General features: G+C 47.8%; 55 protein-coding genes and 2 pseudogenes (2 of these 57 only partly in view). 48 read left to right on the top strand and 9 right to left on the bottom strand.

Going from position 1 to position 57,671, the window contains the following annotated elements; genetic code table 11:
- From CEQ48_RS15230 to phoU, 4 genes and pseudogenes are all read left to right on the top strand, one after another.
- A pseudogene (locus CEQ48_RS15230) lies at positions 1-1,058 on the top strand (ABC transporter permease subunit) (it extends 1,137 nt beyond the left edge of the window).
- Between the two features lie 9 nt (positions 1,059-1,067).
- Positions 1,068-2,714 carry a phosphate ABC transporter permease PstA gene (gene pstA, locus CEQ48_RS15225; RefSeq protein ID WP_089071832.1) on the top strand — a complete coding sequence of 549 codons (1,647 nt, stop codon included), beginning with the start codon at positions 1,068-1,070 and terminating at the stop codon, positions 2,712-2,714.
- 2 nt (positions 2,715-2,716) lie between these two features.
- Complete coding sequence (gene pstB / locus CEQ48_RS15220) at positions 2,717-3,538, top strand: phosphate ABC transporter ATP-binding protein PstB (protein ID WP_000286625.1); 822 nt, start codon at positions 2,717-2,719, stop codon at positions 3,536-3,538.
- Between the two features lie 33 nt (positions 3,539-3,571).
- Positions 3,572-4,282, top strand: a complete 711-nt coding sequence (gene phoU / locus CEQ48_RS15215; RefSeq protein ID WP_089071831.1) for a phosphate signaling complex protein PhoU — start codon at positions 3,572-3,574, stop codon at positions 4,280-4,282.
- Between the two features lie 60 nt (positions 4,283-4,342).
- On the opposite strand, the gene ppk2 is transcribed toward phoU, so the two are convergent.
- From ppk2 to CEQ48_RS15200, 3 genes are all read right to left on the bottom strand, one after another.
- A complete protein-coding gene (gene ppk2, locus CEQ48_RS15210; protein ID WP_089071830.1) occupies positions 4,343-5,119 on the bottom strand; it encodes a polyphosphate kinase 2 in 777 nt (258 codons plus the stop codon).
- Positions 5,120-5,195: 76 nt separating this feature from the next.
- Complete coding sequence (locus CEQ48_RS15205) at positions 5,196-5,960, bottom strand: copper homeostasis protein CutC (RefSeq protein ID WP_089071829.1); 765 nt, start codon at positions 5,958-5,960, stop codon at positions 5,196-5,198.
- Between the two features lie 337 nt (positions 5,961-6,297).
- Positions 6,298-6,903: a peroxiredoxin C gene (locus CEQ48_RS15200; RefSeq protein ID WP_000244647.1), complete on the bottom strand. Its 606-nt coding sequence runs from the start codon at positions 6,901-6,903 to the stop codon at positions 6,298-6,300.
- 221 nt (positions 6,904-7,124) lie between these two features.
- Between CEQ48_RS15200 and CEQ48_RS15195 the strand changes: the two genes are divergently transcribed.
- From CEQ48_RS15195 to aceA, 3 genes are all read left to right on the top strand, one after another.
- Complete coding sequence (locus CEQ48_RS15195) at positions 7,125-8,030, top strand: hydrogen peroxide-inducible genes activator (protein ID WP_089071828.1); 906 nt, start codon at positions 7,125-7,127, stop codon at positions 8,028-8,030.
- Positions 8,031-8,613: 583 nt separating this feature from the next.
- A complete protein-coding gene (gene aceB / locus CEQ48_RS15190) occupies positions 8,614-10,251 on the top strand; it encodes a malate synthase A (protein ID WP_198301171.1) in 1,638 nt (545 codons plus the stop codon).
- A 129-nt stretch (positions 10,252-10,380) separates the two neighbouring features.
- Positions 10,381-11,694: an isocitrate lyase gene (gene aceA, locus CEQ48_RS15185; protein ID WP_000176892.1), complete on the top strand. Its 1,314-nt coding sequence runs from the start codon at positions 10,381-10,383 to the stop codon at positions 11,692-11,694.
- Between the two features lie 152 nt (positions 11,695-11,846).
- Here the strand turns inward: aceA and CEQ48_RS15180 are convergent, their stop codons facing one another.
- Positions 11,847-12,296 (bottom strand): CBS domain-containing protein, encoded by a 450-nt coding sequence (locus CEQ48_RS15180; RefSeq protein WP_198301170.1) that lies wholly within the window; start codon positions 12,294-12,296, stop codon positions 11,847-11,849.
- 289 nt (positions 12,297-12,585) lie between these two features.
- Here CEQ48_RS15180 and queA point away from each other — a divergent pair, with 289 nt between their 5' ends.
- From queA to secF, 5 genes are all read left to right on the top strand, one after another.
- The gene (gene queA / locus CEQ48_RS15175; RefSeq protein ID WP_069212506.1) at positions 12,586-13,644 is read left to right on the top strand and encodes a tRNA preQ1(34) S-adenosylmethionine ribosyltransferase-isomerase QueA; all 1,059 of its coding nucleotides are present in this window, start codon (positions 12,586-12,588) and stop codon (positions 13,642-13,644) included.
- A gap of 228 nt (positions 13,645-13,872) precedes the next feature.
- Positions 13,873-15,012 (top strand): tRNA guanosine(34) transglycosylase Tgt, encoded by a 1,140-nt coding sequence (gene tgt / locus CEQ48_RS15165; RefSeq protein ID WP_000768200.1) that lies wholly within the window; start codon positions 13,873-13,875, stop codon positions 15,010-15,012.
- 104 nt (positions 15,013-15,116) lie between these two features.
- On the top strand, positions 15,117-15,449 hold the full coding sequence (gene yajC, locus CEQ48_RS15160; RefSeq protein ID WP_089071825.1) for a preprotein translocase subunit YajC: 333 nt from the start codon (positions 15,117-15,119) through the stop codon (positions 15,447-15,449).
- Between the two features lie 21 nt (positions 15,450-15,470).
- Positions 15,471-17,324: a protein translocase subunit SecD gene (secD, locus tag CEQ48_RS15155; protein ID WP_089071824.1), complete on the top strand. Its 1,854-nt coding sequence runs from the start codon at positions 15,471-15,473 to the stop codon at positions 17,322-17,324.
- Positions 17,325-17,338: 14 nt separating this feature from the next.
- A complete protein-coding gene (gene secF, locus CEQ48_RS15150; protein ID WP_088131927.1) occupies positions 17,339-18,286 on the top strand; it encodes a protein translocase subunit SecF in 948 nt (315 codons plus the stop codon).
- Between the two features lie 167 nt (positions 18,287-18,453).
- On the opposite strand, the gene suhB is transcribed toward secF, so the two are convergent.
- Positions 18,454-19,257: an inositol-1-monophosphatase gene (suhB, locus tag CEQ48_RS15145; protein ID WP_000553435.1), complete on the bottom strand. Its 804-nt coding sequence runs from the start codon at positions 19,255-19,257 to the stop codon at positions 18,454-18,456.
- 181 nt (positions 19,258-19,438) lie between these two features.
- Here suhB and trmJ point away from each other — a divergent pair, with 181 nt between their 5' ends.
- The 20 genes from trmJ to CEQ48_RS15045 all read left to right on the top strand — a co-directional run bounded on the left by trmJ (position 19,439) and on the right by CEQ48_RS15045 (position 37,995).
- Positions 19,439-20,170: a tRNA (cytosine(32)/uridine(32)-2'-O)-methyltransferase TrmJ gene (trmJ, locus tag CEQ48_RS15140; protein ID WP_198301303.1), complete on the top strand. Its 732-nt coding sequence runs from the start codon at positions 19,439-19,441 to the stop codon at positions 20,168-20,170.
- 114 nt (positions 20,171-20,284) lie between these two features.
- Entirely contained in the window at positions 20,285-20,806 is a 522-nt protein-coding gene (iscR, locus tag CEQ48_RS15135) for a Fe-S cluster assembly transcriptional regulator IscR (protein ID WP_001918301.1), read from the top strand.
- Positions 20,807-20,832: 26 nt separating this feature from the next.
- The gene (locus CEQ48_RS15130) at positions 20,833-22,047 is read left to right on the top strand and encodes an IscS subfamily cysteine desulfurase (RefSeq protein ID WP_000775253.1); all 1,215 of its coding nucleotides are present in this window, start codon (positions 20,833-20,835) and stop codon (positions 22,045-22,047) included.
- Positions 22,048-22,083: 36 nt separating this feature from the next.
- On the top strand, positions 22,084-22,467 hold the full coding sequence (gene iscU, locus CEQ48_RS15125; protein WP_000331703.1) for a Fe-S cluster assembly scaffold IscU: 384 nt from the start codon (positions 22,084-22,086) through the stop codon (positions 22,465-22,467).
- Positions 22,468-22,527: 60 nt separating this feature from the next.
- Positions 22,528-22,851 carry an iron-sulfur cluster assembly protein IscA gene (gene iscA / locus CEQ48_RS15120; protein ID WP_089071822.1) on the top strand — a complete coding sequence of 108 codons (324 nt, stop codon included), beginning with the start codon at positions 22,528-22,530 and terminating at the stop codon, positions 22,849-22,851.
- 48 nt (positions 22,852-22,899) lie between these two features.
- The gene (gene hscB / locus CEQ48_RS15115; RefSeq protein WP_069503737.1) at positions 22,900-23,415 is read left to right on the top strand and encodes a co-chaperone HscB; all 516 of its coding nucleotides are present in this window, start codon (positions 22,900-22,902) and stop codon (positions 23,413-23,415) included.
- Between the two features lie 23 nt (positions 23,416-23,438).
- Positions 23,439-25,289, top strand: a complete 1,851-nt coding sequence (hscA, locus tag CEQ48_RS15110; protein WP_089071821.1) for a Fe-S protein assembly chaperone HscA — start codon at positions 23,439-23,441, stop codon at positions 25,287-25,289.
- 13 nt (positions 25,290-25,302) lie between these two features.
- On the top strand, positions 25,303-25,641 hold the full coding sequence (gene fdx / locus CEQ48_RS15105) for an ISC system 2Fe-2S type ferredoxin (RefSeq protein WP_001124187.1): 339 nt from the start codon (positions 25,303-25,305) through the stop codon (positions 25,639-25,641).
- Between the two features lie 47 nt (positions 25,642-25,688).
- Positions 25,689-25,883, top strand: a complete 195-nt coding sequence (gene iscX / locus CEQ48_RS15100; protein WP_000872176.1) for a Fe-S cluster assembly protein IscX — start codon at positions 25,689-25,691, stop codon at positions 25,881-25,883.
- A gap of 219 nt (positions 25,884-26,102) precedes the next feature.
- On the top strand, positions 26,103-27,392 hold the full coding sequence (gene pepB / locus CEQ48_RS15095; RefSeq protein ID WP_000107234.1) for an aminopeptidase PepB: 1,290 nt from the start codon (positions 26,103-26,105) through the stop codon (positions 27,390-27,392).
- A gap of 77 nt (positions 27,393-27,469) precedes the next feature.
- Positions 27,470-27,898, top strand: a complete 429-nt coding sequence (gene ndk / locus CEQ48_RS15090; RefSeq protein ID WP_001162850.1) for a nucleoside-diphosphate kinase — start codon at positions 27,470-27,472, stop codon at positions 27,896-27,898.
- Positions 27,899-28,071: 173 nt separating this feature from the next.
- A complete protein-coding gene (gene rlmN / locus CEQ48_RS15085) occupies positions 28,072-29,193 on the top strand; it encodes a dual-specificity RNA methyltransferase RlmN (RefSeq protein ID WP_000206077.1) in 1,122 nt (373 codons plus the stop codon).
- A 313-nt stretch (positions 29,194-29,506) separates the two neighbouring features.
- On the top strand, positions 29,507-30,589 hold the full coding sequence (gene rodZ, locus CEQ48_RS15080; protein ID WP_089071820.1) for a cytoskeleton protein RodZ: 1,083 nt from the start codon (positions 29,507-29,509) through the stop codon (positions 30,587-30,589).
- Positions 30,590-30,599: 10 nt separating this feature from the next.
- Complete coding sequence (gene ispG, locus CEQ48_RS15075) at positions 30,600-31,724, top strand: flavodoxin-dependent (E)-4-hydroxy-3-methylbut-2-enyl-diphosphate synthase (protein WP_181712535.1); 1,125 nt, start codon at positions 30,600-30,602, stop codon at positions 31,722-31,724.
- Between the two features lie 25 nt (positions 31,725-31,749).
- On the top strand, positions 31,750-33,018 hold the full coding sequence (gene hisS / locus CEQ48_RS15070; protein ID WP_001140461.1) for a histidine--tRNA ligase: 1,269 nt from the start codon (positions 31,750-31,752) through the stop codon (positions 33,016-33,018).
- A 36-nt stretch (positions 33,019-33,054) separates the two neighbouring features.
- The gene (locus CEQ48_RS15065; RefSeq protein WP_089071818.1) at positions 33,055-33,669 is read left to right on the top strand and encodes a YfgM family protein; all 615 of its coding nucleotides are present in this window, start codon (positions 33,055-33,057) and stop codon (positions 33,667-33,669) included.
- A 12-nt stretch (positions 33,670-33,681) separates the two neighbouring features.
- Positions 33,682-34,842: an outer membrane protein assembly factor BamB gene (gene bamB / locus CEQ48_RS15060; RefSeq protein ID WP_000732729.1), complete on the top strand. Its 1,161-nt coding sequence runs from the start codon at positions 33,682-33,684 to the stop codon at positions 34,840-34,842.
- A gap of 192 nt (positions 34,843-35,034) precedes the next feature.
- Positions 35,035-36,519 carry a ribosome biogenesis GTPase Der gene (der, locus tag CEQ48_RS15055; protein ID WP_000249400.1) on the top strand — a complete coding sequence of 495 codons (1,485 nt, stop codon included), beginning with the start codon at positions 35,035-35,037 and terminating at the stop codon, positions 36,517-36,519.
- A gap of 53 nt (positions 36,520-36,572) precedes the next feature.
- Positions 36,573-37,457 carry an alanyl-tRNA editing protein gene (locus CEQ48_RS15050; protein WP_181722644.1) on the top strand — a complete coding sequence of 295 codons (885 nt, stop codon included), beginning with the start codon at positions 36,573-36,575 and terminating at the stop codon, positions 37,455-37,457.
- 304 nt (positions 37,458-37,761) lie between these two features.
- Entirely contained in the window at positions 37,762-37,995 is a 234-nt protein-coding gene (locus CEQ48_RS15045; RefSeq protein WP_089071816.1) for a zinc ribbon domain-containing protein, read from the top strand.
- On the opposite strand, the pseudogene xseA reads toward CEQ48_RS15045, so the two are convergent.
- Positions 37,976-39,317, bottom strand: a pseudogene (gene xseA / locus CEQ48_RS15040) (exodeoxyribonuclease VII large subunit). The gene CEQ48_RS15045 and the pseudogene xseA sit on opposite strands and share 20 nt — an antisense overlap.
- A gap of 207 nt (positions 39,318-39,524) precedes the next feature.
- On the opposite strand from xseA, the gene guaB reads away from it, so the two are divergent.
- The 3 genes from guaB to CEQ48_RS15025 all read left to right on the top strand — a co-directional run bounded on the left by guaB (position 39,525) and on the right by CEQ48_RS15025 (position 44,144).
- Entirely contained in the window at positions 39,525-40,988 is a 1,464-nt protein-coding gene (guaB, locus tag CEQ48_RS15035; protein ID WP_089071815.1) for an IMP dehydrogenase, read from the top strand.
- Positions 40,989-41,095: 107 nt separating this feature from the next.
- Complete coding sequence (gene guaA, locus CEQ48_RS15030; RefSeq protein WP_089071814.1) at positions 41,096-42,649, top strand: glutamine-hydrolyzing GMP synthase; 1,554 nt, start codon at positions 41,096-41,098, stop codon at positions 42,647-42,649.
- Positions 42,650-42,956: 307 nt separating this feature from the next.
- Positions 42,957-44,144: a tyrosine-type recombinase/integrase gene (locus CEQ48_RS15025; protein WP_089071813.1), complete on the top strand. Its 1,188-nt coding sequence runs from the start codon at positions 42,957-42,959 to the stop codon at positions 44,142-44,144.
- 87 nt (positions 44,145-44,231) lie between these two features.
- Here the strand turns inward: CEQ48_RS15025 and CEQ48_RS15020 are convergent, their stop codons facing one another.
- The 3 genes from CEQ48_RS15020 to CEQ48_RS15010 form a co-directional block, all read right to left on the bottom strand.
- Complete coding sequence (locus CEQ48_RS15020; RefSeq protein ID WP_232477859.1) at positions 44,232-45,164, bottom strand: sce7725 family protein; 933 nt, start codon at positions 45,162-45,164, stop codon at positions 44,232-44,234.
- On the bottom strand, positions 45,127-46,014 hold the full coding sequence (locus CEQ48_RS15015; protein WP_089071812.1) for a sce7726 family protein: 888 nt from the start codon (positions 46,012-46,014) through the stop codon (positions 45,127-45,129). The genes CEQ48_RS15020 and CEQ48_RS15015 overlap by 38 nt, the downstream gene beginning before the upstream one ends.
- A gap of 293 nt (positions 46,015-46,307) precedes the next feature.
- Positions 46,308-47,465 carry a transcriptional regulator gene (locus CEQ48_RS15010; protein ID WP_089071811.1) on the bottom strand — a complete coding sequence of 386 codons (1,158 nt, stop codon included), beginning with the start codon at positions 47,463-47,465 and terminating at the stop codon, positions 46,308-46,310.
- Between the two features lie 83 nt (positions 47,466-47,548).
- Between CEQ48_RS15010 and CEQ48_RS15005 the strand changes: the two genes are divergently transcribed.
- The 13 genes from CEQ48_RS15005 to rsgA all read left to right on the top strand — a co-directional run.
- Positions 47,549-47,773 carry a helix-turn-helix transcriptional regulator gene (locus tag CEQ48_RS15005; RefSeq protein ID WP_089071810.1) on the top strand — a complete coding sequence of 75 codons (225 nt, stop codon included), beginning with the start codon at positions 47,549-47,551 and terminating at the stop codon, positions 47,771-47,773.
- Between the two features lie 12 nt (positions 47,774-47,785).
- Complete coding sequence (locus CEQ48_RS15000) at positions 47,786-48,781, top strand: replication protein RepA (protein WP_089071809.1); 996 nt, start codon at positions 47,786-47,788, stop codon at positions 48,779-48,781.
- An 816-nt stretch (positions 48,782-49,597) separates the two neighbouring features.
- Positions 49,598-49,972 carry a conjugal transfer transcriptional regulator TraJ gene (gene traJ, locus CEQ48_RS14995; protein ID WP_089071808.1) on the top strand — a complete coding sequence of 125 codons (375 nt, stop codon included), beginning with the start codon at positions 49,598-49,600 and terminating at the stop codon, positions 49,970-49,972.
- Positions 49,969-51,729: a TraI/MobA(P) family conjugative relaxase gene (gene traI / locus CEQ48_RS14990; protein ID WP_089071807.1), complete on the top strand. Its 1,761-nt coding sequence runs from the start codon at positions 49,969-49,971 to the stop codon at positions 51,727-51,729. The genes traJ and traI overlap by 4 nt, the downstream gene beginning before the upstream one ends.
- 236 nt (positions 51,730-51,965) lie before the next feature.
- On the top strand, positions 51,966-52,739 hold the full coding sequence (gene trbJ / locus CEQ48_RS14985) for a P-type conjugative transfer protein TrbJ (protein ID WP_089072385.1): 774 nt from the start codon (positions 51,966-51,968) through the stop codon (positions 52,737-52,739).
- Between the two features lie 2 nt (positions 52,740-52,741).
- Positions 52,742-52,939, top strand: a complete 198-nt coding sequence (locus tag CEQ48_RS14980; protein ID WP_089071806.1) for a hypothetical protein — start codon at positions 52,742-52,744, stop codon at positions 52,937-52,939.
- A 2-nt stretch (positions 52,940-52,941) separates the two neighbouring features.
- Positions 52,942-54,219: a P-type conjugative transfer protein TrbL gene (gene trbL, locus CEQ48_RS14975; protein WP_089071805.1), complete on the top strand. Its 1,278-nt coding sequence runs from the start codon at positions 52,942-52,944 to the stop codon at positions 54,217-54,219.
- Positions 54,220-54,274: 55 nt separating this feature from the next.
- Positions 54,275-54,472 carry a conjugal transfer protein TrbL gene (locus tag CEQ48_RS20430; protein ID WP_157724710.1) on the top strand — a complete coding sequence of 66 codons (198 nt, stop codon included), beginning with the start codon at positions 54,275-54,277 and terminating at the stop codon, positions 54,470-54,472.
- Between the two features lie 20 nt (positions 54,473-54,492).
- A complete protein-coding gene (locus CEQ48_RS14965; protein WP_089071803.1) occupies positions 54,493-54,747 on the top strand; it encodes a hypothetical protein in 255 nt (84 codons plus the stop codon).
- 72 nt (positions 54,748-54,819) lie between these two features.
- Positions 54,820-55,140, top strand: a complete 321-nt coding sequence (locus CEQ48_RS14960) for a type I toxin-antitoxin system ptaRNA1 family toxin (RefSeq protein WP_232477858.1) — start codon at positions 54,820-54,822, stop codon at positions 55,138-55,140.
- Positions 55,141-55,581: 441 nt separating this feature from the next.
- The gene (locus CEQ48_RS14955; protein ID WP_089071802.1) at positions 55,582-56,763 is read left to right on the top strand and encodes a MerR family transcriptional regulator; all 1,182 of its coding nucleotides are present in this window, start codon (positions 55,582-55,584) and stop codon (positions 56,761-56,763) included.
- Positions 56,764-56,767: 4 nt separating this feature from the next.
- On the top strand, positions 56,768-57,310 hold the full coding sequence (locus tag CEQ48_RS14950) for a GNAT family N-acetyltransferase (RefSeq protein WP_089071801.1): 543 nt from the start codon (positions 56,768-56,770) through the stop codon (positions 57,308-57,310).
- A 9-nt stretch (positions 57,311-57,319) separates the two neighbouring features.
- Positions 57,320-57,671: the 5' end (the start) of a ribosome small subunit-dependent GTPase A gene (rsgA, locus tag CEQ48_RS14945; protein ID WP_089071800.1), read on the top strand. 686 nt of this gene lie beyond the right edge of the window; the window shows 352 of its 1,038 coding nt (coding positions 1-352); it begins with the start codon at positions 57,320-57,322; the stop codon falls past the right edge of the window.

Below are 57,671 nucleotides of genomic sequence, written 5' to 3'. Positions count from 1 at the left end.
TAGCGCAGGTGGAAAACCGAAACCCTGAAATCTCCTTTTCTGCGTTGTGGCAAAAAGTGTGGTACGAAAGTTACCCTGAACCAGAGTTCGTTTGGCAATCCACTGCAGCAACGGACGATTTTGAAGCTAAGTTTAGTTTAGTGCCGATTGCTTTTGGCACCTTAAAAGCCGCCGCCTTTGCCATGTTGTTTGCGATGCCGATTGCGGTATTGGGCGCGATTTATACCGCCTATTTTATGACGCCTTCGATGCGCCGAGTGGTGAAACCGACCATTGAATTGATGGAAGCCCTACCCACGGTGATTATCGGCTTCCTCGCGGGTTTATGGTTTGCGCCGTTTGTGGAGAGCCATTTGCCAGCGGTATTGGCGCTGATGATTTTGTTACCGCCTTCAACCATAGTGCTCGGGTTCATTTGGTCGCGCTTACCCAAAGCTTGGCTGCGCGGTATCCCCAGTGGTTGGCATGCGCTGATTTTAATCCCAGTGTTGATTGGTATATCAGCCCTGATTTTGTCTTACAGTGGTGAGCTGGAAAACGCTCTGTTTGCGGGTGATCTGCGCGTGTATTTAGCGCAGCACGGTATCGGTTACGATCAGCGCAATGCGCTTGTTGTTGGTTTTGCGATGGGGTTTGCGGTGATCCCAACCATTTTTACCATTGCGGAAGATGCGATTTTCTCAGTGCCGAAACATCTGTCGGATGGCTCTTTGGCGCTAGGGGCGACACCATGGCAGACCTTGATTTATGTGGTGCTGCTTACGGCAAGCCCCGGGATATTTTCGGCGATCATGATGGGGCTTGGGCGTGCCGTTGGTGAGACCATGATAGTGCTGATGGCCACGGGCAATACCCCGTTGTTGGATTGGAATATTTTTGAAGGCATGCGAACCTTATCGGCGACGATTGCCGTAGAACTACCGGAATCGGAAGTGCAAAGCGCCCATTTTCGTATCCTATTTTTGGCCGCGCTGCTGCTGCTGACTTTTACGTTTGCGGTGAATTCCCTAGCGGAATGGGTACGTCAACGGCTACGAGAAAAATACCGTTCTTTATGATGGAGCAATATGTTGAATTGGTTTAAATCCGGTGCTCCGTGGATCTGGCTGACAGGAGGAGCCGTCAGCGTCAGCTTGATTGCGGTACTTGGCCTATTACTGGTGATTGGTTGGCGTGGCTTAACCTATTTCTGGCCAGCGCCCTTGCTTCAATGGCAAACCCCCGATGGAAAAACCGTGGTGGGTCAACTGTACGCTCGTGAAAGTGTGCCGGTTAGCTATTTAAAAGAGATGAATTTACCGCTACCAGAAAAAGTGGAAGCGGCAGGGTTGGCGACACGGCTCAATATCAAAGTCGCTAATCGAGATCTGTATGGCTCTGATTTTATTGCTTTACTTGAGTTTGAAACCGAATTTAAAGGCGCGCCCCAAGGTTGGGCGGTGATTGAGCGCAGCCGAGGCGGGCAACTGTTTGGTAAACCGCTTCGCTTCGATTCTACGACCGGCGAGCTGGATCTGCCGCTAGAGCGCCATCTGCGTCAAGCATTGTTAGAGGCTGAAGCCATTCGCGATCAAGTGGATACGATGGTTGAACAGCAAGTGCGGGTGATCAGTAGCCAGCTAGAAAAGTTGCGCTTGGAAAAACGCCGTAAGCAATTGAATAACCAGCTTAGTGATGAGTTTTTACAACAGTATGTGTTAAGCAAAAGCCGTTTAGAGAAAGAGCTCGCACAGGTTCAAACTGAGTTAGATGCGCTCCGTGCACCGTTAGAAAAGCAATTTCTCTATCTTGTGGATATGCAAGGAGAGACCGTCTCCGTCCCGCTGAGTGAAATTTTGGATTTCTGGTATCCTAATGATATGAATTTTGCCCAAAAACTCGCGGAATGGGGCAAGCAAGCGTGGCGTTTTTTATCGGAATCACCACGGGAGTCAAACTCGGAAGGGGGCGTGTTTCCGGCCATTTTTGGTACGGTGTTTCTGGTGATCATCATGTCGATCATCGTCATGCCTTTAGGCGTGATTGCGGCTATCTATCTGCATGAATACGCACAAGAGGGCGCGTTCACGCGGATTATTCGGGTGGCGGTGATCAACTTAGCGGGCGTGCCCTCCATCGTATATGGGGTGTTTGGCCTCGGCTTTTTTGTTTACACCATAGGCGCTTCAGTCGATAACCTATTTTATGCTGAGCGTTTGCCGACTCCGACCTTCGGGACACCTGGGTTGCTGTGGTCTGCTCTGACGCTAGCCGTGTTGACGCTGCCTGTGGTGATTGTGGCGACGGAAGAAGGGCTTTCACGCATCCCGATTTCGGTGCGTCATGGATCATTAGCACTAGGCGCTACCCAGTTTGAAACCATTTGGCGTATTGTGCTACCGATGGCAAGCCCTGCGATCATCACCGGATTGATTTTGGCGATCGCCCGCGCAGCCGGTGAAGTGGCTCCGTTGATGCTGGTTGGCGCGGTGAAATTGGCTTCCAGTTTGCCTGTGGACGGGGAATTTCCCTTCATCCATCTTGAACGCAAATTTATGCACTTGGGTTTCCACATTTACGATATCGGTTTTCAAACCAACAATATTGAAGCGGCGCGGCCACTGGTGTACGCCACTTCATTTTTATTGGTCACTGTAATTGTGGCGCTCAACTTAACGGCGATCAGCATTCGTAATAACTTACGCGAAAAATACCGAACTTTGGGGCAAGACTAGTTATGTACTCCGCCAATCCTACTTTGGGCTACTATGTACCGCCGTTGGACGTGAATAATCTCACCGATCAGCAGACGGCGATTTCGATTGAGCACTTAAGCCTGTATTACCAGCAAAGTCGTGCCTTGAGTGATATTTCCATGCGTATCCCCAAAGGTCAGGTTACGGCGTTTATCGGCCCCTCCGGCTGTGGTAAATCGACGCTTTTGCGCTGCATTAACCGGATGAACGATCTGGTGGAAGGAACGCGTGTTGAAGGTGAGGTGAAATTGCATGGCAAAAACATCTATCATCCGGATGTGGATGTGCCAACGCTGCGCCGCCGAGTCGGGATGGTATTTCAGCGCCCGAATCCCTTTCCTAAATCGATTTATGAAAACGTGGTGTATGGACTGCGTTTGCAGGGGATTAAAAATAGCCGTGCGTTAGATGATGCGGCGGAGCAATCTCTGCGTGCAGCGGCGTTGTGGGATGAAGTTAAACATCGTTTGCACGAAAATGCGTTTGGTTTATCGGGCGGGCAGCAGCAACGTTTGGTGATTGCCCGTGCGATTGCGATTGAACCTGAAGTGTTGCTGCTTGATGAGCCAACCTCAGCGCTTGATCCTATCTCGACCTTGACCATTGAAGAGCTGATCCACGATCTTAAAACCAAATATACCGTGGTTATCGTCACTCATAACATGCAGCAAGCGGCGCGCGTGAGCGATCACACCGCCTTTATCCATATGGGAAAGTTGATCGAGTACGCAGATACTGACTCTATTTTCACCTCACCATTGAAAAAGCAAACCGAAGACTACATTACGGGGCGATACGGTTAAACCCTTTTTCAGCCAGTTTAGTAAGGATATGCCATGCAGTTCGGTCGACATATTTCAGGTCAGTTCAATGTGGAATTGGAGTCCATTCGTAGCCAAGTATTGACGATGGGCGGCTTAGTCGAGCAGCAGTTGACCTTAGCCATGCAGGCCTTGCATGAAGATGATGAAAAACTGGCACGCCGTGTGATTGCCGACGATCACAAAGTCAATGCGATGGAAGTCTCGATTGATGAGGCGTGTACGCGCATTATTGCCAAACGTCAGCCGACCGCTAAAGATTTGCGCCTTATTATGGCGATCATCAAAACCATTACCGATCTTGAACGGATTGGCGATTCTGCGACTAAGATGGCTTACATCGCCCTCGAGCGTCCACCGGCCAAACAGCACCAATTCCAAGTTTCACTTGAGCCTTTGTGTCGCCAAGCGATCGCTATGTTGCATCAAGTGCTTGATGCGTTTGCGCGGATGGATGTAGAAGCCGCAGCGGAAATCTATAAACAAGATGATAGGTTGGATAAAGAGTACGAGGCGGTCGTACGTCAGTTGATGACCTACATGATGGAAGATCCGAAAAATATTCCACATATTCTGCAAGTCATCTGGTCGGCGCGTGCGATTGAGCGAGTTGGCGATCGCTGTCAAAACATCTGCGAATACATCATCTACTTTGTGAAAGGTAAGGATGTGCGCCATCTTGGCGATCAAGGCATCGACGATGTACTAAAAAAGCCGAGTTTGTAAGCGGCGCTATCCGTCAACTTGCCGCAGAGCAGCAAATTGACGGAGTTTGTAGGTAGAGGATTAGTAGCGCTGTGGAACAAAGGTTTGATCTTCGATGGGGGGGCGTACGTAACCTTGCTTATTGATTTCTGGCAGAGTGATCGGCGCATGCTCAATCTCTTGATACTCAACACTACTGAGTAGGTGGCTGATGCAGTTGAGGCGAGCGCGCTTTTTGTCATCCGAAGGCACCACCCACCACGGGCAGTGTTTGGTATCGGTGTAAGCAAACATCTCATCTTTAGCTCGTGAATAGGCGGCCCAGCGCTGACGAGATTCAAGATCCATCGGGCTGAATTTCCAGCGTTTGAGTGGCGTATTAATCCGCTCGATAAAGCGCCGCTCTTGCTCTTCATCGGATACTGAAAACCAGTATTTGAGTAAGATGATCCCAGAACGTTGCAGCATGCGTTCAAATTCAGGGCAAGAGCGCAGAAATTCTTGATACTCTTCATCGCTGCAAAAGCCCATCACTTTTTCGACTCCCGCGCGGTTGTACCAACTGCGGTCAAACAAGACAATTTCACCACCGGCCGGAAGATGGGCGACGTAGCGCTGAAAATACCATTGGGTTTTCTCTTTTTCGGTGGGTGCGGGGAGGGCTGCGATTCGGCAGACCCGCGGATTGAGTTTCTCGGTGATGGTTTTGATCACCCCACCTTTTCCCGCGGCATCGCGTCCTTCAAAAATGACCACTAGCTTGAGTTTTTCTTGTTTCACCCACTCTTGCAGTTTGACTAGCTCAATTTGCAGCAGCTCTAATTCACGTTCGTAGACTTTCTTATCCAATTTCGCCATCGCATTCTCTCCTTTGCTAGGTTAAGCATAGCAGTGAGAGCGGCGAAGTTCCGTGGAGGACGATCGTATTACGTCATTAATGTAGGACAGAATTGAGTGCCGCCAGAGCGTGTACGGTTTGCTGTAACGCATCGCGGCTGGTAACAGGGATAATAAAATCATCACAGTCCGCCACGCCCATTTTGCTCTCCGAGCGAATAAACTGCATCTCGCTCGGACGCGTGGTTTTCGCGGATAAATGCAGCTCATTGACCCCTGTAGCTAAAGCAATTTCAGCCACATTCTGCGCATTGACCCCAGCACCAGCCATGATTGAAATGCGCCCAGCACTCTGTCTGACCAGTTGCGCTAAACGTTCAATACCCAGATAAGCGTTGCGCGCCAAGCCTGAGGTCAGAATTCGTTCACAACCGAGCGCAATGATCTCTTCTAACGCGTGTTCAGGGTTTACACAGTGGTCAAATGCGCGGTGAAACGTCACACCTAGCCCAAGAGAGTGGGCAAGCTCGATTAAAGGTTTGCTGCGTTTCACATCAATCGTGCCATCGGCATTGAGTAACCCTAGTACCACACCTTGTAAGTTTGCTTGATGCGCCGTACGAATATCCTGCGCCATAATGCTGAGTTCATCGTCATGATAGAAAAAATCCCCTTCTCTTGGTCTTATCATGGCGTAAACCGGAATCGATGACACTCTGCCTGCGCTGTGCATCAACCCGGCACTAGGGGTTAATCCACCGAGCGCAAGGGATGAGCAAAGCTCAATACGGGTTGCGCCTCCCGCGATGGCGTTATGCAGGGATTCGATATTGTCGATACAGACTTCAACTTGATATTTCATCAGGTTAACTCCGATTGGATAAAGGAAATGGCAGTATCATAGCAGCAGACATCGCGCAGGATGCGCAAGAATAGGGGTAAAGTTTAAGACCCGGATTACCCATTTATCCCCTTCCTATTTGAAGCAGCAGGGGGGATATCCCATTCCTGCGGCTGTTTAGCTGCCATTACATAGCAAGTCATTTCGTTTAAGTGTGGGACAGATTAGGTGAAATGAAGAATAGAAAAAGCCCAAAGCAGTGCTTTGGGCTTTTGATGACTTTACTTCTTAACTGATTGGCGTAGCGTTTTCGCTTTATTATTTCCAACCACCCGTGTTGAGCGCGGGGTTAAGAGTCTTATTTTAGGTCAGCTGAGTATTGAGACAGGAACGCTGCAACGCCTTTTGGAGATGCTTCCATACCTGCTTTGCCTGCTTCCCATTGTGCTGGACACACTTCACCATGAGTTTGGTGGAAGTTCAGTGCGTCAACCATACGTAGCATTTCGTCGATGTTACGACCCAGTGGCAGATCGTTCACTACTTGGTGACGAACCATGCCTTCTTCGTCGATCAGGAATGAACCACGGAAAGCCACGCCAGCTTCTGGGTGCTCTACATCGTAAGCTTTACAGATTTCGTGTTTAACGTCTGCAACCAGTGGGTATTTCACTTGACCGATACCGCCGTTTTCAACAGCAGTGTTACGCCATGCGTTGTGAGAGAACTGAGAGTCGATAGAAACACCGATCACTTCTACACCTTTAGCAAGGAAGTCTTCGTAACGGTTGTCGAAGGCAATCAGTTCAGATGGGCAAACGAAAGTGAAGTCTAGTGGGTAGAAGAAAACAACCGCTTTCTTACCTTTTGTAAATTCTGCGAAGTTGAAGTTATCAACGATTTCACCGTTACCAAGAACAGCAGCTGCAGTAAAATCAGGGGCTTTGCGACCAACTAGTACCATTTTTTTGCTCCTAAGCAATTTTGTAAGTACTGAACTATGTGCGTTGAGTTCATAATTCAGTCCGTGAATAACGAAGAGAAATATAGTACAAAGTAGACAAAGTAAAAAATGAATTAATTAGATTAAGTTAATCGAAAAAAACGATAATCCTTGGTAAGGTCAAGTGCTCCTTGGGACGATGATGTTTTAGACGCGGTTTTTGATGAGAGGATGGAAGACGTATGAACAAATGGCCAAGCCTCAAGCAGTTATCTTATTTGGTGACACTCTATGAAACCCGCCATTTTAGTGAGGCGGCTGAGCGCTGCTTTGTCAGCCAATCGACCTTAAGCAAAGGCATTCAAAACCTTGAAGAGTTGGTTGGTTGTTCCTTGTATGAGAGGCAGGATAAGAAAAGCCCCTTGGTATTTACTCGAGTCGGAGAGTTGGTGGTTGAGCAGGGACGAGAATTGCTCGCCAAGGGACAAGATTTAGTGGAACTTGGCAAACTTTGCCAAGGTGGCACTATGGAAGGGCAATTGCGTTTGGGTTGCATTCCAACCATTGCGCCCTTTTTGTTGTGTGATTTAGTCCAAGAGATTAACCAGCGTTATCCCAAATTACACTTATTGCTGCGCGAAGATACTACGGCAAATTTGCTTTCCGCCTTGCGCAGTGGTGAGTTGGATGTGTTGATCCTCGCCTTGCCCGTCGATATTGGCAATATGGAGAGTTATGTGGTGGGGCAAGATCCGTTTCGTATGGTGATTAGCCGTAACCAAGTCAATCAGATCCGCGTGCCGATTCGTTACGCCGATCTGCCCGACGAGTCGGTGTTCCTACTCGAAAACGAGCACTGTTTAACTGAGCATGCGGTATCGGCTTGTAAGCTCACCGCTAAAGAGAAGATTAATCCATTTACCGCGACCAGTTTGCATACCTTAGTGCAAATGGTGGCCAATGGCTTAGGTACCACTTTTATTCCGCAAATGGCCATCGATCACGGTTTGCTGGATAACCAAAATCTGGTGGTGATCGATCCTCCTGGACAAAAAGCTTACCGAGAAATCGGCCTAGTGTGGCGTCCAAGTTCTTCCCGAATTCACACTTTTCGCCAGTTAGCTGAGATAGTGGCTGAGCTGTTATAGCGATTGGTCGTAGTGATAAGTCAGCTATGGACTAGTGAAAGCGCATTGTCAACGATGCGCTTTTTAGCATTTTATGCGGTTAGTGATTTTTTAATTGTGAAATTTCACAAGTCAAAATTGGTGGGGCTTTCATAAAATTGTAAATATTCACAATGTGAATTTTACATACCCTGACCGTAACGCTGTTTTAATTACAGACGATGGGTTTCGCTCTAAGCCAGTCATTACGACCTTTTATACCGTAAGGATAAATTTAAACACTTGTTTAAGTGCTATTTTCAATGTCAATTTTCTTGTAATTAAATTACGTAATAAATTACGAATTTTGGTGTGTGATTTGTGTGGAGGTGGCAACCGAATAAAACTTCGAATTTAACCTGGGGTTAACTTTTGCTCTTTCTTGTTGGTGCTTTGTGGTTTAAGGTTTATTGGCGTTGTTAAGACTTATGTCTAGTGCCCGGAGTCTTGCAAAAGTGCGCAATTTAAGTGACTTTAAATCACAACGGATAAGCCAACTGAATAATGAAAATTTGTAGTTTTAAAGTTACAAATGTTCTTGGTGAGTGTTTCAAGGAAGGAATTTATGTCAATCAATACTGCTGAATTAACCCAACACACCACGGAAACCCAAATCACCCAAGGCAAGCTTGCTGTGGTGGGTACCCTTTCACCCGAACATCAAGCGATTTTCCCTGTCGAAGCCCAAACTTTTTTACAGCAACTTTGTGAGCGCTTTGCGCCGCGAGTTGATGAATTACTGACCTTGCGTGAACAAAAACAAACGCTTATCGACCAAGGCCAACTACCTGATTTTCTTGCCGAAACCAAAGATATCCGTGAAGGAAGCTGGAAGATTCTCGGCATTCCAGACGATCTGCAAGATCGCCGCGTAGAGATCACGGGGCCAACCGATCGCAAAATGGTGATTAATGCACTGAACGCGAATGTGAAAGTCTTTATGGCTGACTTTGAAGATTCGATGTCGCCCGCGTGGGACAAGGTGTTGGATGGGCAGATCAACCTGCGTGATGCGATTCTGGGCAGCATAAGCTATATCAATCCAGACAATGGCAAACGTTATGAACTCAATGCCAAACCAGCAGTGCTTATCTGCCGCGTGCGCGGCCTGCATCTCAAAGAAAAACATGTCACTTACAACGGCTTGGCGATTCCCGGTTCACTGTTCGATTTTGCGCTCTATTTTTACAACAACCATCGCGCACTATTGAAAAAAGGCAGTGGCCCTTATTTCTACCTACCTAAGCTGCAAGCTTATCAAGAGGCGCAGTGGTGGAGTGACGTGTTCCATTTCACGGAAGATTATTTTGGCTTAGACACTGGCACCATCAAAGCAACGGTGTTGATTGAAACTCTGCCTGCGGTATTTCAGATGGATGAGATCCTCTTCTCACTCAAAGAGCACATTGTCGGTCTGAACTGTGGGCGCTGGGATTATATTTTCAGCTACATCAAAACCTTGAAAAAGCATCCCGACCGCGTATTGCCGGATCGCCAAGTGGTGACCATGGATAAGCCTTTCCTCAATGCGTATTCCCGTTTGTTGATTTACACCTGTCATAAACGCGGCGCGTTTGCGATGGGCGGTATGGCGGCATTTATTCCAGCCAAAGATCCTGCGGTCAATGAGCAAGTGCTACAAAAAATTCGCGGCGACAAAATGCTCGAAGCGACCAATGGTCATGATGGTACTTGGGTTGCTCACCCCGGTTTAGCGGATACCGCGATGGCGGTGTTTAACGAAGTGCTTGGTGAGCGCAAAAACCAACTCAATGTAAGCCGAATGGCCGATGCTCCGATAACTGCGGCCGATCTATTGGCACCTTGCGATGGGCCACGCTCTGAACATGGCATGCGCCACAACATTCGTGTTGCGTTGCAATACATCGAAGCATGGATTTCTGGTAACGGTTGTGTGCCGATCTACGGCTTGATGGAAGATGCGGCGACAGCGGAGATTTCACGCGCTTCGATTTGGCAATGGATCCAACACGGCAAAACGTTAGATAACGGGCAAGTGGTCACTAACGAACTGTTTCGCGACTACCTCAAACAAGAGATTGAGGTGGTGAAAAGCGAAGTGGGTGAGTCCCGTTTTGCACAAGGGCGTTTTACTGAAGCGGCCGAATTGATGGAGCGCTTAACGACCAGTCAAGAGCTACCGAATTTCTTAACCATACCGGGCTACGACTACTTGCCGTAGGCCTCTATAACACCAGTAAGGTGAAAAAACACCAGTAACGTGAAACCACTTTACGATCAGCGAGCGCAGTACTGATCGAACAAGGAATCGAGCTGCCAACAGGCAACCAATATACAAGAGGGATAGATTATGACACTGACTCGTCGCCAACAAATTGAAGCACTAGAAAAAGATTGGGCAACCAACCCACGCTGGAAAAATGTGAAACGCACTTACACCGCTGAAGAAGTGGTGAGTTTGCGCGGCTCGGTTGTACCAGCCAATACCATCGCCCAACGTGGTGCAGACAAACTGTGGGAACTGGTGAATGGTTCAGCGAAAAAAGGGTATGTGAACTGTTTGGGCGCACTCACTGGCGGCCAAGCGGTGCAACAAGCCAAGGCGGGCATTGAAGCGATTTATCTCTCTGGCTGGCAAGTGGCGGCGGATAACAACACCGCAGGCACCATGTATCCTGACCAATCTCTCTATCCAGTGGATTCTGTACCTTCAGTGGTACGCCGCATCAATAATGCGTTTCGTCGCGCTGACCAAATCCAGTGGTCAAACGGCAAATCACCACAAGATGAAGGCGGTATTGATTACTTCCTACCGATCGTCGCGGATGCGGAAGCCGGTTTTGGTGGCGTACTCAACGCTTATGAGTTGATGAAATCCATGATTGAAGCGGGCGCTGCTGGCGTTCACTTTGAAGACCAATTGGCTTCGGTGAAAAAATGTGGCCACATGGGCGGCAAAGTGTTAGTCCCGACTCAAGAAGCGGTGCAAAAACTGATTGCAGCACGCTTGGCTGCCGATGTTGCAGGCACGACTACGTTAGTGATTGCTCGCACTGATGCTAACGCCGCCGATTTGCTCACTTCAGACAGCGATCCGTACGATGCCGATTTCGTGACCGGTGAGCGTACTTCCGAAGGTTTCTACCGTGTACGCGCGGGCATTGACCAAGCGATTTCTCGCGGCTTGGCTTACGCACCTTACGCAGATTTGGTGTGGTGTGAAACCGCGAAGCCGGATCTTGAAGAAGCGCGTAAATTTGCTGAAGCGATTCATGCACAATACCCAGACCAACTGTTGGCTTACAACTGCTCACCTTCGTTCAACTGGGAAAAGAATCTCGATGCGAAAACCATCGCCCATTTCCAGCAAGCGCTGTCGGACATGGGTTACAAGTACCAGTTCATCACGTTAGCGGGTATTCACAACATGTGGTTCAACATGTTTGAGTTAGCGCACGCTTACGCGCAAGGCGAAGGTATGCGTCACTATGTCGAAATGGTACAGCGTCGCGAATTTGAAGCAGCATCCAAAGGTTATACCTTCGTGGCGCACCAACAAGAAGTGGGGACGGGTTACTTCGATAAGATGACCAACACCATTCAAGGCGGCAATAGTTCGGTGACGGCCCTGACCGGCTCAACCGAAGAAGATCAATTTCACTAATTGATAATCCACCATTCTGTGCGAACCTTGGCGGCCGAATGGCCGCCTTTTTTAAGGTGAGCGTTTACTCTGTTTGAGTATGGCTATCCCATTCCTACATGCCGCTACAAATCGTTTGGCCGAGCCGAGAATGAATCGGGTGATGGCTTGACTTATTGCTCCTCATCCAACTCATCGGGTTCACTCTCTTCCTGAAGCTCAAGCAGATTGATCGCAATTGTCACGAAATCACTGTCGGTAATGATCCCAACTAACACGTCTTTGGCGACGACAGGCAAACAGCCAATTTTGTGTTTTTGCATGTAAATTGCGCTTTCTTTGAGCCCCGCTTGCGGCGCGACGCTCGTAACATCGGTGTGCATCACCTCAAACAACGGAGTTTCAAAGGTGAGGGCATCGCCTTGGGCACTGCGCTGTAAGCTGGATTCCTGAGCCGCCAACAAATCGCGTTGGCTGACGATACCCAGCAACTTTTTATTCGCATCCACAATCGGCACGTGGCGGATATCCAGCGCCTCCATAAGATGTTTCGCATCGTTGAGCGTGTGAGTCCGCAATAAGGTGTGCGGGTGACGCGTCATCATGTCTTCAACTTTGATCATAGCCAACTCCTTTCTGCGCAGAGAACCATCGGAGCCGGGGTCTCTAACCCCTTTTCCCATTAACGCTTTCTTATTTAACTATAGTGTGATTGGCCAGCAACTTCTGCGAAGTGAAACCGAAATATGCGGATTGTTGAATCCGCTGGCGAGCCTGATGGCTCTTTACAAAAGGTTACCTTGCGAGAGGTGTATCACCACGCAGCATTCCTGTATCTTGAGCGCACTTAGGTATATACTGGCGCGCCGCGAAATCGGGCGACGATACTGATCACTTAATCAAGAAAGAGCCATGCAAGTTTCAGATTTTCATTTTGAACTCCCAGACGAGCTGATTGCTCGCTACCCAAAAGCAGAACGTACCGCGAGCCGCTTGCTACAGCTTGACGGCAACAGTGGTCAACTGGTGGATGGCACCTTTAAAGATGTCCTCGAACTGGTTGAACCGGGAGATCTGCTGGTGTTTAACAACACGCGAGTGATCCCAGCACGCATGTTTGGGCGCAAAGCCAGCGGTGGCAAATTAGAAGTGTTGGTAGAGCGTATGCTCGATGAGCACACGATTTTAGCGCACGTTCGTTCATCAAAACCGCCCAAACCGGGCACTGAACTTTATTTAGGCGAGAACGATGAGTTTCATGCCGTGATGCAGGCGCGTCACGATGCGTTGTTTGAAATCCGTTTTACTGCGGAAACCGTGGTATTGGATATTCTCAATCAAATTGGTCACATGCCGTTGCCGCCTTACATCGACCGCCCTGATGAAGAGACGGATAAAGAGCGTTATCAAACGGTGTACAACCAAAAGCCGGGTGCGGTAGCTGCCCCAACTGCGGGTTTGCATTTTGACCAAGCGCTGCTTGAGCAGATCCAAGCCAAAGGCGTTGAGTTGGCGTATGTGACACTGCATGTCGGCGCGGGAACCTTCCAGCCTGTGCGGGTGGAAAATATTCACGATCACCATATGCATGCGGAATACGTTGAAGTGCCGCAAGAAGTGGTGGATGCGATTGCGGCGACCAAAGCGCGTGGTGGTCGAGTGGTTGCTGTGGGTACCACCTCAGTACGTTCACTCGAAAGTGCGGCGCAAGACGCGCTGCAAAAAGGCACCGAGTTAAAGCCTTTCTTTGGTGATACCGAAATCTTCATCTTCCCGGGGTATCAATACCAGTTGGTCGATTGTTTGATTACTAATTTCCACTTACCAGAATCAACCTTGATCATGTTGGTGAGTGCGTTTGCAGGTTATGAGCACACCATGGCCGCTTATGAACATGCGGTCAAAGAGCAATATCGCTTCTTTAGTTACGGCGATGCGATGTTTATTCGTAAGCAGATGACTAAAGCGTAATCATCCCTAATCACTTGGCGTGGTTACTTCAGGTGGCAAGGGATAACGAAAACGAGTGCTGGCAGTAGCCAGAAAAGGTGCAGACCTTTTTCGCAGGGAAACGCGACCGCTCCGCAAAGAGCCTTGTTGATGGCAATAAGGCTTGAATTATCGACCTGCTGAGAGCGTAAGTTCGCGCGATTAGGTGGGTAAAAATGGTCAGACTGTTTCTCTGACATTGGAGGCTTCGTGAAATTAAAATTTGAACTGAAAAAGAAAAACGGTAATGCCCGTCGTGGTCAATTGATTTTTGAACGCGGCACAGTGCAAACCCCTGCGTTTATGCCAGTGGGTACTTACGGCACGGTAAAAGGGATGACCCCTGAAGAAGTGAAAGAGACTGGCGCACAAATTCTGCTCGGTAACACTTTCCATCTCTGGCTGCGCCCTGGCCAAGAAGTGATGAAAATGCACGGTGACTTGCACGATTTCATGAACTGGCAAGGTCCTATCTTGACTGATTCAGGCGGTTTTCAGGTATTCAGCTTAGGCGATATCCGTAAGATCACCGAAGAAGGCGTGCATTTCCGTAACCCAGTAAACGGCGACAAAATCTTTATGGACGCCGAGAAATCGATGGAAATCCAAAAAGATTTGGGTTCAGACATCGTGATGATTTTTGACGAGTGTACGCCATACCCAGCGACCCACGATGAAGCGAAAAAATCGATGGAAATGTCTCTGCGTTGGGCAAAACGTTCACGTGACCACTTCGATAAGCTCGAAAACCCGAACAACCTGTTTGGTATCGTGCAGGGTGGTGTGTATGAAGATTTGCGTGATGTATCGGTAAAAGGCCTGACGGAAATCGGTTTTGATGGTTATGCTGTGGGTGGTCTTGCGGTGGGTGAGCCGAAAGAAGACATGCATCGTGTACTGGAACATACCTGTCCACAACTGCCGGAAGACAAGCCACGTTATCTGATGGGCGTCGGTAAACCGGAAGACTTGGTGGAAGGTGTGCGTCGTGGTATCGACATGTTTGACTGTGTGATGCCAACGCGTAACGCACGTAACGGTCACCTGTTTGTGACGGGTGGTGTGATCAAGATCCGTAATGCAGCACATAAAACCGATACAACACCACTGGATCCGCATTGCGACTGTTACACTTGCAAAAATTATTCGAAGTCATACCTGCATCATTTGGATCGCTGTAACGAAATCCTCGGTGCACGCTTGAATACTATCCATAACCTGCGTTACTACCAACGCTTGATGGAAAGCATTCGTAAAGCGATTGATGAAGACCGTTTTGACCAATTTGTAGCCGAGTTCTACGCGCGTCGTAACCGCGAAGTGCCACCACTACAAAAAGACAAAGCCTGATTTCGTGCACTGGGTTGGATTTGCGTGGTAAGCCGCTTGAATTCATCCCTGTGCATCCCAATAGAATCAACATTAAACAACAATAACTTAGAGGACGTTTCTCAATGAGTTTAATTTCTGTAGCACATGCCGCAGGCGAAGGTACCCCACAAGGTGGCGGTTTTGAAATGATCATCATGCTCGCGATGTTCGCAGTGATCTTCTATTTCATGATCTACCGTCCACAAGCTAAGCGTGTCAAAGAACACAAAAACCTGATGGCTGCGATGGCAAAGGGTGACGAAGTGCTGACCTCTGGTGGTCTAGTAGGTCGTATCACTAAGATTGCTGAAGACAACGCTTACATCACAATCGAGTTGAACACCAACAACGAAGTTGTGATCAAGAAGGACTTCGTGACTGCAGTGTTGCCAAAAGGTACGCTGAAATCTCTTTAAAACAGCCATAGGATCCTCGCTGTGCTAAACCGTTATCCGTTATGGAAGTATCTGATGGTGGTGTTTACCATCGCCATTGCAGCCTTGTATGCACTTCCAAATATCTACGGTGAAGATCCAGCTATCCAAATTACAGGGGCGCGTGGCGCCTCTGTTGATATGTCAACGCTGGATGCTGTCACCTCTGCGCTCGATAAAGCGCAGCTCTCCAAAAAATCCATTGCTCTTGAGAATGGTTCAATCTTAGTTCGTTTCAATGATACGGATACGCAAATCAGCGCCCGAGATATCATCAGTGAAGCACTAGGTAATGACAAAATCGTCGCGCTCAACCTTGCAGCCTCTACACCGGACTGGCTTGAGTCGATTGGTGCTGCACCAATGAAACTGGGTCTTGACCTGCGTGGTGGTGTGCACTTCCTGATGGAAGTGGACATGGATGCGGCGATGGAAAAATTGGTCACTCAACAAGAAGAATCTTTCCGTAGCGATCTGCGTGACGAAAAAATCCGTTACCGTGCTATTCGCCCGCTATCCGATGCGGTTGAAGTGACACTGCGTGATGCAGAACAGCTTGCGCAAACCAAACTGCTTCTTGAGTCGAAACATCGTGACATGACTTTTACGACTTCAGAAACCGATGGCCGTTTTGTGCTGCTGGCTAAGTTTACCGAAGCTCGCTTGCAGGAAATTCGTAACTACGCCGTTGAACAGAACATCACCATTCTGCGTAACCGTGTGAACGAATTGGGTGTGGCTGAGCCTCTGGTTCAACGCCAAGGTGCGACACGCATCGTGGTGGAGCTGCCGGGTGTACAAGACACCGCGCGTGCTAAAGAAATCTTAGGCGCGACCGCCACCCTTGAGTTTCGTGAAGTGGACGATAAAGCCGACCTTGCCGCTGCGGCAGCAGGACGTGCGCCTGCTGGCAGCGAAATCAAGTTCGATCGTAATGGTCGTCCTGTAGTGCTGAAAAAGCGCGTGATTCTGGGTGGTTCAAGTATTACCGATGCAAGCTCAAGCGCTGACGAATATGGTCGCCCACAGGTGAACATTTCGCTCGATAGCGAAGGCGGCAACAAGATGTCAGCGTTCTCGAAAAAGAACATTGGCAAGCTCATGGCGACGGTATTTGCTGAATACAAAGACAGCGGTAAGCGTTCTCCTGAAGGTAAAGTCATTCTGACCAAGCATGAGGAAGTGATTAACCAAGCGACGATTCAGTCGGCATTGGGACGTAACTTCCGTATTACTGGGATTGATTCACCGGCAGAAGCGCATAACCTTGCTCTGCTATTGCGTGCCGGTGCTTTGATTGCGCCAATTTCTATCGTCGAAGAGCGCACCATTGGTCCATCAATGGGTCAGCAGAATATCGATATGGGTATTCAGGCCTGTATTTGGGGTATGGTGGCGGTAATGCTGTTTACGGTTCTTTACTACCGTAAGTTTGGCATGATCGCTAACATCGCACTGATGGCGAACTTGGTACTGATCATTGGCGTGATGTCGATGATTCCGGGCGCAACCATGACCTTGCCGGGTATTGCCGGTATCGTGCTGACGGTCGGTATGGCGGTCGATGCCAACGTACTGATTTTCGAGCGTATCCGAGAAGAGCTACGCGAAGGAAAAAATCCGCAGCAAGCGATTCATCAAGGTTACGCTAACGCATTCAGTACCATTGCCGATGCCAACATCACCACCTTAATTACGGCGATCATTCTGTTTGCCGTTGGTACAGGGGCGATTAAAGGCTTCGCAGTGACGCTGTCTATCGGTATTTTAACCTCTATGTTTACCGCGATTGTGGGTACACGTTGTATCGTGAACCTGCTGTATGGCGGCAAACGTATCAACAAACTGTCGATCTGAGGCTGGGGTAAGTTATGTTTCAAATCCTAAAAGCAGACAAAATGATCGACTTCATGCGTTGGTCGAAATTCGCCTTCGCCTTGTCGCTGGTGATGATTGCCGCATCGATTTTTACTCTGTCTACCAAATGGCTCAACTGGGGGCTGGATTTCACGGGCGGTACTTTGATTGAAGTGGGCTTTGAGCAGCCTGCCAATCTGGAGCAAATCCGTAGCGCCCTTGAAGCGAAAGGCTTTGGTGATGCTACCGTGCAAAACTTTGGTTCTGCACGTGATGTGATGGTACGTCTACGTCCGCGTGAGGATATGGCGGGTGAGGCGCTGGGTAACCAGATCCTCGCGGCGATCAAAGAAGGCACGGGCGGCAACGTTGAAATGCGCCGTATCGAATTCGTTGGCCCGAACGTGGGTGATGAGCTCACTGAAGCGGGCGGCCTGGCGATTCTGGTTTCTTTGCTGTGTATCTTGCTCTACGTGTCAGTACGCTTTGAATGGCGTTTGGCTGCAGGTGCGGTGCTGGCATTGGCGCACGACGTCATCATTACCTTAGGCATCTTCTCTATCTTACAGATTGAAGTTGATCTCACGATTGTTGCAGCATTGCTGACAGTTGTGGGTTACTCACTCAACGATACTATCGTGGTGTTTGACCGGATCCGTGAAAACTTCCGTAAGATGCGCAAAGAAGAACCCGCAGAGATCATGAATAGCTCAATTACGCAAACTTTGAGCCGTACTTTGATCACTTCAGGTACCACTTTGTTTGTGGTGATTGCCCTCTTCACTCAAGGTGGAGCAATGATCCACGGTTTTGCGCTGGCCTTGTTGCTGGGTATTACCGTTGGTACTTATTCTTCTATCTATGTGGCATCAGCACTGGCGCTGAAACTCGGGATCACCCGTGAGCACTTGTTGCCTCCACAAGTGGAGAAAGAAGGCGCAGAGTTGGATGAAATGCCGTAGGCATCTCTTTCATCGATAAATAAAAAACCGCTGCTAAGTCAGCGGTTTTTTTATCAAGCTTGGTTAGCTATGACCTGATTGATCATGAAGCAGTAGGCGATCGGTTGATAGAACAAAAAAAGCCCTGCCATAATGACAGGGCGATATCAGCTGTGACGGAGCAGATATTATTTCAAAATTGCGCTGTTACCGTTTTCACGGATGTGCTGCAGAATCGCTTTCACACCACGTGGGCTTGATGCCACGATGTTGCCCGATTGCATGTAATCGGTGCCGCCAGCAAAGTCAGTCACAATGGCACCCGCTTCACGAGCAATCAGTTCACCTGCAGCCATATCCCAAGGTTTTAGGCCAAGCTCAAAGTAGCCATCAACGCGGTTTGCAGCTAGGTAGCACAGATCCAGTGCGGCTGAACCAGTACGACGGAAATCTGCACATTCAACAAACATTGCAGAGAGGATCTTCATGAAAGATTCTGAGTGCTGTTTTTGTTTGAATGGGAATGCGGTGGCCAAAACTGCGCCTTGCAGATCTTTGATTGGTTGAACGCGAATACGAGCGTTGTTGAGCTGTGCACCTGCACCACGTTGGGCAGTGAACAGTTCGTTAGTCATTGGGTCGTAAACACAAGCGACTTCAGTCTTGCCTCTAAAGCGTACCGCAATAGAAACAGCAAAGTGAGGGAAACCTTTTACAAAGTTAGTGGTGCCATCCAGTGGGTCGATGATCCATTGCACTTCCTTATCTTTACCTTCGATAAGGCCGCCTTCTTCTGCAATGATGCAGTGCTCAGGGTAAGAGCTTTTGATGGTTGAAACGATAATCGCTTCTGCTTCTTTGTCGACGTTAGTCACAAAGTCGTTGCTGCCTTTCTGAGTAGTTTGAATCTTCTCTGCGTTTTCCAGAGATTTGGCAATATGGTTACCTGCTTTTCGCGCGGCGCGAATAGCGATATTTAGCATTGGATGCATACGAGTTTCCCAACGGATGTTAAAGAACGAAAAAGCGGGCAGCAGTATACCAAAACAAATCAAAAAAGGAAGTGGTTATTTTTTGTGCGCTTAGTTGCCCGTCAAGGTAAAGGGTCTGACCATTTTGGTCAGGTTTGTGTTAATATCCCGCGGCTTTGTTTGGAGTACATTTTAGCAAATGATGTTAGAACACGTGAAAGTCGTATTGGTCGGCACAACTCACTCTGGAAATATTGGTTCGGCCGCTCGGGCGATGAAAGTCATGGGGCTGAGCCAGATGGTGCTGGTCGATCCGCAGTGTCAGGTTGATGCTCAAGCGATCGCGTTAGCCGCGGGGGCAAGTGAAATTGCACTTAATGCGCAAATTTATCCAACGCTGGAAGCCGCCGTTGCTGATTGTGGGTTAGTCGTGGGCACCAGTGCGCGTTCACGTACCCTTGAATGGCCAATGCTTGAGCCACGCGAGTGCGGAGAAAAACTCATCAGTGAAGCCAACCAACATAGTGTGGCTATGGTGTTTGGTCGTGAACGCACTGGCTTGACCAATGAAGAGCTGCAACTGTGTCACTATCACGTATGCGTGCCTGCGAATCCAGAATACAGCTCACTGAATTTAGCAATGGCGGTACAACTGCTGAGTTATGAAGTGCGGATGGCCTATCTTGCTTTGCAGCAGAGCTCGCAAAGCAGCACATTGCAGGAAGAGTATCCGTGTCATCAAGAGTTGGAGCGTTTTTATGCCCATCTTGAACAAGTGATAATGCAAACCGAGTTTATTTCTGCGCAGCAGCCGGGGCAGGTGATGAATAAACTGCGCCGCATGTTTACGCGCGCTCGGCCAGAAGCTCAAGAAATCAATATCTTGCGCGGGATCTTAACGTCAGTACAAAAGTCAATCTCACGCAAAGAATAAGCTTATAAGTCTCAGGGTTAAATACCTGACTAAATTAGTCAAATAAATACTTGACCAAAAGAGTCAAGTATGGAAAACTTCCAGCCACATAAACAGTGTGGATACGGTGTGATTATGAGACTGACATCTAAAGGAAGATATGCGGTAACAGCCATGTTAGATGTGGCTCTGCATTCGCAACAAAACCCAGTACCGTTGGCGGACATTTCTGAGCGCCAAGGCATTTCTCTCTCGTACTTAGAGCAGCTTTTTTCTAAGTTACGTAAAGCGGGCTTAGTCGCCAGTGTGCGCGGTCCGGGCGGCGGTTATCGCTTAGGAATGGACTCATACGCCATTTCTATTGGTACTGTGATTGCCGCGGTTGATGAATCGGTCGATGCGACCAAATGCAACGGGAAAGGGGATTGTCAGGGGGGGACTCGATGCCTGACTCACACACTGTGGCGTGATCTCAGCTCACGCATTACGGATTTTCTCAACAACATCACGCTCGGTGAGCTGATGATGGATAACGAAGTTCTCGAAGTTTCAGATCGTCAAGATCTTCATCTTGCGGTCAGCCAAAGGGTTTCGCAAAACAACTCAAACACAGTCACCATTGGTGCTGCGCCTTTTGGTATTAATGTTCGCTCATAGCGGCAAGGTTTACACTGGAGTAGAAAATGAAACTGCCTATTTATCTAGATTATTCAGCGACATGCCCGGTTGATCCGCGCGTAGCTGAAAAAATGGTTCAGTACATGACGATGGATGGTACCTTCGGTAACCCAGCTTCGCGCTCGCACCGTTATGGCTGGCAGGCAGAAGAAGCGGTAGACACTGCGCGTGAGCAAATCGCAGCCCTGCTGAATGCAGACCCACGTGAAATTGTGTTCACTTCGGGTGCTACTGAATCTGACAACCTCGCGATCAAAGGTGTTGCTCACTTCTATAACAAGCAAGGCAAGCACATCATCACCAGCAAAACCGAACACAAAGCGGTACTGGATACCATGCGCCAATTGGAGCGTGAAGGCTTTGAAGTGACTTATCTTGATCCAGAAAGCAATGGCTTGGTTGATCTGGCTAAGCTTGAAGCCGCGATGCGTGATGACACTATTTTGGTTTCTATCATGCACGTGAACAATGAAATCGGCGTGGTGCAAGATATCGCAGCGATCGGCGAACTGTGCCGTTCACGTAAAGTGGTGTTCCATGTTGATGCAGCGCAATCCGCGGGTAAAGTGGCGATTGATGTCCAAGAGATGAAGGTTGATCTGATTTCTCTTTCTGCGCACAAAGCTTACGGCCCGAAAGGTATTGGTGCTTTGTATGTTCGCCGTAAACCACGTATTCGTCTTGAAGCACAAATGCACGGTGGTGGTCATGAACGTGGTTTCCGTTCTGGTACTCTGCCGACTCACCAAATTGTGGGTATGGGTGAAGCGTTCCGTATCGCGAAGGAAGAGCTGCAGCAAGATTACGATCACGCACTGAAGCTGCGTAATCGTCTGCTTGATGGCATTAAAGATATGGAAGCCGTGACCATTAACGGTGATCTGGATCAGCGTGTACCACACAATCTCAACGTCAGTTTTGCGTTTGTAGAAGGTGAATCTCTGCTGATGGCACTGAAAGATCTGGCCGTATCGTCAGGCAGTGCATGTACTTCAGCCAGCCTTGAGCCTTCTTACGTATTGCGCGCTCTGGGTCTTAACGATGAACTGGCACACAGCTCAATTCGCTTCTCTTTTGGTCGTTTCACGACCGAAGCAGAGATTGATTATGCGATCGAACTGATCCGCGTAGCAGTGGATAAACTGCGTGCGATGTCTCCACTTTGGGACATGTACAAAGACGGCGTAGATCTGAACACGGTTGAGTGGGCACACCACTAATCATTCCAAGGTTATAAAGGATTCGAGGTAACGAACATGGCATACAGCGAAAAGGTCATTGACCATTACGAGAACCCACGTAACGTTGGTTCATTTGATAAAGAAGATCCTTCTGTAGGCAGCGGCATGGTTGGCGCACCTGCGTGTGGTGATGTAATGCGTTTGCAGATCAAAGTATCACCAGAAGGCATCATCGAAGATGCAAAATTCAAAACTTACGGCTGTGGTAGCGCAATTGCTTCTAGCTCGCTAGTGACTGAGTGGGTGAAAGGCAAGAGCATTGATGAAGCGGCAGCGATCAAGAACAGCGAAATCGCCGAAGAGCTCGAATTGCCACCGGTGAAAATTCACTGCTCAATCCTAGCCGAAGATGCCATCAAAGCCGCTGTTGCGGACTACAAGAAAAAGCATCAACACTAATTCGTTTGGGAGCGTCGAGCGCTCCCACCCTTTAATTTATTGAAATCATAAGGTTGAAGTATGGCCGTCACTCTTAGCGAAACCGCAGCAAGCCGAGTAAAAACTTTTCTGGATAATCGTGGAAAAGGCATCGGTTTACGTCTTGGTGTCAAGACAACTGGGTGTTCGGGAATGGCGTATGTGCTCGAGTTTGTTGATGATCTCAACGAAGAAGACCACGTATTTGAAAGCCATGGTGTGAAGGTGATCATTGACACCAAAAGCATGGTCTATTTAGATGGCACTCAACTCGATTACAAAAAAGAAGGGTTAAACGAAGGCTTTGAATTCAACAACCCAAATGCCAAAAGCGAATGTGGTTGTGGTGAAAGCTTCAACGTTTAACGGTAACTGACCATCGAGACTGTTCTCGATCACAGGACCGCTATCAAGATGAATTATTTTGAATTATTTGGGCTGCCGATCCAGTTTGAACTGGATGGTAGCCTTCTTTCTTCTCAGTTCAGAGCGTTGCAGAAACGATTCCATCCGGATAATTTTGCTACCGCTTCTGAGCGTGACCGCCTAATGGCAGTGCAGCAAGCCGCGCAAATTAACGATGCGTATCAGACACTGAAAGATTCACTCCGCCGCGCGGAATATCTTTTGTCGTTACAAGGCATAGAAATGAACGCTGAGCAGCAGACGCTGCAAGATCCGATGTTTCTGATGGAACAGATGGAGCTACGCGAAGAGCTAGAGTCCGTGACGGCTTGTGCAGATCCAGAGGCCGCCTTAGTCGCTTTTGACACTAAGGTAAGCGCGATGCAGCGTCATTATCTCGCACAGCTACAAGGCCAATTAGCTCAAAGTGAGTGGTTAGCGGCGGCTGATCAAGTCAGAAAACTCAAATTTATTGCCAAACTCAAAAATGAAGTAGAACGAGTCGAAGACCAACTGCTTGGCTAATTCAAGATTCAAAGGAACAACTGATGGCATTACTTCAGATTGCAGAGCCGGGGCAAAGTTCGGCACCACACCAGCATAAGTTGGCTGCGGGTATTGATTTAGGCACCACGAATTCACTGGTCGCTTCTGTGCGCAGCGGAACCGCAAGCACACTCGTCGATAGCCAAGGGCGTAGTATTCTCCCCTCAGTGGTGAACTATGGTGCTGATACGACTCGTGTCGGCTATCCCGCTCGTGAACAAGCTGAAACCGATCCGCACAACACTGTGATTTCGGTAAAACGTCTGCTTGGACGTTCACTGCAAGACATCTACCAGCGTTATCCTCATCTGCCTTACCGCTTCAAAGCGAGTGAGAAAGGCTTGCCGATTGTGCAAACTGCGCAAGGGGATAAAAATCCCATTCAAATCTCTGCCGATATTTTGAAAGCCTTGGCAGAACGTGCCACCGCCACCTTAGGTGGCGAATTGGCGGGAGTGGTCATCACAGTACCTGCGTATTTTGATGATGCGCAGCGGGTTGCCACCAAAGATGCTGCGGCGTTAGCGGGCTTGCATGTGCTGCGTTTACTCAATGAGCCGACAGCCGCGGCGATTGCTTATGGTTTGGACTCAGGCCAAGAAGGGGTGATCGCGGTCTACGATCTGGGCGGCGGCACCTTCGATATTTCGATTTTACGCCTCTCGCGCGGCGTGTTTGAAGTGCTCGCAACCGGTGGTGACTCTGCACTGGGCGGTGATGATTTTGACCATCTGATCGCCGATCACCTGCAAGCACAAATCGGACTCACCAGCTTAACCGCTGAGCAGCAGCGCGCGCTGATTAACGCCGCGACACAAGCCAAGATCGATCTAACAGAACACATGACGGCTGAGCTGAATGTGCTTGGCTGGCAAGGTACGCTTACTCGTGAAGAGTTGGAAAACCTGATTGCACCATTGGTGAAAAAGACACTACTTTCTTGCCGCCGCGCATTGAAAGATGCCGGTGTTGCAGCGGATGAGGTGCTCGAAGTCGTGATGGTGGGCGGTTCAACCCGCACACCGTTTGTGCGCGAGCAAGTGGGGGAGTTTTTTGGCCGCACACCACTGACCAGCATTAACCCAGATGAAGTGGTCGCGATTGGTGCGGCGATTCAGGCGGACATTCTGGCCGGTAATAAGCCGGATGCAGAAATGTTGCTGCTCGATGTCATCCCTCTCTCTTTGGGGATTGAAACCATGGGTGGTTTGGTCGAAAAAATCATCCCACGCAACACCACCATTCCTGTTGCTCGCGCGCAAGAGTTTACCACCTTCAAAGATGGGCAAACGGCGATGAGTGTGCATGTGGTACAAGGGGAGCGAGAAATGGTCGATGACTGTCGCTCTCTGGCACGCTTCTCACTCAAAGGTATACCACCGATGACGGCAGGTGCTGCGCACATTCGCGTGACTTATCAAGTGGATGCGGATGGTCTACTTTCCGTGACGGCTTTGGAAAAAAGCACCGGTGTACAAGCAGAGATTCAAGTCAAACCATCCTATGGTTTAAGCGATGACGAAGTCACCCAGATGCTCAAAGACTCCATGGCCTATGCTAAAGAGGATATGCTGGCGCGTGCGTTGGCAGAGCAGCGCGTAGAAGCGGATCGCGTGATTGAAGGCTTAGTTTCAGCCCTGCAAGCGGATGGTGATGAACTGCTGAACGAGCAAGAGCGCCAAACTTTATTACAGGCGATCGAGCGCTTGATTGAACTGCGCAATGGCGATAATGCGGATGCCATTGAGCAAGGAATAAAAGACACAGACAAAGCGAGCCAGGATTTTGCGTCAAGACGAATGGATAAATCGATTCGTAGCGCACTGGCTGGCCACTCCGTTGACGAGATTTGAAGAGATTACCAACATGCCTAAGATTATTGTTTTGCCTCATGAAACCCTTTGTCCGGAAGGCGCAGTGTTAGAAGCGCAAACCGGGGAAACGATTCTTGATGTGGCACTCAAAAACGGTATCGCTATTGAGCATGCGTGTGAGAAATCGTGCGCTTGTACTACTTGCCACTGTATCGTTCGAGAAGGGTTTGATTCACTGGAAGAGAGTGATGAGCTGGAAGACGATATGCTGGATAAAGCTTGGGGTCTGGAGCCAGAATCTCGTCTCAGCTGTCAGGCTCGAGTGGCGGATGAAGATCTCGTTGTCGAGATCCCGAAATACACGCTAAACCACGCAAGCGAAGATCATTAATTCTTAGCCTCGGTCGCTGCCGAGGTAAACCAATAGGAAGGCTAACCATGAAATGGACAGATTCACGCGATATCGCGATTGAGCTGTGTGACAAGTTTCCCGATGTCGATCCCAAAACCGTACGTTTTACCGATCTGCATCGTTGGATCATGGAGTTGGAAGATTTTGAAGATGATCCGAATCATTCCAACGAAAAAATCCTTGAAGCCGTCATTCTGTGCTGGATGGATGAGTTCGAGTAATTCATCACGTGCAAAATGAAGTGAGTGGTCAGTCAATATGACGCTTGCTTTGTTTAGCAGGGAGAGAAACCCCACAGAGTTAACACTTCTTAGCAAAAAATGCGGACCACTTGGTCCGTTTTTTTATTCGGTTGACATTTTGCCTCGACATAATGCTAACATCTTGGCGATTTAATGAGATGGCACAGGCAAAGCCAATATTTAAGACAAGGAGAAACCATGTCTACACAGATGTCTGTATTTTTGAGTACTCAAGCTGCCCAGCCTCAGTGGGGAGAAAAAGCGCTCATTTCTTTTGCAGAGCAAGGTGCAACCATTCACCTGCAACAAACACAAGATTTCAGCGCGATCCAACGCGCAGCTCGTAAGTTAGATAATCAAGGTATCCGCACGGCATTCCTGGCTGGAGAAGGTTGGGATCTGGAGAGCATTTGGGCTTTCTATCAAGGTTACCGTGATGCGAAAAAGCGCAATACCGTCGAATGGAAAGCGTTAGCGGCTGCTGAACAAGCAGAGCTAGAAGCGCGCATTAAAGCGACGGATTGGACACGCGATATCATTAACAAAAGCGCGGAAGAAGTCGCGCCACGCCAATTGGCGACCATGGCAGCAGAGTTCATCAAATCGCTTGCGCCTGACCATGTTTCTTACCGTATCGTCAAAGACAAAGATCTGCTCACTGAAGGGTGGGAGGGGATTTACGCTGTAGGCCGTGGCTCTGAGCGTACGTCCGCGATGCTGCAACTCGACTACAACCCAACGGGCGATGAAAATGCACCGGTATTCGCGTGTTTAGTCGGTAAAGGCATCACTTTTGACTCGGGTGGTTACAGCTTGAAACCTTCCAACATGATGTCAGCGATGAAAGCGGACATGGGCGGCTCAGGCATGATCACTGGTGCGCTCGGTTTGGCTATCATGCGCGGCTTCAACAAGCGCGTGAAACTTATTCTATGCTGCGCGGAAAACATGGTTTCCGGCCGTGCGTTGAAGCTTGGTGACATCATCACCTACAAAAATGGCAAAACCGTTGAAATCATGAACACCGATGCGGAAGGCCGTTTGGTGCTGGCCGATGGTCTTATCTACGCCAGTGAACAGAAACCGCAATTGATTATCGACTGTGCAACCTTAACCGGAGCGGCGAAAAACGCGCTGGGTAATGATTACCACGCACTGCTTTCTTATGATGAGTCGCTGAGCCAACAAGCATTAGCTGCGGCAAAAGAAGAGAATGAAGCGCTGTGGGCTCTGCCTTTAGCTGAGTTCCACCGTGAAATGCTGCCTTCTAACTTTGCGGATCTGTCAAACATCAGTAACGGCGATTATACGCCAGGAGCCAGTACCGCAGCGGCTTTCCTTTCCTATTTTGTGGAAGGCTACCAAAAAGGTTGGTTGCACTTTGACTGCTCAGCTACGTATCGCAAGTCAGCCAGCGATAAATGGGCTGCAGGAGCTACGGGCATGGGCGTGAAAATGCTCGCACGTATTTTGATGCAGCAAGCATAAATTTAAAGGCAGCTTGTATAGCTGCCTTGTTTTTATTAAGAGAATTAAAACAAGCACAATAAACAAAAGGAAATTTTATGGCTCTAGAAAGAACGTTTTCGATCATTAAACCGGATGCGGTGAAGCGTAACTTGATTGGTGAGATTTACCACCGTATTGAAAAAGCCGGTTTGCAGATCATTGCAGCGAAAATGGTTCACTTGTCTGAAGAGCAAGCAAGCGGCTTTTACGCTGAGCACGAAGGCAAACCGTTTTTTGAACCTCTGAAAGAATTTATGACTTCAGGTCCGATCATGGTGCAAGTGTTGGAAGGTGAAAACGCCATTGCACGCTACCGTGAACTGATGGGTAAAACCAATCCAGAGGAAGCGGCTTGCGGTACGCTGCGTGCCGATTATGCACTGAGCATGCGCTATAACTCAGTACACGGCAGTGATAGCCCAGCATCGGCCGCTCGTGAAATTGAATTCTTCTTTCCAGAATCAGAAATCTGCCCTCGTCCATAGTCTTTAAGACAGATTATTTAGGCTCCCAGTGTGGAGCCTAAATTTTGCACAAAATATAACCTGTCTTGAATTAACACCTTAGAAAAGACGCGGTTTTGCAGCCCTTGTTGTTGCTGAATAAAGGCTGTACAATTCGCGCCCTTAATTACTGTTCCGTCTTCCTGAGAGGCCCCATGACCACAGAAAAAGTCAATCTACTCGATTTTGACCGCAAGGGTTTGCGCACGTTTTTTGCCGAAGAACTGGGTGAGAAAGCGTTTCGTGCCGAGCAGGTCATGAAGTGGATTTATCACTTTGGTTGTGATGACTTCGATCAAATGAATAACATCAACAAGCAGCTGCGTGAAAAGCTCAAAGCCAAGTGTGAGATCCGTGCACCTTATGTCTCGGAAGCGCAACACTCGGCGGATGGCACCATCAAGTGGGCAATGCGTGTGGGTGATCAGGATGTAGAAACGGTTTACATTCCAGAAGATGATCGCGCGACCTTATGTGTATCTTCCCAAGTAGGGTGTGCGTTGGAATGTAAATTCTGCTCAACGGCTCAGCAAGGCTTTAACCGTAACCTACGCGTTTCAGAAATCATTGGTCAGGTTTGGCGTGCAGCACGTGAAATCGGCCTAGAGAAAGAAACAGGGCGTCGTCCTATCACTAACGTGGTGATGATGGGCATGGGTGAGCCTTTGCTCAACATGAAAAACCTCATCCCTGCGTTAGAAATCATGCTCGATGATCTCGGTTTTGGTCTTTCTAAGCGCCGTGTGACCGTTTCTACCTCTGGTGTGGTTTCTGGTTTAGAGCAGATGATTGGCCAAATCGATGTGGCTTTGGCTATCTCATTGCATGCGCCGAATGACAAGCTGCGTAGCGAAATCATGCCGATCAACGATCGCTGGAATATCGAAGCGTTTTTAGAGGTGGTGCGTCGCTATATTGCATCCTCAAATGCTAACCGCGGTAAGGTGACCGTTGAGTATGTGCTGCTGGATCATGTGAACGATGGTACAGAGCATGCTCACGAGTTGGCGGAATTACTGAAAGGGACGCCTTGTAAAATTAACCTGATCCCGTTTAACCCTTATCCGGGCTCACCCTACAAGAAGCCAAGTAATTCGCGTATCGATCGTTTCCAAAAAACCTTGATGCAATATGAGCATACCGTCACCATTCGTAAAACTCGTGGTGATGACATTGATGCGGCATGTGGGCAGTTGGTGGGAGATGTTATTGATCGCACTAAACGAACCAAAGCCAAACAATTTGATGGACAAGCGATTCCAGTGAAAACACTGTAATTGATGTTATAAGATAAGCCAGAGATGTTTCTCTGGCTTTATTTTTGCCTAATATGGCAACAAATCACTGCGTTTAAATGTCAAATCAAAGAAAAACCTTGAGCTAACTGTGATTTATTGGCCATTTCTTTATTGTTTAGTCAACAATATCTATTAGAATGAGGCAAATTTCTCAAACTTGATTTGAGCTATACCCAAGCGACGCGCTAACCGATTGCACCGATTAAGCCAAGTTGTTCCATTACTACCTATAATCAAAAATAAAAGTGAATGGCCCAGCGGCTTAGTCCTGACTAAGAGATTGAAATTACGGATGAATACTGAACAGCAAGATTACAACCAAACTGAGACGACCGAGCAAGTAAATCAACCTGCCATCGAGAAAGTTGCTCCCGGCACTTTACTCAAGCAAAAACGTGAAGATTTGGGGCTGACTCAGCGCCAAATCGCTGACCGCCTCAGATTACGCCTTTCTATTATCCAAAGCATTGAAGAGAACCGTTTTGAAGATGGTCAAGTCGCCACTTTTACTCGCGGTTATTTGCGTTCGTATGCCAAAGCGGTGGGTATTCGTGAATCTGAGATCTTGTGTGCTTTTGATGACAGCTATTGCCAAAAGCCAGAAGTTCAGCCGGATATGAAAAGCTTCTCGAAAAAGACCAAGCGTCAGTTGCACGACAGTCGAATCATGCTGATCACTTGGGTGATCTTAGCGGTTATCGTCGGCATGTCGACCTTGTGGTGGTGGCAAAATAGCCAGAAGAACAGCTTAATCCCGGATAAAACAACCATTGCGCCTAGTGCTATTTCGGATATTCAGTCTAGCAATGACGCCAGTCTTGCCAATGAAGACTTTGCAACCGTTCCTCCACTCAATGAGCTACAAGATGCGGCGCCTGCCAGTGAAGAGGCACCGATGAGCCAAGAGTCTCTTTCTGGTGAGGCCAGTGAATTGACTCCGCCAGCACCGAATGAAGCTGATGTGGTGACAGATAAGCCTGTGGTTGAAGAAACGGCGGCGGCACTGGTAGCACCTGCTCAGCCTCAAGGACAAACTCCAGTTCAGTCTCAAGCTCCAGCGGCGGCTGCGCCTGTGACTCAAACTGAAGCGGTGCCTAGTGCACCTAGTCAACCTGTAAGCTCTTCCACTGAGAACGCTTCCGCACTGCTGGTAATGAATTTTTCTGCCGATTGCTGGATCCAAGTCAAAGATGCCACTGGCAAAACACTGTCAACGGGTGTGAAAAAAGCAGGGCAGAGTGTGAGTTTGAGTGGCCAGCGCCCTTATAAATTGGTGTTGGGTGCACCAGAAGGGGTTTCAATCACATTAGCGAGTGAACCCGTCGACCTTTCTGGGTATACTTCCGGCAAAGTAGCAAGATTGACCTTACCTTAGAAAAATGTCTATGCAACATGAGTCTCCTATCAAACGTCGCCCCTCGACACGTATCTATGTGGGCGACGTTCCTATTGGTGATGGTGCGCCCATCGCCGTACAGTCAATGACCAACACCCGAACCACTGACGTGGCTGCCACGGTTGCGCAGATCAAGTCTTTGGAAAAAGTGGGGGCGGACATTGTGCGTGTTTCGGTTCCGACTATGGAAGCTGCCGAAGCGTTCAAACTGATCAAACAACAAGTCTCTGTGCCTTTAGTGGCCGATATCCACTTCGATTATCGTATTGCGCTAAAAGTGGCGGAATATGGTGTGGATTGTCTACGCATCAACCCGGGCAATATCGGTAACGAAGCGCGGATTCGCTCAGTGGTGGATTGTGCGCGCGATAAAGGCATTCCGATTCGAATTGGGGTCAATGGCGGCTCGCTAGAAAAAGATCTGCAACTGAAATACGGTGAACCGACGCCAGAAGCCTTAGTGGAATCGGCGATGCGTCATGTGGATATTTTAGATCGCCTCAACTTTGATCAGTTCAAAGTCAGCGTAAAAGCCTCCGATGTTTTCCTTGCGGTAGACTCCTATCGACTGCTGGCGAAAAAGATTGATCAGCCTTTGCATCTTGGCATTACTGAAGCGGGTGGCGCGCGTGCTGGTTCAGTGAAGTCAGCCGTAGGCCTAGGTATGCTGCTTGCGGAAGGTATTGGCGATACGCTGCGTATTTCGCTGGCGGCCGATCCGGTAGAAGAGATCAAAGTTGGTTTTGATATTTTAAAATCGCTGCGCATTCGTTCGCGTGGCATTAACTTTATTGCGTGCCCAAGCTGTTCACGTCAGGAGTTCGATGTGATTGGCACCGTGAATGCCCTTGAACAGCGTCTGGAAGACGTGGTAACTCCAATGGATGTTTCGATCATTGGTTGTGTGGTGAACGGTCCCGGCGAGGCGGAAGTGTCTCACTTAGGCTTGGCGGGCAGTAATAAGAAAAGTGCGTTCTATGAAGATGGTGTGCGCCAGAAAGAGCGATTTGATAACGATGATCTCGTGGCTCAACTGGAAGCGAAAATTCGCGCCAAAGCCGCGCGATTGGATGAAAAAAATCGCATCGATATCAAGCACGTAGAACAAGATTAATCTCAACGATATAACGGTAAGAATTGTGGCAAAAACTATTCAAGCAATCCGAGGCATGAACGATTGTCTCCCAACCCAGTCTCCACTTTGGCAAAAAGTGGAAGGCGTGGTGAAAAATGTAATCAGCGCTTACGGTTACAGTGAAGTTCGTATGCCAATCGTTGAGATGACTCATCTATTTAGCCGCGCCATCGGTGAAGTGACCGATGTGGTGGAAAAAGAGATGTACACCTTTGAAGATCGCAATGGTGATAGCTTAACGCTGCGACCTGAAGGTACGGCGGGCTGTGTGCGCTCTGGTATCGAAAATGGTTTGCTGTACAACCAAGAGCAACGCTTGTGGTACATGGGACCAATGTTCCGTCACGAACGTCCGCAAAAAGGTCGTTACCGTCAATTCCATCAGTGTGGTGTTGAAGTGTTTGGTTTAGATGGCCCCGATGTCGACGCTGAACTGATCATGATGACGGCACGTCTGTGGCGCGAATTGGGTATTGCACAACATGTGCGTTTAGAGCTCAACTCGATTGGCTCTCTAGAAGCTCGCGCTAATTATCGCACCGCTTTGATTGACTATCTGGAGCAGTACCAAAACGTACTGGATGAAGATTGTAAGCGCCGCATGTACACCAACCCGCTGCGTGTGCTCGATTCGAAGAATCCTGATGTTCAAGCGATTTTAGGTGATGCCCCTCAGCTCTCTGATTATCTCGATGCTGAATCAAAACAACATTTTGCTGGCTTGTGTGAACTTCTGGATGCGGCGGGTATCGAATACACGGTAAACCAACGTTTAGTTCGCGGCCTTGATTATTACAACCGCACGGTTTTTGAGTGGATCACCGAAAGTCTGGGATCACAAGGTACCGTTTGTGGCGGCGGCCGCTATGATGGCTTGGTTGAGCAACTGGGCGGTAAACCAACCCCTGCGGTAGGTTTCGCTATGGGCCTAGAGCGTTTAGTGCTGATGATGGAAACACTCGGTAATACGGATGTCCGTCGCAGCGTAGATGTGTATATGGTGACTGCAGGTGAAGGCACCATGATGGCGGGAATGAAGCTTGCGGAACAGTTACGTGAGCAAGTGCCCGGCCTACGTGTGATGACTCACTTCGGTGGCGGCAATTTTAAAAAGCAATTTAAACGCGCGGATAAAGTGGGCGCGGCGATTGCCTTGGTTTTGGGTGAAGATGAAGTTGCAGCCCAAACCGTTGTGGTAAAAGATTTGGCGGGAGGCGAGCAGAATACTGTTGCCCAAGCTGAAGTAGCTAAACTACTGGCACATTTAGCCTAATTCTCCTGCAGCACGTTTTAAATAAGAGGACAGGAAGTGGAACTCTACGATACTGAAGAACAACAAGTTGAAGCGATCAAAGATTGGTGGAAAGAGAACGGCAAAGCGGTGATCTTTGGCGCGGTAATTGGCCTTGGTGGCCTATTTGGCTGGCGCTACTATCAAGACTCTGTGGTTGCTGCGCAAGAAGCAGCATCGCAAAGCTACAGCAAAGCGATTGATGCACTGCTGGCAAAAGGCATTGAATCAGAAGGCACTATCCAAACCTTTATTGATACCAATAAAGAGACCGAATACGCAGTTTTGGCTGCGATGCAGTTAGCCAAAGCTCAAGTAGAAGCGGGTCAATTGGATGAAGCGTTAGCGCAATTGGAGTGGGCAAAAGGGGCAACCAAGGATGCTGCACTGAAACCTTTGCTGACATTCCGTGTTGCTCGTCTACAGGCTGAGCAAGGTCAATTTGATGACGCATTAACTCAGCTAACCAGCATTCAAGATAAATCTTGGGCTGGTCGAGTGGCAGAGCTGCGCGGTGATATCTTGATGCGTAAAGGGGATAGTGCAGCTGCTTATGCCGCTTACACCGAAGCGCAACAGGCAGAGGATGCTAGCCAAACTCTGCAAATGAAACTGGATGATCTCGCGAAGTAAGGGCACTCCCTGATGAAGAAGCTGTTCAATCAAGTGCTGGTCGCTGCGGGTGTGTTAGCTCTGCTCGCGGGTTGTGCTAGTGAAGAAGAAAACGTCATTATGGCGCCGTTGCCTGTCGTCAAAAGCGAATTTACGCCGAAAACGCTGTGGAGCGCTTCGGTGGGCGATGGTGTTGGGCACTATTTCTCAAAACTGGCTCCTGATTACGCTTACGACAAAGTCTTCGTGGCGAGTCGAGATGGGGTAGTAAAAGCACTTGATCCGCAAAACGGTAAAGTGATTTGGACCACGGATCTTGAGATTGAAGGCTCGGCACGCTTGTCCGGTGGTATTACCGCAGCGTTTGGTAAATTATTCATTGGTAGCGAAAATGGCGTAGTTAATGCTTTAGACGCAGAGACCGGCGAACCGCTATGGGCTTCAGCGATTGAAGGCGAAGTGTTAGCCGCCCCCGCGGCAGATAACAACATCGTTATCGTGAACACCAGCCGTGGTGCTCTGATTGCGCTTAACCAAGAAGATGGGGCGCAGAAATGGACGATCAGTACGGAAGTGCCTAACCTCACGCTGCGCGGCGATAGCCGCCCAACAGCGGTTGCGGGTGGTGTATTCTGGGGAACCCCAAGCGGTCGTCTGGCGGCAGCGATTGCTGAACGTGGTCAACTGATTTGGCAACAACCTGTCGGTCAGCCAAAAGGTGCAACCGAGATCGATCGTCTTGTCGATGTGGATGCCTCCCCATTGGTCATCGGTGGTACCTTGTTTACGGTAGGATTTAACGGACAATTGATCGCGATCGATTTACGTTCAGGCCAGCCAATCTGGAAACGCAATTACTCGTCAGCCACCGACATGGCGACGGATGGTAGCCGTCTTTATCTGGTTACCGATAAAGATCATCTGGTAGCGGTCGATACCCGCAGCGGTACCGAGCTTTGGAGCAATACTCAGTTAGAGCATCGTTTGCTCACTGCGCCAAAAATGATTGACGATTATTTGGTGGTCGGTGACGCGGAAGGTTATCTGCACTGGATTGACCGCAATAGCGGGGAATTTATTGCCCAGCAACTGGTTAATGATAGCGGCTTTGCGGTGGGCCCGCTGGCGCTAAATGACGGTTACGTCATCGTGACTCGTAATGGCCAGATAAAGAAGCTGACGATTCAACAATAAACTGTGATATGATTCACACGCGGCTCCTGGCTGGAAACAGTTAGGAGCCGTTTTATTGCCAGTGGCATCAGATTGATGGAGAGAAACTGCCCATCATAATGATGATAATGAAAGTGGTTATAGGTAAAAATTTAGCGCTTGTGACAGAGTGTTTACCTATAACTACATAAATGAAAGTTTGTAGAGGTTGTTATGGTACCTGTTGTTGCTCTTGTTGGGCGTCCAAACGTCGGTAAATCGACGCTGTTTAATCGACTCACTCGCACACGGGACGCATTAGTCGCGGATTTTCCCGGCTTAACGCGTGATCGCAAATACGGTCAAGCTAAGTTGGGTGAACACGAATTTATCGTGATCGATACTGGCGGTATTGATGGCTCTGAAGAAGGCGTTGAGACCAAAATGGCACAGCAATCGCTCGCTGCGATTGACGAAGCTGATGTGGTGCTGTTTATGGTAGATGGCCGCGCGGGTCTGACGGTCGCAGATGAAGCGATTGCTCAGCATCTGCGCCGCATTGAAAAGCCAGCAATTTTGGTTGTGAACAAAGTGGATGGTATCGATGCGGATGCCGCTTCGGCGGAGTTCTGGCAACTCGGTATGGATCAGATGTACCAAATCGCCGCCGCGCATGGCCGTGGTGTGGGCGCATTGATTGACCGTGCGCTGAATCCGTTTGCTGAGCAAATGGAATCTGAGCAAGCTCAACTTGAAGATCTGACCAACGAAGAAGATCCAGAAGAAGAGCAGCTAGAGTACAGCGAAGAAGAAGCAGAAGCCGAATACAAGCGCCTGCAAGACTTGCCGATTAAACTCGCGATCATCGGTCGTCCAAACGTGGGTAAATCAACACTGACTAACCGCATTCTGGGTGAAGAGCGAGTGGTGGTTTACGATATGCCGGGAACCACGCGTGACTCTATCTACATCCCAATGAAACGTGATGAGCGCGAATATGTGTTGATTGATACTGCGGGCGTGCGTCGCCGTAAGCGTATCAATGAAACCGTTGAGAAGTTCTCGGTAGTCAAAACCTTACAAGCGATTGAAGATGCTAACGTGGTACTGTTGGTGGTCGATGCGCGTGAGAACATCTCCGATCAAGATCTTAGCCTGCTTGGTTTTGCTCTAAATTCTGGCCGCTCCATCGTGATTGCGGTGAATAAGTGGGATGGTCTGAGTTTTGACGTCAAAGAACACGTGAAGAAAGAGCTCGATCGTCGACTGGGTTTCGTTGATTTTGCACGCATCCACTTTATTTCTGCACTGCATGGCACAGGTGTCGGTCACTTGTTTGAATCTGTGCAAGAAGCGTATCGCTCTGCAACCACGCGTGTGGGAACGTCTGTACTGACTCGTATTATGAAAATGGCCACCGATGATCACCAGCCACCTATGGTGCGCGGCCGTCGTGTGAAATTGAAATATGCACACGCGGGTGGTTACAACCCACCAATCATCGTGATCCACGGCAACCAAGTGAACGAGCTGCCAGATTCATACAAACGTTATTTGATGAACTATTACCGTAAATCGCTAGAAATCATGGGTACCCCGATTCGTATCCAGTTCCAAAATAGCGAAAACCCATTTGAAGGTAAGACGAATAAAATGACCCTCTCACAAGAGCGACAACGTAAGCGATTGATGAGCATGGTGAAAAACCGCAGAAAATAATTTATAAAGCCCAAGTTTACTTGGGCTTTTTTGTCTCTGAAGGAGAGAGATACATGACCTATTGCGCAACAGAAGTCACCTTTCCACAAGGAATTACGTCACTAGAAACTCAAGTGATGTTGCTTCAGGCTCATCAAAATGGAATGGATGTTGTTACCTACAGTACGCCTTTTCACCCTGTCAGTCATATTTGGCCCGATCATCCTGCTGACCGTGGAATCTTAATTTGGCAAGGTCGTGAGTATGCCGTCACTGACTGCGTCGTGGGGGCGATTAAACAAGCCTCGGGTCATTTGTACGTTGGAAATGATATCCCCGTAAAACGTGAAGAGAGCGGCTGGCTCTTTGTGGTCGTTCATCGTCTTGGCGAAGTCATAGCCACATGCCAAGTGGGCGATAAGGTTCAGTTGCAAGTCGATACCCAATATCAAGCGAGTTTAAGCCGAGGTCATAGCGCAGGGCATTTAGCTTATTTAGCGCTCAATAAAGTCTTAGCACTGGGGTATTGGCGTAAAGATGCAGAGCGTAAAGACCCGCAGGGTTATTTTGACTTCAACAGCTATGCCCAAATCTCAAGTGATGTTACTCCTGATTGTTCAACCGATGTCTATCGTTTGGGGAAAACACTGCGTAAGCGCGGTTTAAATAGTGATGATGTGCTGAGATATTTAAGTTTTATAGAACAAAAGACTAATGAACAGCTTGCGCAGTGGCTAGCTTTAGCCAGCCCAATTCGTCTTGAGTGCACGGGCTCAACTTTGACCGATTCACGTTATTGGGAATGTGACTTACATGAAGCCAATATCGCACGAATTCCTTGTGGAGGCACACACTGCAAGGGTTTAACCGCCTTTCAGTCGATCCAAGTGACACTGAAACAAGTCGATGAACAGCATATTGAGGCAGTCACTTGCGCGCAGCCCTCAGAATCTGAGTGATCTTTTCACTATATTCTGTCAATCGCCTTAAAACACAAAATTTATGGTTTTTTAATCTGTTTAAAATTGAAATGCAGGATATGTAACTTATGCTTTCGGTGGGTGGTTATATAAAAGTTCTTTTCATGGCAGATCGCTGATCAAAACCTTTTGAGCAGAAGATCCGGTTAGGATCCTGCTTAAAAGAGTATCAGTTATTGGTTAATTAAGTCGCATCGATCTGAGTAGGCGTGATAAAGATCATGGCGTCGGATCCCATCTCGATGAATTATGTGACACAACGCAAAATGATAAGGAGAGTGCTATGGACAACCCATGTCCAACATGTGGCCAAGAATTAGAATGGACAGGTCAGTACCACTGCAGTGCTTGTACGGTAGATTACCGTAAAATCGGATTTTGCCCCGAGTGTGACAGTGAATTAGAAAAGCTGCAGGCTTGCGGTGCGGCGAATTATTTCTGTAATCAGTGTAATGAGCTGAAATCGAAATCCAAAATCCGTTTTGTCTTCCAACCGCTTAACGGGAATTCACAGTAGAGAGAATCTCACCATCCATTAACTGGGTGACTAAAGTGTCACCCGGTTTCACTTGGGCGCTTTGGCGCACTAACTCACCTTGTGTGGTACGTGTCACCGAATAGCCACGGGCTAAGGTTGCAAGAGGGCTGACCGCATCCAACTTTTCACTCAACAAAGCGAGTTGATGGCGTGATTGGATCAAATAGCGTTGGATCGACTGATTTATTCGCTGCTCTTGCTGGATCAGATTAAAACGCTGCTGGCGGATCAAGTGAATAGGCGAATGGAGCTCTATCTTATGGCTTAAGCGATTCCAGCGTTGCTGCTGAGTTGCCAGACGTTGCTGCATCTTTTGCTCAAGACGCAGGCTGAGTTCATCAAGTTGCTGCTGCTGGCGCTCTAAACGAGCTTGAGGATGCTGTTTATCGAGCTTGTGCTGTAAACGGGCAAATTGCGTATCTTGCTGCGCCAAATAATGGCGCATGGCACTAGCCAGTTTGGCTTGCCATTGATGGAGTGCTTGCTGTTTATGGCGATGATCACGGCTGACCAATTCCGCCGCTGCTGATGGGGTAGGTGCACGCACATCGGCGACAAAGTCAGCGATCGTCACATCGATTTCATGGCCTACTGCACTGATAATTGGGATTTCACTCGCAGCGATAGTACGTGCCACGATTTCATGGTTAAAACACCACAAATCTTCCAAAGAGCCACCACCACGACCGACTATCAACACATCGCACTCGGCGCGTGTATTCGCACGACCAATCGCTTGGGCGATTTGAATAGCTGCTTCTTCACCTTGTACGAGAGTGGGGTAGATCACCACAGGCAGATTCGGGTCACGGCGCTTGAGCACGTGCAAAATATCGTGCAAAGCCGCGCCAGTCCGTGAGGTGATAATCCCCACGCAGCGTGGATTTTCCGGCAATGGCTTTTTACGCGTCTGAGCAAAACAAACCTTCGGCGGCAAGTTGCATCTTCAGTTGTTCAAACTGCTGCTGTAGGCGGCCATCCCCTTCCGGTTGCATGCTTTCAAGAATAATTTGGTAGTCACCGCGCGGTTCGTAAAGAGAGAGCCGAGCTTTAACTAACACTTGCTGACCACTTTTCGGTTTGAAATTCACCAGACGGTTATTGCCCTTGAACATGGCGCATTTAACCTGCGCTTGGCTGTCTTTTAGGGTTAGGTACCAGTGACCAGAAACGGGAGCGGAGAAGTTTGAAATTTCACCCACCAACCAGACGATCCCCATTTCATTTTCCAGTAATAAACGGACTTCAGAATTTAAACGGGAAACGGTGTAGATATTTCGATTGGCGAGGGAAGAAGACAACGCTGATTCCTCAGACGTGGGTATGGAAATTAGCCGCAATATAATACATATCAAGGGGTGGAATGCAAATAAAAAATGAAAAAATGTGTGGTCAACCGATTGCCTCGGGCGTATAATCCGTCCGCAATATCAAATATAAATCCCTTTATTACGCGAAACGATGAAGTGGATTTCCGTTGTTAACACTCCTGTTGTGAGATATTGCACATGCTACGAATCGCAAAAGAAGCTCTAACCTTTGACGATGTTTTACTCGTCCCTGCTCATTCCACCGTTCTTCCTAATACTGCCGACCTTCGCACTCGGTTGACCAAAAATATTGCGCTAAACATTCCTATGGTTTCTGCGTCTATGGATACTGTCACGGAAGCACGTCTTGCGATCGCTCTGGCTCAAGAAGGCGGCATTGGCTTTATTCACAAGAATATGTCGATTGAACAGCAAGCTGCTCAAGTTCACCAAGTGAAAATCTTTGAAGCAGGTGTGGTTACTCACCCTGTGACGGTTCGCCCTGAACAAACCATCGCTGATGTAATGGAATTGACCTACCACCACGGTTTTGCTGGTTTCCCTGTTGTGACTGAAAATAATGAACTGGTTGGTATCATCACTGGCCGTGACGTTCGTTTCGTTACTGACCTCACCAAATCTGTTGCCGCAGTAATGACGCCAAAAGAGCGTCTAGCGACGGTAAAAGAAGGCGCAAGCCGTACTGAAGTGCAAGAAGAGATGCACAAAGCGCGTGTTGAGAAAATTCTGGTGGTGAATGATGAGTTCCAACTTAAAGGCATGATCACCGCGAAAGACTTCCATAAAGCCGAAAGCAAACCAAATGCATGTAAAGATGACCAAGGTCGTCTGCGTGTTGGTGCTGCTGTTGGCGCTGCTCCAGGCAACGAAGAGCGTGTTAAAGCCTTGGTTGAAGCGGGCGTTGACGTTCTGCTGATCGACTCTTCTCACGGCCACTCGGAAGGTGTTCTGCAACGTATCCGTGAAACTCGTTCGGCTTACCCACACCTTGAAATCATCGGTGGCAACGTGGCGACCGCTGAAGGTGCGCGCGCTCTTATTGAAGCGGGCGTAAGCGCAGTGAAAGTCGGTATTGGCCCTGGTTCTATCTGTACTACTCGTATCGTAACGGGTGTGGGTGTTCCTCAAGTTACTGCTATTGCGGATGCGGCTGGCGTGGCTGAAGAGTTCGGTATTCCTGTTATCGCAGACGGCGGTATCCGTTTCTCTGGCGATATTTCTAAAGCGATTGCTGCTGGTGCATCTTGTGTGATGGTGGGCTCTATGTTCGCAGGTACTGAAGAAGCACCGGGCGAAGTCATTCTGTTCCAAGGCCGTTCTTACAAAGCCTACCGCGGTATGGGTTCACTGGGTGCGATGTCAAAAGGTTCATCAGATCGTTACTTCCAAACAGATAACGCGGCAGACAAGCTTGTTCCAGAAGGCATTGAAGGCCGTATCGCTTACAAAGGTCATCTGAAAGAGATCATCCATCAACAAATGGGCGGCCTACGCTCTTGTATGGGGCTGACTGGCTCTGCCACGGTAGAAGATTTGCGTACTAAAGCTCAATTTGTACGTATCTCTGGTGCGGGTATGAAAGAGTCTCACGTACATGACGTGCAGATCACGAAAGAAGCTCCAAACTACCGTATGGGTTAAGCGTAAACGTTTGCTTTAATGCTTGATGACTGAATGTGAGGCGAGTAGATTCGCCTCCGTTTTAAGACTTCCTGTTTTTAATACTTGGCTGATAAGACTGCTAAACAATGACTAAGAATATTCATGACCAACGAATTCTGATCCTTGATTTCGGATCCCAATATACCCAGCTGGTTGCCCGTCGCGTGCGCGAAATCGGTGTGTACTGTGAGCTGTGGAGCTGGGATGTGGAAGAGGCGGACATTCGCGAATTCAATCCAGATGGCATTATTCTTTCTGGTGGCCCTGAAAGCGTGACAGAAGCGAATTCACCACGAGCCCCACAATATGTGTTTGACAGTGGCGTGCCAGTATTTGGCGTTTGCTACGGCATGCAGACCATGGCTGAGCAGTTAGGTGGCCGTGTCGCGACCTCTGATGAGCGTGAGTTTGGTTATGCTCAGGTGAAAGTTTCTGGCGAATCAGCGCTATTTAAAGATCTTGAATTGACTCAAGACGTTTGGATGAGCCACGGTGACAAAGTGGTCGAAATTCCAGCTGATTTCGTAAAAATCGGTGAAACCGACACGTGTCCATACGCAGCGATGGCCAATGAAGAGAAGAAATACTACGGCGTGCAGTTCCACCCTGAAGTAACCCACACTAAAAATGGTTTGCAGATGCTGGAGAACTTTGTTCTGGGCGTGTGTGGCTGTGAGCGTCTGTGGACTTCTGAATCTATCATTGAAGATGCCGTTGCGCGTATTAAAGAGCAAGTGGGTAACGATGAAGTGATCCTTGGCCTTTCTGGCGGTGTGGATTCTTCTGTGGTTGCCATGCTGGTTCACCGCGCGATTGGTGATCGCCTGACTTGTGTGTTCGTGGATAACGGCTTACTGCGTTTGAACGAAGGTCAGCAAGTGATGGATATGTTTGGGGACAAATTTGGCCTCAACATCATCAAAGTGGATGCAGAAGAGCGTTTCTTGAAAGCACTGGAAGGCATTGATGAGCCAGAAGCGAAACGCAAAACCATCGGTCGTGTGTTTGTTGAAGTGTTTGATGAAGAATCAAAAAAACTCAGCAACGCTAAATGGTTGGCGCAAGGTACTATCTATCCAGATGTGATTGAATCAGCGGCTTCAAAAACAGGTAAGGCGCATGTGATCAAATCTCACCACAACGTGGGTGGTTTGCCAGATGACATGAAAATGGGCCTTGTTGAGCCACTGCGTGAACTGTTTAAAGATGAAGTGCGCAAGATTGGCCTTGAGCTTGGTTTGCCTTACAACATGCTTTACCGCCACCCATTCCCAGGCCCTGGCCTTGGTGTACGTGTACTGGGTGAAGTGAAGAAAGAGTACTGTGATTTACTGCGCCGTGCAGATGCAATCTTTATTGAAGAGCTGCATGCAGCGGATCTGTACAACAAAGTTTCTCAAGCCTTTACTGTGTTCTTGCCAGTGCGTTCAGTTGGTGTCATGGGCGATGGTCGTAAGTACGATTGGGTTGTATCACTGCGTGCAGTCGAAACCATCGACTTTATGACCGCACATTGGGCGCACCTGCCTTATGAGTTCTTGGGTAAGGTTTCAAACCGCATTATCAACGAGGTGAATGGCATTTCACGCGTGGTGTATGACATCTCCGGTAAGCCACCAGCAACGATTGAGTGGGAATAATGCTCCTTTAAGAAAGGTCTGGCACTAACAGGCACCAAATCATACTTAAGTCCGCGTAATTGCGGACTTTTTTTGCTTTTAGCTTAGTCATTTTTGGTAATGTCTGGCAACGCCAAGCACGGTTTGACCGTGGTATTTTGATGGGTATGATTCATCGGTAATGCCATGGATTACGCCCGATACCATGCTGAGTGTTTTTGATGGGGCATGGTATTAAATTTATATATCTATCTGTTTTTGTAAAGATTAATCTCTAGTTTTTAGAGGTTTTTCAGCATGGTATCAAACAAGAATAATAGGTCGAAACATGCTGACTGATACCAAGCTACGCAATCTCAAACCCAAAGATAAACTTTACAAAGTCAATGACCGTGATGGTCTCTATGTTGCTGTCACTACCGCAGGCTCTATCTCTTTTCGCTACAACTACTCGATCAATGGCAGACAAGAAACTATTACCTTTGGTCGTTACGGAGTAGGAGGCATCACGTTAGCTGAAGCGCGTGAGCGTCTCAATGAAGCGAAGCGAATGGTTACTGATGGAAAGTCACCTGCCAAAGAGAAAGCACGTGCTAAGGCGAGAACGAAAGATGCTGAAACCTTTGGTGCCTGGGCTCAGAAATGGCTGCGTGGCTATCAGATGGCCGATTCTACCCGGGATATGCGTCGTTCAGTCTATGCACGAGAGTTAGAGGGCAAATTTGGCAATCAGAAGCTCACCGAAATCACCCATGAAGATCTGCGAGCACTGACTGATGCGATAGTAGAGCGTGGCGCGCCCGCAACGGCTGTACACACGCGTGATATTGTACTCCAGGTGTATCGGTGGGCAATTGAGAGAGGGCAGAAAGTTGAGAACCCGGCAGACCTGGTGAGGCCCGCAAGTATCGCGCGGTTTGAGCCAAGAGACCGAACGTTAACACCGGCTGAGATTGGTTTGATGTACCGCTATATGGAAAAGGTAGGAACCACGCCTTCGATTCGTGCTGCGGTAAAGTTGCTTTTGCTGACTATGGTACGTAAAAGCGAGTTAACCAATGCAACTTGGAGTGAAATTAACTTTAGCGAAGCGTTGTGGACAATCCCTAAAGAAAGGATGAAACGACGTAACCCGCATCTGGTGTTTTTGTCACGCCAGGCGATGGATATTTTGATCGCCTTGAAGACATTTGCCGGTGGATCTGATTACATTCTTCCTTCTCGTTATGACTCCGATGCCCCAATGAGCAGTGCGACAATGAATCGTGTATTAGCTCTAACGTACAAGGCTGCGCAGAAGGATGGGCAGTCACTAAGTAAGTTTGGCCCGCATGACCTACGTAGAACAGCGAGTACATTGCTGCATGAAGCAGGGTATAACACTGACTGGATAGAAAAATGCCTGGCGCACGAACAGAAAGGGGTGAGGGCAGTTTACAACAAAGCTGAATATCGAGAGCAACGTGCATCAATGCTACAGGACTGGGCTGATATGATTGATGAGTGGACAACTTAACACGTTGAGTAAATATAGAGTGGGGAGTTGAGCCCCACTCATTAAAAGTCTCTTTAAGGGCACTTTACGGTATTTAATTGAATCAAGTTAAAGGTAGTTATTAATGGTCTCAATATGGTGCATCATACTTAACTTCTTAGGTACACCTAAGGCGTGATACGTCCCGTTTACGTGAATTTTAATATACTCTTGAAACCCGAGAGTGTTTTGATCAAAGCTAGGTGTAACATTAGCAAAATCAATCATTTCCTGCAGAGCCTCTTTGAACTTACCAGCAGGGTCACTTTGATCATTAGGATTTTTGGTCGATAGGCTATGCTTAACGTACATATTACTATTGGATTGTTCTATGTATGTAATGTGAAGTGCAATAACAAAAGCAGGCCCTCCAGATGTAGACCAAGCATCATCAATTGTTAAGAAATCTCCAAATCCGATCTGATGTTGGATCATTGGGGTAGTGTACGCCACATGAGCATCTGAGAAGTACTGCGGTGTTCGACTGTAATCTGCATTTCTTGGTTTGGATGGGAAAGAGCTATCAACAATTACGCTACGTGGTAATGAGTTTCTGAAAGCGTGCGAGTATCTATTCAAGTTCTGGATAATATTTGCAACAGAATTGCTTGTATAGGGAGTGATATTTGATTGTATATCTTCCTGTAGGTACAGGGAGAATGGAACGCTGTCGTTGATTAATTGTTGTAGTAAAGTTTTGCTGTATAGAATATTTTGGTTGTGTAGTCTTATGCATGGAATAAAAGATACAGTATGTTTAGATAATTCAATGTTTAGAAAGTCCGGAGAGTCACTCGCTAAATCACCTACTTGAGGGTTTACGATAACATGAGGTACAATATTATGATTGTTTAGTACATCGATCGTTGTGCAAAGACGATCGATGTTGTCGTTAATAGGCTCAATTACAGGGCTAACCTTGGTTGAATTAAGTCTCGGAGCTACTTCTTTCAGTGCCGCTAGCTCAAACTGCTTCCCTCTCATATATGGAAAATACATCATAATCCTCTCTATTAAACTGATTGCATTTAAATAGGGATGATATGATGTTGTTCTTATCTTTTTTGTGAATGCTGTAGCTTATTCCAAGATTTTTCATAGATTTTGGTAGTTTGGAGATGAATTTGTGATCATTTCGACGGTATTTTTTAAGTACTCGCTTGAAATGTTTATTAGCTTCAGCTTCATTCAACGAACAAAATATTTCTTTGCACTCGCTAAATAGCTCTGTTGACGGGCAATCGGGAACAGATCCTGTGACTCTATGCGCAATGTCGGTATACTCTTCTTTCCTCAAAGTATGAAACATTAATTCAGCATCAAAATTCTTGTTTTGAGGGGCCTCTATTTTCTTACTCAACTGATTTCTCTTGTTTGATAATAAAATACCAAAGAGAGGCATATCCTTTTGAATTTTTATCAAGGCACTTAAATGCGTCTCGTGAGTAACAACGTATGTTTTATCAAAGGAGGAAGTGTAAGCGGACAACTGCTCGGGAAGTCGCTTTAAGGAGTCAAATTTAGTTTTTATTTCGTAGCACGTAGAGGACCCGTTAATGATCACACAGTCCGCTTTGTTGGTGCCAATACGCAATTCACTGAGCATGCTTGCGGTGTTCATTGAATGAGTCCCTAGCAAAACATTGTTAGCAATAATGTTTTTGATAACATATTCATTAGGGTAGTGCTTACAAAGGAGTTTGTACGCTTCTTCAAATAATTCAGAAATACTTTGTACATGGGATAGTGTAGGGAAGTCACTAGCAATGTCTTGCACAAGGCTCAGATCTCCTTGAGCAACTTTAGTTATGTTTGTACTGGTAAACATCTTTGCTAGTTGCTTGTAATTCATGGTTATATCCGATGTTGAGTTACTTAAAAACTCTTTAATCTATTGCATATAATAGTCTTAGAAAGGCGATGATTCTAGAGTAAAGACAATGCGAACTCAACCTGATAACGTTAGTTTTGGGACTACCTAGAGATGCTAACAACAAGCTCATGAAGGCACACATCCAAAAGAGAAACTGTTAATAATTTAAGACTAGCTTTAGTTTCCGCTTGAGTTAATTTTTACTTTTATTTATCTCCATGAGTTTAGTATTTCTGAGTCAAATTTTAGCCGCTAAAATTTTGCCAGTTCTTCTAGTCTGGTAAGAGAAACTCATCGCGAATTGTTCCTAGTGCTTTGGAAACAGCTTGGTGAGAAATTTTATTACCACCAAGTTCAGTTAGTTTTTGAGCAACCACCTTCTGACTAAGGCCTTGATTTATCAGAGCTAGCATTCTTTTTTTATTGTCAGTAAGTCTTGAATCTACCATTCTTCGGGCTATGTTACGTAAAGCTCCTTCATCATCAGGTCCTAAAGCTGAACCTACGGCAGTTAAGTCATTTGAAATGGCTAGTAGCTCCTCGTAACTTGATTTATCTAAAGTAACGGGATTGGAATACGTCGTTCTTACATATTCAAAGAGTGCATCGGATTGCTCGGGTTTGATAGCCTTGTCTTGGAGATAGTAATAAAAATACTCATCTATAAGTTTATCTCCCGACATAGCATTGTAGCGATCTGGTTGAGCTACTTGGCGGCGTAATCTTAAAACTTCCTGATCAAACTGTTTGGAAGAGCGTTTCGCTTGCTTGTACATTGCATTCCAGGAACCATCTTGTAGCTTAGGTCTGTGACTTAAGCAGTAAGTGTGGCTAAGAACAGCTCTCTTTTTTTTCCCTTCGGCATCTTCCTCATTCTCAAGAAACTGGTCTTCAACCCATTTTGTCATGAATAAAGAGAATTCAGTTGGGCTCCCACAGAAGGCACACAAACTCCTTCTTCGCTCAGTGTTTAAGTAAATATCAGGTGCCAAATTTGACCTGTTGGGTCTTTTACCTTCGCACAGCGAAAACAAATTCTTAAGAGTTTCCTGAGTCGAAATGTATAAATTTCGCTGTTCAGTATATGAACTGTTGTCTACAAAATTACGAAGATAGTGGTGAATTTGATCCACGGTATACCGAAAACCTCCAAACTTAATCAGATCGCTGTAGCTACATTGAGGAGGATATATTGGTAAGAGTTCCAGATAATCAGCTGGAATTTTATCTATAAATTCGCAAGTCGCAGGGTCAATTAACTCTTTTATTAAGCTGATAATGTTGTGGCTTTTTGATAACTCCGAGTATGAATGCCATTTTTCTCTAAATTGATGAACAGCAGCGGCTACGGATTTATCGCAACCGTCCCATATGGGTATGTAGAAATCTCCCAATCGTTCTTCAACTTCCTTTTCTTTATCCACTTTCATTCAACCTATTTGTCCAATGCATGTACGTAATCTACTAGCAAAGCCTGACATTATCTAGCAAAGAATTAAGAGGAGGACTAGTTATGGAGCCATGGACAAACAAAACACTAATTAACCGAAAAACATTGTTAAAAATGATTCCGTTGTCTGATCGAACCATCTATAACCTGGAACAGCGTGGTGATTTTCCTCGTCGTATTGTTCTGACCAGCCGAAGTGTTGCTTGGGACTTGGCTGAAGTGGAGAACTGGATAGCAGAGAAGCGCAGGTCTGCGTTAAAAGCCGCAAGACCCGGTTTTATTTGGTAAGTCTGAGTCCACATGACGATTAAATATGTAACGGATGTTCAGGCTAGGGGAACCACTAGACAAAAAAGTGTCTCGGTTACCTGTGGAAAGCTAGAGCTAAGCACGAAACATATAGACAACATCATAGCAATCCAGGAGTGCAGCGCTCAGGAGGCTAATGAACTCGGTTTTATCGCTCGGCTTTTGATTCAAGCAACCATACCGCATAGCAAACCCCAATCGAATGAGTGGAGTCGCAAGAATGGTAATTTCACAATGCACATGATGGCCCCCTCATCTGTAGGTTTGCCTTACGGTTGCTATGCACGTTTGCTTCTGGTTTGGATGACCACTCAAGCAGTAAGAAACAAGTCCAGATTGGATAAGGGTTATATCGGTGAGACAGAGGCGCGTAGGCTTGAATTAGGGAATTCTCAGAGAAGCTTTATGGCCGAACTAGGGTTATCGGGAACTGGGGGGAAAGATGGTTCTATTCCGCGTTTGCGTGAGCAGATGAGTAAACTTTTTAAAACCACCATTAGCGTTATGTTTACGGAACATAATGAAGGTGATGAATATATTTCTGAGGATGAGATTGGTGCCAGAGTAGCGGATGTTTCACATATATGGTGGAGCACAAAGCATCCAGATCAAAATTCATTATGGGGCTCTTGGGTAGATCTGTCGCCAAAGTTTTTTCAACTGATAACAGATAAACCAGTTCCTCTAGATATGAGGGTATTACGGTTGATTAAGCGTTCTCCTATGGCTCTCGATATATATTGCTGGGCAACATACCGAGTCAGCTATTTAAAACGTTCAACAGTCATTCCCTGGGAAGGACTAATGGACCAAATAGGAGCCAATTACCCTAATACTCCTCAGGGACATCGAGATTTCAGAAAACGGTTTCTCGATGGGCTTAAAAAGGTTCAGTATGCATGGCCAGAGCTAGATGCTACTTCAACCGAAAAAGGATTGCTTTTGAAACCAAGTGCTCCACAAGTACCTCGACGGACAAAGCGATAGAGTGAACGGTATGAAACAGTATGTACGCACCATTCTAGATGTTATTAAGCCTGGGTATTTAGAAAGTTATCCACGCATGTTCTGTCCCGCTTTAAAGGGGGTATTTTGCGCATGTTCTGTCCCGGCTTACGCATGTTTTGTCCCTGAGTGCGCATGTTCTGTCCCGCGAAGTGCCAAAAAGTTTTTTAATAACAGGTGGTTGTAGAACTCCCTATAGTACTTTCCTGTAGGTATACCTATATAAAAATTAACCTGTAGTTAAGCAAACAAATATTGTGGATAAGATTTATAAAAATAAACTGCTTAAAACTGTCAATGAAATCATTTTTTGGGAAGTTATGTATTTTCAACCACATGAAAATAAAATGTTTTTTATTCTTTTTTTCTTGGCGTCTAAACATTCATTGACACTTGAGGGGCAGTTAAACACGAAGGCTTTGAATTTAGCCTAGAGCGGAAAGTGTTAGGAAAGCTGTGTTTTTCTGTGTCGTGATATTGGAGTAAAGCCAACACGCATAAATCGCTGTAGACCGCTATTTTAGCGCTATTGAATCATTATAAGTGCGCTGTCATATCGCTATAAGTATCGGACTTATCGGGTAAACATGGTTTACACGGGAATAAACAGTTAAATGCAGAGAAATGCACAAGGGCATGCATAACTTTCCGTGATAAAACCAAAGTTGAAATGCGGGCAGGATGTGTGAAGTAGGCCCTCCATGCAAGCATGGCGAAGCCTCTTCACTTATGACTTATTCGCACCTTCGGCACTCAACGTTAATCCTGCCCTGCGGGGCCAGAAAGAGGAGGCAAAGCATGGGGAACAGCACGAACAAGAACACTCGAAAGAATAGCCCACCGATTAAGGTTTACTGTCTGCCTGAGGAGCGTGAGTTGATCGAATCGCTGTCTGTGCAAGCAGGTCTTAGTACTTCTACTTATCTACGTGAAGTCGGCCAAGGTTATCGCATTCAAGGTATTACCGATGCAGAACAGGTACGCAAACTGGTAAGAGTGAATGGTGACTTAGGGCGTTTGGGTGGTTTGCTTAAGTTATGGCTTAGTAATGATGCCAAGGTAGCGAATGTGGGAGTCAATACAATCTTAGCTGTGCTTAATCGTATTGAAGCGACGCAAGATCAAATGAGCTCGCTTATGGAATCCATTCTTCGGCCGAGGGCCGATCAATGATAGTCAAGCACGTACCGATGCGTTCGCAAGGTAAGTCTGACTTTGTGGGCTTGGTGAATTACATCACCGATCACCAGAGCAAAGAGCATCGACTTGGTAACGTTCGTTTAAATAACTGTGAAGCGGAAACCGTGCGCGATGCGATCAGCGAAGTGTTAGCAACTCAATTCGCGAACACCCGAGCGAAGAGTGATAAAACCTATCACCTCATAGTGAGCTTCCCTAATGGTGAACAGTTAGAAGCGCATACTTTGGCCGCGATAGAAGAGCGCATTTGCCAAGGCTTGGGTTATGGAGAACATCAGCGTGTCAGTGCTGTGCACAACGATACGGACAACCAACATATCCATATCGCGATCAATAAAATCCATCCCACGCGCAATACAATCCATGAGCCTTATTACCCACATAAAAAGCTAGCGGAAATGTGCGAGGCCATCGAGCAGGATTTTGGTTTGCAGCAGGATAATCACATACCGCGCAAGCGCGGGGCCGAATCACGTGCGATGGATATGGAGCGGCATTCGGGTATTGAAAGCTTAGTGGGGTGGGTGAAGCGCGAATGCATGGACGAGATTAAATCAGCCAGTAGCTGGCAGGCGTTGCACCAGGTCATGCAGGACAATGGTTTGCAGTTAAGAACCAGAGGAAATGGTCTAGTGATCGTTGCCGGTGGTGAAGCGATCATCAAAGCGAGCACCTTGGGACGTGAGTTTTCTAAACCCAAACTCGAAGCGCGCCTTGGTCCCTTTGAAGCGACTGCATCGGATTCTGTTAAGCCGAGCCGCCAATATACACACCGACCTGTTCGCTTGAAGGTGAATACCACCGAGCTATATGCCCGTTATCAAGCAGAGCAGAAACATGCCGCAGAGAGTAAAACGCAAGCCCTTGAACAGGCTAGTCGTGATAAAGATCGACAGGTTGATAACGCCAAGAGGAAAGGGCGTGGCCGTCGCGCAGCGATTAAGTTAACCGGTAGCAATAAGCTTACTAAGACGCTTTTGTACAAACAGGCCAGCAATGCACTGAAAAGCGAGCTTGAGCGCATTCACAAGCGCTACCAAGAGCAACGGCAAACGATATATCAAAGCAATAAACGCCAAGCCTGGGCGGATTGGTTAAAAAGCCAAGCATTGCAGGGAGATAGAGAAGCCCTCAAAGCGCTACGTAGCCGAGAGGCTGCACAAAAGCTTAAAGGCAACACACTGAACGGGGATGCAGTTCAGGCCGAGCCCAAAGCAATGGTCGATACGATTACGAAAAAAGGCACCATTATTTATCGAGCAGGTAACAGCGCCGTGCGTGATGATGGTGAGCGTCTACAAGTGTCGACGGCTTCCAACCAAACCAGTGTCTTAGCTGCGCTAAAGGTAGCAATGGATCGTTACGGTAAACGTATTACCGTGAATGGTTCGCCTGAGTTCAAGGCGCGAGTAATCAAGGCGGCGGTAGATGGCAATCTGTCTATCAAATTTGCCGATCAAGGACTAGAACGCCGTCGTCAGGCATTAATGGCCCAGAATAAAAGGGCCAAGCGGTCTGATAAGCCTGGCGTGTTACCGATTGGCAAAGTGCCACCTTCACGCCGTGGCTGGTTGCAAAACCTATCTCAGTTAGAGGTCTTAGCGATACAGTCAGGTCCTGTACCTGAAAAAGCGGCGGTCATGCCAGCACTAGAGCAGCGTAAAGCTAAGCTCCAAGCTGAGCAGGCTGCTAAAAAGGCGAAACGACAACATAAGAGCCGATCACGTTGATGTGATGGCAAAGGAATCGACGGAAGCCCTAACCGCTTCGGTTGGTAATAACACCGATGTTTAACCCTATTTGGCCGCGCGTTTTACGGTGTCGCGCAGGTCGGGCGCCGGGATAGTAAGTGGCGAGCTATCTCTGAAAAGGCCCACATTCACCGCTGGCAACGGTAGGAGTAGGGAGCGAGCCCTACAGGTTGGTGAATGCAACTTTTAGTCATAACAACTAAGAGTAAATGATCATGCTAAAACGAAAAATTTTAGCGGCTAAAATTCCCGTGCTTGCCATCTCCTTGGCGTTAAACCTTTCTAATCCTGTATATGCGGGGATTCCGGTTGCTGATGGTACGAATCTAGTTCAGAACATCATGTCGGCAATGGAAGCTGTTACACAGACTGCTAAACAAATTCAGCAGTATCAAACCCAGTTGCAGCAGTACGAAAATATGCTGCAAAACTCGATGGCCCCGGCTTCTTATATTTGGGACCAGGCGCAGCGCACCATCAACGATCTGAACCAGGCGACCAACACACTCGCCTATTACCAAAACCAGCTTGGTAGCCTCGATGCTTACCTAGGCAAGTTCCAGGACGTGGCCTATTACCGCAGCTCGCCTTGTTTCTCGTCGGCGGGATGCAGCGATGCCGAACGGGTCGCTATGGCCGAGAACCGCCGCTTGGCATCTGAATCGCAGAAGAAGGCCAACGACGCGCTGCTTAAGGGCCTGGAGCAGCAGCAAGACAACTTGCAGGCCGACGCTCGACAGCTCCAGCGTCTGCAATCTGCCGCCCAAGGCGCGGACGGCCAACTGGCCGCCATTGGTTACGCTAACCAGCTCGCTAGCAACCAGGCCAACCAGCTCCTGCAAATCCGAAGCCTGTTGATTGCCCAGCAGAATGCCGTTGGCACTCGAATGCAGGCGGATGCTGACCGCGAAGCTCAATATCAAGCGTCTCGTGAAAGGTTGTTCGATATGGGCGAGCCAACCGACCGTTCAGAAAACAGGGGGTTTTAATCATGAAGAAAATCACCCGACTTTTTATCGTTAGCGCGTTGGCCTCTTTTGTTCTGGTGGGGTGCGGTGAAGATGACGGGCCAAACCCTGCAACGATCAACTGTGACAACCCGAACCTGACGAAAGAGCAGAGGGAAGAAGGGAACTGTCTTTGGGATATGGGCGAACCCACGGATCGCTCCAAGAACAAGGGGTTCTAATCATGAGCAAGATATTCATTCGACTTGTGATGCTCCTAGCAGTTGTACTGACTTCGCAAACTGCGTCAGCGGCCATTGAGCCTAATGGTGTCTTGGATGAAGTGGCCGTGCGTTTCATGACGGCCAGTGCTACTTGGGGCACGGTAATTACAAACTATGCCGCCTGGCTGTTCTGGACGCTGGGTACTATATCCCTTGTTTGGACTGGCGGGGCCTTAATCCTTAAACAAGCGGATATAAGGGAGTTCTTTGCCGAGTTCGTGCGCTTCATCCTGACGTTTGGTTTCTTTCTCTGGTTACTCAGAAACGGCCCAGACTTTGCGACGTCAATCATCGACTCGTTGAGAATGATCGGTGCTCAAGCCGGTGACCTTCCGAGAGACCTAACCCCGTCAGAGCCTATTAGTATTGCGTTCGACATTATTGTGAAAGCTGGTGAGTCCTACAGCATCACAAGCCCGATAGATAACTTGTCTATCTTCTTAATCACGCTGGCAATTTTAGCATGTATGGCGGTAGTGGCGGCCAATGTGTTGTTGGCCTTGGTGACGGCTTGGATATTGATCTATGCCGGTGTCTTCGTGCTGGGTTTTGGTGGTTCGCGCTGGACTTCAGATATAGCAATCAACTACTTCAAAAGCATATTGGGCGTTGCTTTGAAGTTGATGACAATGACGTTGCTCATTGGCATTGCCATGTCGATCATGGACGGTTTATATGCCGATCTATCCAATGATGCCCCTATGCGTGAACTGCTGGTGATCTTTGTCGTTTCACTGGTTCTAGTGATGCTCATTCACTCGGTTCCCAATGTGGTCGCCAGCCTGGTTCCTGGAGGCGGCGCGGCGGCAGGTGCAGGCAGTATCAGTGCCGGAGCGATGGCCGGAGCGGCTGTTGCCACTGGTGGTATGGCTGCCGGTGCAGCAATGGCTACCGCCGGTGGTGCGTCTGCTATTCAGGCTGCATTTGCAAAAGCAGGTGAGAACGTAGCGAACAATACTGACGTTATGTCGAGCCTGGGTGGAGTATTTAGCGGTGGCGGCGATTCTGATGAAGCTGGCTCCTTCTCCCAAGCCTCTGGCCAATCCTCTGGCGGCGGCTTTAAAGGCAGCGCTGTAAAAGCGGGTCGTATTGCTGCGGATACCGGTGCTAATTTGATGAAGGGAATGGGTGATATGGCCGGGGATAGAATCAGCGGCACTGCTGGAGGCCGTTTAGCCAGCTCGATCAGAAACCGTACGAAAGATGACGGGGATAGTGATGACCAGGAGGGCGACTGACGACGCTTCACCTGCATTTGATAACGACAGCTTGGGTGGTGTGGGTACTGACTGGATGAATCAAACCTGCGGCTTTGATGGCCTATCCAGTGAGGATCAAGAAGAAGCCCGCCAAGCACACGAAGAATGGCAAGAGCGCGACCCGGAAAAGCACACCTTCGACGTTGAGGACTATGTGTCGTATGCCCAAGAACGCCAGCAAGAGCGCAACGAAGAGGTTGCCAGTTTTGTTAAAAAAGGTCGCATGGCCTAACTAAGTAAGGATTACTGATTATGGAGTTTAGCTTTCCACCTCAAAACCTTGCGGAGGTATTTGGTTTCTTCGCAGTGATGTTCATTGTGATGCTGGCCTTCTATTTTTTGGGGCAGTGGCTGCACAACACCGGACACGGCCCGAAGATGAAAGCCATTGCCGACAAAATGGAGGTATTCCAAAACAGGTTGGCCGGGCGTGTTTACAAGGACATGACAAGATCGGTCGATCAAATCGACAAAGTGAGACGCTGGCCGTTTGGCCTACGCAAGTAGTTAGAAAGCACACGGGCCAGTGATGGTGCACCGGCCCGCATTTCCACATACCACCTGACAGAGAGGTGACACATGACAACCACACATAATATCGAAGTTCAGCAAGCAATTCATCAGGCAGCAACCAAGCTGGTCGCCCTGGAGTTCATCGACCAGGAAACTGCCCGGCAGATTTCGCCCGTCGCGGAAGCGGTCGCCAATATGTTCACGATCCTGTACTACCAGGCCGAAACAGGCCGGGCGACGCAGGAGGACTTCCAGGAGGCGTTAGCCACCATCCGGCAGTATGCCCAGCTAACCACGAAGAACGACAGTAGAGGCGGCTACGGGCCGCCTATTGTGTCTTTGGTGGTGTGTAATCGACGGGCGTTAAATCGTCCCCCTCTCCGTTAAATCGGCCCCCCTTAACGGTCACGCCTGCTTCGGTCTTGATGGTTTGAACGCCAGGAACGGGGTGGCTGGGGCGGTGTGTAATAGACGGTTGTAGGAGAGGAATAAAGATTCATACTACAAAGTCTGAGTCACGCTACAACTGAGTAATAAAGTATCATACTGGTTGTCTTGAGCATCTACAGATTGAACTGTCCCATTCAAACACGTTTCTGGACAAAACTGTTTTAGGAAGCTTGCTAATTTAGCTTTTCATAAATAAGTTCTGGTATTGAAAATTGGCCACTAGCTACCGACTCATAACTCAAAATAATCCGCAGTCCTCACCATCATCATCTCACTTCTGCCACTGTTGGCGAAAAATTCGAACAAGTCTACTTGACCTGTCTACAGCTCTACGGTTCATACTATCCAAATACTAAGAACACTTAGGTCAAATCTCACATGTATTTGATTTCTGAACTGGCGGCGAAGGCGGGTATCTCTCGCACCACCTTACTCTATTACGAGAAGTTAGGGCTGATTAACGGCCAACGTCTTGACAATGGATATCGCTATTACAGCGAAAACGATTTGCAGCGACTGTTATTGGTTCAGCAACTTCAAAGTGCAGGACTCTCATTGAAAGAGTGCGAACAATGCTTGGACGCGAAGTTAAGTAGAAGCTTATTGGAAAATCGGCTGACGCAACTCAACCATGAAATTGATAAAAAAATCCACGCCCGTGAGTTGCTACTGGCGTTACTTGGGGAACGTCCACAAAGAGAGTTACACCATTCCCTGAGTCAAAGTGCGCCTAGCGCTTACTTAAACTGGTTAAGTACGCAGGGTTACAGTGAAAAAGAAGCGCTCAGATTAAAGTGGTTATCAAAAGATATGAACGAACATGAGAGTTACATGAAAGATTTTATGACGGTCTTTGCAACATTAGAAAGATGGGGGCCAGGGAGTCACAAGGACTCTTTAAAAGCGATTTCGTTGATGTCGCCCCAAACAATGACCGATATTTTAGACATTGGTTGTGGTGCGGGCACCTCAACATTACTGCTAGCCGATAACAGTACCGCGCACATTACCGCCGTGGACAACGAGCCGATTGCCATCGAACAGCTCAATAAGAAAATCCAAAACGCACAGTTGCATGAGCGCATTTCTCCTGTTTGTGTCTCCATGACGGAACTGCCTTTTCAGGCAAAGAGTTTTGATGCCATTTGGGCGGAAGGCTGCGTCTACATTATGGGAATGGAGAACGCACTAAAGCAATGGAAGCCGCTGTTAAAAGATAATGGCGTGTTGATGGTGAGTGACTTGGTGTGGCTGACCGACTCTCCCAACGAAGAGACAAAACAGTATTGGCTGGCAGACTACCCAGACATTCAATCGATACCTAAACGGCTCGCTCTGTTCAAAAAGCATGGCTACGATGTGATCGAACACTTCTCATTGGGCGTCGATGCATGGCAAAACTACTGGCAACCGCTGCAAGACCGAGTTGAGGAATTACAAGCTGTTATGCCTGCGTCCCAAGCATTGCTGGACATTAACAAAGAGATTTCGATTTACCAGCGATTTGCCACAAAAGATTTTACCTATCAGTACTTTATTTTAAAACTAGCCAAGAGATAGACGCATGAAATACGCATTGTACAAACAAGAACAAACTCAAGAAATTATCACACTGTTCAATGACACATTTTCGGATTCAGAAGGCAAAGAAGAAGGCGCGTTAATTGCGAAACTGGTAGAAGACTTTCTCACGTTACCAACCCAAGATGACGATCTGTATGTATTTATTGCGCAAGATGAACATGAACGCATTGTCGGTAGCATCCTTTTCTCTCGCCTAACCTTCCCGAATGGTGAAAATATCTTCCTTTTATCCCCCGTTGCCGTTGCGACAGATTGTCAGGGGCAAGGTGTAGGCAAAGGGTTAATCCAATTTGGCTTAGCGGCACTGAAAGAAAAAGGCGTCACCGTTGCCATTACCTACGGGGATATCAATTTTTACTCAAAAACAGGATTCGAACCCATCAGTCAGGATGTGATCCAAGCTCCGCTAGACTTGTCCTACCCTGATGGTTGGATTGCACAATCTTTAGTCGGTGGAGTGATCCCTCGCGTTGCGGGTAAGCCAACATGTTTACCCGCCCTCGACAATCCCTATTATTGGTAGGTGGTGAATATGAACGCTCCTTCATTACTAGAGTTAGGTATGCGACCTTTTTTCCAGCAGCAACTGTCTTTAGAAGAGTTAGAGAACGGCTCGCTCGGTCGAATCATCGAACATCATAAATCTGAGGTTGTTTTGATGAGTGACAACGGGACGTTGCGATTGAATCTCCCGCCGAAACTCGAAGCGGTATGCGTGGGCGATTGGGTTGTGTTCGATCACGAACGAATACTTCGTGTGCTCGAAAGACAATCCTTATTCCAGCGCAAAGCGGCTGGCAGCACTCTCAAGCGACAGCTAATCGCAGCCAACATTGATTGTGTATTTATCGTCAGTTCATTCAATGAAGATTTCAGCTTAAATC

Origin of the sequence: Vibrio tarriae (assembly GCF_002216685.1) — a bacterium.
Classification (GTDB): domain Bacteria; phylum Pseudomonadota; class Gammaproteobacteria; order Enterobacterales; family Vibrionaceae; genus Vibrio; species Vibrio tarriae.
This window is presented reverse-complemented; position numbering and strand designations above follow the sequence as displayed.

Excerpts from the sequence above, each read along its gene's own strand:
- pstA (WP_089071832.1), top strand. The coding sequence starts at position 1,068 with ATGTTGAATTGGTTTAAATCCGGTGCTCCGTGGATCTGGCTGACAGGA.
- pstB (WP_000286625.1), top strand. The coding sequence starts at position 2,717 with ATGTACTCCGCCAATCCTACTTTGGGCTACTATGTACCGCCGTTGGAC.
- phoU (WP_089071831.1), top strand. The coding sequence starts at position 3,572 with ATGCAGTTCGGTCGACATATTTCAGGTCAGTTCAATGTGGAATTGGAG.
- ppk2 (WP_089071830.1), bottom strand. The coding sequence starts at position 5,119 with ATGGCGAAATTGGATAAGAAAGTCTACGAACGTGAATTAGAGCTGCTG.
- CEQ48_RS15205 (WP_089071829.1), bottom strand. The coding sequence starts at position 5,960 with ATGAAATATCAAGTTGAAGTCTGTATCGACAATATCGAATCCCTGCAT.
- CEQ48_RS15200 (WP_000244647.1), bottom strand. The coding sequence starts at position 6,903 with ATGGTACTAGTTGGTCGCAAAGCCCCTGATTTTACTGCAGCTGCTGTT.
- CEQ48_RS15195 (WP_089071828.1), top strand. The coding sequence starts at position 7,125 with ATGAACAAATGGCCAAGCCTCAAGCAGTTATCTTATTTGGTGACACTC.
- aceB (WP_198301171.1), top strand. The coding sequence starts at position 8,614 with ATGTCAATCAATACTGCTGAATTAACCCAACACACCACGGAAACCCAA.
- aceA (WP_000176892.1), top strand. The coding sequence starts at position 10,381 with ATGACACTGACTCGTCGCCAACAAATTGAAGCACTAGAAAAAGATTGG.
- CEQ48_RS15180 (WP_198301170.1), bottom strand. The coding sequence starts at position 12,296 with ATGATCAAAGTTGAAGACATGATGACGCGTCACCCGCACACCTTATTG.
- queA (WP_069212506.1), top strand. The coding sequence starts at position 12,586 with ATGCAAGTTTCAGATTTTCATTTTGAACTCCCAGACGAGCTGATTGCT.
- yajC (WP_089071825.1), top strand. The coding sequence starts at position 15,117 with ATGAGTTTAATTTCTGTAGCACATGCCGCAGGCGAAGGTACCCCACAA.
- secF (WP_088131927.1), top strand. The coding sequence starts at position 17,339 with ATGTTTCAAATCCTAAAAGCAGACAAAATGATCGACTTCATGCGTTGG.
- suhB (WP_000553435.1), bottom strand. The coding sequence starts at position 19,257 with ATGCATCCAATGCTAAATATCGCTATTCGCGCCGCGCGAAAAGCAGGT.
- trmJ (WP_198301303.1), top strand. The coding sequence starts at position 19,439 with ATGTTAGAACACGTGAAAGTCGTATTGGTCGGCACAACTCACTCTGGA.
- iscR (WP_001918301.1), top strand. The coding sequence starts at position 20,285 with ATGAGACTGACATCTAAAGGAAGATATGCGGTAACAGCCATGTTAGAT.
- CEQ48_RS15130 (WP_000775253.1), top strand. The coding sequence starts at position 20,833 with ATGAAACTGCCTATTTATCTAGATTATTCAGCGACATGCCCGGTTGAT.
- iscU (WP_000331703.1), top strand. The coding sequence starts at position 22,084 with ATGGCATACAGCGAAAAGGTCATTGACCATTACGAGAACCCACGTAAC.
- iscA (WP_089071822.1), top strand. The coding sequence starts at position 22,528 with ATGGCCGTCACTCTTAGCGAAACCGCAGCAAGCCGAGTAAAAACTTTT.
- hscB (WP_069503737.1), top strand. The coding sequence starts at position 22,900 with ATGAATTATTTTGAATTATTTGGGCTGCCGATCCAGTTTGAACTGGAT.
- hscA (WP_089071821.1), top strand. The coding sequence starts at position 23,439 with ATGGCATTACTTCAGATTGCAGAGCCGGGGCAAAGTTCGGCACCACAC.
- fdx (WP_001124187.1), top strand. The coding sequence starts at position 25,303 with ATGCCTAAGATTATTGTTTTGCCTCATGAAACCCTTTGTCCGGAAGGC.
- iscX (WP_000872176.1), top strand. The coding sequence starts at position 25,689 with ATGAAATGGACAGATTCACGCGATATCGCGATTGAGCTGTGTGACAAG.
- pepB (WP_000107234.1), top strand. The coding sequence starts at position 26,103 with ATGTCTACACAGATGTCTGTATTTTTGAGTACTCAAGCTGCCCAGCCT.
- ndk (WP_001162850.1), top strand. The coding sequence starts at position 27,470 with ATGGCTCTAGAAAGAACGTTTTCGATCATTAAACCGGATGCGGTGAAG.
- rlmN (WP_000206077.1), top strand. The coding sequence starts at position 28,072 with ATGACCACAGAAAAAGTCAATCTACTCGATTTTGACCGCAAGGGTTTG.
- rodZ (WP_089071820.1), top strand. The coding sequence starts at position 29,507 with ATGAATACTGAACAGCAAGATTACAACCAAACTGAGACGACCGAGCAA.
- ispG (WP_181712535.1), top strand. The coding sequence starts at position 30,600 with ATGCAACATGAGTCTCCTATCAAACGTCGCCCCTCGACACGTATCTAT.
- bamB (WP_000732729.1), top strand. The coding sequence starts at position 33,682 with ATGAAGAAGCTGTTCAATCAAGTGCTGGTCGCTGCGGGTGTGTTAGCT.
- der (WP_000249400.1), top strand. The coding sequence starts at position 35,035 with ATGGTACCTGTTGTTGCTCTTGTTGGGCGTCCAAACGTCGGTAAATCG.
- CEQ48_RS15050 (WP_181722644.1), top strand. The coding sequence starts at position 36,573 with ATGACCTATTGCGCAACAGAAGTCACCTTTCCACAAGGAATTACGTCA.
- CEQ48_RS15045 (WP_089071816.1), top strand. The coding sequence starts at position 37,762 with ATGGACAACCCATGTCCAACATGTGGCCAAGAATTAGAATGGACAGGT.
- guaB (WP_089071815.1), top strand. The coding sequence starts at position 39,525 with ATGCTACGAATCGCAAAAGAAGCTCTAACCTTTGACGATGTTTTACTC.
- guaA (WP_089071814.1), top strand. The coding sequence starts at position 41,096 with ATGACTAAGAATATTCATGACCAACGAATTCTGATCCTTGATTTCGGA.
- CEQ48_RS15025 (WP_089071813.1), top strand. The coding sequence starts at position 42,957 with ATGCTGACTGATACCAAGCTACGCAATCTCAAACCCAAAGATAAACTT.
- CEQ48_RS15020 (WP_232477859.1), bottom strand. The coding sequence starts at position 45,164 with ATGATGTATTTTCCATATATGAGAGGGAAGCAGTTTGAGCTAGCGGCA.
- CEQ48_RS15015 (WP_089071812.1), bottom strand. The coding sequence starts at position 46,014 with ATGAATTACAAGCAACTAGCAAAGATGTTTACCAGTACAAACATAACT.
- CEQ48_RS15010 (WP_089071811.1), bottom strand. The coding sequence starts at position 47,465 with ATGAAAGTGGATAAAGAAAAGGAAGTTGAAGAACGATTGGGAGATTTC.
- CEQ48_RS15005 (WP_089071810.1), top strand. The coding sequence starts at position 47,549 with ATGGAGCCATGGACAAACAAAACACTAATTAACCGAAAAACATTGTTA.
- CEQ48_RS15000 (WP_089071809.1), top strand. The coding sequence starts at position 47,786 with ATGACGATTAAATATGTAACGGATGTTCAGGCTAGGGGAACCACTAGA.
- traJ (WP_089071808.1), top strand. The coding sequence starts at position 49,598 with ATGGGGAACAGCACGAACAAGAACACTCGAAAGAATAGCCCACCGATT.
- traI (WP_089071807.1), top strand. The coding sequence starts at position 49,969 with ATGATAGTCAAGCACGTACCGATGCGTTCGCAAGGTAAGTCTGACTTT.
- trbJ (WP_089072385.1), top strand. The coding sequence starts at position 51,966 with ATGCTAAAACGAAAAATTTTAGCGGCTAAAATTCCCGTGCTTGCCATC.
- CEQ48_RS14980 (WP_089071806.1), top strand. The coding sequence starts at position 52,742 with ATGAAGAAAATCACCCGACTTTTTATCGTTAGCGCGTTGGCCTCTTTT.
- trbL (WP_089071805.1), top strand. The coding sequence starts at position 52,942 with ATGAGCAAGATATTCATTCGACTTGTGATGCTCCTAGCAGTTGTACTG.
- CEQ48_RS20430 (WP_157724710.1), top strand. The coding sequence starts at position 54,275 with ATGAATCAAACCTGCGGCTTTGATGGCCTATCCAGTGAGGATCAAGAA.
- CEQ48_RS14965 (WP_089071803.1), top strand. The coding sequence starts at position 54,493 with ATGGAGTTTAGCTTTCCACCTCAAAACCTTGCGGAGGTATTTGGTTTC.
- CEQ48_RS14960 (WP_232477858.1), top strand. The coding sequence starts at position 54,820 with ATGACAACCACACATAATATCGAAGTTCAGCAAGCAATTCATCAGGCA.
- CEQ48_RS14955 (WP_089071802.1), top strand. The coding sequence starts at position 55,582 with ATGTATTTGATTTCTGAACTGGCGGCGAAGGCGGGTATCTCTCGCACC.
- CEQ48_RS14950 (WP_089071801.1), top strand. The coding sequence starts at position 56,768 with ATGAAATACGCATTGTACAAACAAGAACAAACTCAAGAAATTATCACA.